We start from the raw sequence: 55149 nt of genomic DNA, 5'->3' as shown, positions 1-55149 counted from the left end.
CCACCACCTCGGTGCGCGGGCCGATCAGTTCGCGCACCTCGTCGTGGCCGACGGCGGTGATCCGCTCGCCGGTCACGGCGAGACTGCTGGCCCTGGTCCGGGCGGGATCGGCGGTGAAGATCGGGCCGCCGGTGAGGACCAGATCGGCGTGGGTCATGGTGTGGACTCCAACTGTGCGGTGGGACGGGTGACTACAGGATCGGGCCGGCTGCTTCGCCGTCGGTGCCGACGCCGGTGCGGAAGTACGGCGAGCGGCGCCCCCAGCGGGCCCAGGCGGCGACCGGCAGGCCGCTGCCGATCATCAGGATCGGCACCAGCAGCTGGAACCAGCCGTTGTCGGCGCTGAGTTCGAAGTGGTCGGCGGAGTCGTAGAAGCTCCAGGCCAGGTAGCAGCCGACGCCGAGCAGCACCGCGGCCCCGAGCAGCGGCCCGACCACCGCCCGCAGCGCCTCGCCGAGCGGGCCGCGCAGCAGGTGCCGGAACCGGACGGCGGCGGCGACCGCGGTGAGCGCGTAGTAGAGCGCGACCACGATGCCGATGGCGTTGACCGCGGCGTTGATCAGGTCGGTGACGGTGGGGATGACCAGCGAGGCCAGCGCCACGGCGGAGGCGATCGCGGTGATCAGCACGGTGCCGGTGACCGGGGTGGCGTACCGCGGGTGGATCCTGGTCCACACCGCACCGAGGGTGCCGTCCCGCCCCATCGCGAAGGTGCCGCGGGCGGTGGGGATCACGTTGGCCTGGAGCGAGGCGACCGCCGAGAAGGTCAGCGCGATCAACGGCAGGGCGGCCAGCGGCTGGTGGGCCAGCTTGTTGCCGAAGTAGGTCAGCCCCTGGGCCCCGTTGTCGGCCAGCTCGTCCAGCGGCAGGACCCGCTGGAAGGCGGTGCCGGCGAGCAGGAACAGCAGCAGCATGGTGACCAGGGCGATCATGCCGCCCCGGGAGGCGTCCTTGGGCTCGCGGACCTCCTCGCCGACGCTGAAGACCGACTCGAAGCCCCAGTAGCAGAAGACCGCGAGCACCATGCCCTGGGCCAGCGCGCCGAACGAGGGGATGTCGAACGGGTTGTACCAGGACCAGGAGAACGGCTGGCTGCCCGCGAACAGGCCGTAGCCGCAGAAGCCGAGCAGGACCAGGTACTCGAACACCAGCAGGTACTTCTGCAGCCGGGCGGCCAGGCCCAGGCCCCGGATCGCGACGGCGGTGACCACGACCAGCACCACCAGGCCGATCACCGTGGTCTGCCGGGTCGAGTCCGGGTCCAGCACCAGCCCGAACAGGCTGTGCAGGCCGGCCTCGCCGGCCAGCTGGATCAGCGCGGAGCCGGTGACGGCCGTGGTGTAGGCCATGAACACGATGGTGCCCACGGTGTTCACCCAGCCGGTCAGGAAGCCCAGCCAGGGGCTGAGCGTGCTGCCGACCCAGGTGTAGGAGTTGCCCGCGTTGGGCTCCACCAGGTTGAGCCGGCCGTAGGCCCCCGCGATGCCCAGCACCGGCAGGAAGGCCAGCAGCATGATGGCCGGCAGGTGCAGCCCGACCACCGCGGCGGTCAGGCCCAGCCCGATCCCGATGCTGGAGGTGGCGGCGGTACTGGAGGCCGCGATGGCCACCCCGTCCATGACGCCGAGCGACTTGCGCATCGTGGTGTGCCGCACGTCGCCGCCGTGCCCGGCGCCCTGCTGCGCGCCGGCTCTCGCCTCGTCCTTCGCCACTGCTGCCAACGGACCACCACCTTGACCGTGGGGGCCGCGTCGGGCCCCGGTGGCTGGCCATGAAACTCCTGGTGGCCTTTTCCGGTCAATGCCGTTGTCATAAGGTGGCGCGACCGGAGAAGCCCAGGCAGACGCACCGACCCCAGGAGCGCAGCGCGATGAACGACCGAGTCGTCCCGGAACCCCAGCGCCGCCGGCGCCGCCCCACCAAGCAGGGCACCGTGCTCTCCGCCGAGGTGATCGTCTCCACCGCCCTGCGGCTGCTGCACCAGCACGGCTCCGAGGCGCTCACCGTCCGCCGGCTCGGCGCCGCGCTCGGCGCGGACCCGAGCGCGATCTACCGGTACTTCCACAGCACCGACGACCTGCTGCTGGCCATCGCGGACGAGCTGATCGGCCACGCCCAGCAGGACTGGCGGGCCACCGGCGACTGGCAGGCCGACCTGCGCGGGATCGGCCTGCGGCTGCACGCCGCGTACCAGGCGCACCCGCAGGCCGCCCTGCTGGCCGCCTACCGCACCACCGGGCGGGCGCACGAGACCCGGGCGGTGGAGACCATCCTCGGCATCCTGCGCGGCGCGGGCTTCCCGGATCCGGAGGCGGTGGCGATCTACCACGCCTTCGTCGACCAGGGCCTGGCCTTCGCCGCCCAGGACGCGGCGGCCGCCGCGCTCCCGGACGCCGCCCGGGCCGCCGACCTGGACGTCTGGCGCCGGCACTACGCCCGGCTGACCCCCGAGACCCATCCCCACATCGCGGCCACCGCCCGGCTGCTGGTCACCGACATGCGCCACAGCGGCTACCCGCTCGCCCTGGACCTGCTGCTCGCGGCCGCCGCCACCCGGCTCCAGCAGCGCCTCGGGGCGCCGCACTGACCTGGCCGCAGCAGCATCCGGCCGCGGCATCCGGCTGCGGCACCCGGGCCCGCCGGCCGTCAGGCGCCGACGGTGCCGTCGATGGCCTCGCGCAGGAGGTCCGCGTGTCCGTTGTGCCGGGCGTACTCGTGCATCAGGTGCAGCATCACCAGCCGCAGCGACACGTCCTCGCCCCACCTGGCGTTGTGGCCGAGCACGTCGAGCGACTCGGCCTCCCGCTCGATCCGGCGGGAGTGCTCGACCTCCGCCTGCCAGGCGGCGAAGGCCTCGGCGCGGGTCGCCGTGCTGGCGTCGTAGGCGACCTGGAAGTCCTCCCGGTCCGAGTGGACCAGCGGGATCGACTCACCGTTGATCACCCGGCGGAACCAGGTGCGCTCCACCTCCGCCATGTGCCGCACCAGGCCGAGCAGCGAGAGCGTCGAGGGCGGGCTGGACTGCCGGCGCAGCTCCTCGTCGTCGAGGCCGTCGCACTTCATCGCCAGCGTCGCCCGGTGGAAGTCCAGGAAGGCGCGCAGCATCTCCCGCTCACCGCCGGTCACGGGCGGGCCGATCCGTTCGGTCGTCACTGCTGGTCCCCTCCACGGTTCATGACAACATCCGAGCCGGTTCTACCAGAGGCCGGCAGCACGCACGGACGGCGGCCCCGGGCCCGCCGGCGCTCGCCGGTCGGTGGCCCGGGGCCGCCGCTCGCCTGCTCGGGCACCGCCCGGGTCGATCAGACGTTGACGCCGTAGTCCAGCGCGATGCCGCGCAGGCCGGAGGCGTAACCCTGGCCGATGGCACGGAACTTCCACTCGTTGCCGTAGCGGTAGAGCTCGCCGAAGACCATCGCCGTCTCGGTGGAGGCGTCCTCGGTCAGGTCGTAGCGGGCGACCTCGCTGCCGTCGGCCTGGTTGACCACCCGGATGAAGGCGTTGCGCACCTGGCCGAAGCTCTGCCGGCGGGCCTCGGCGTCGTAGATCGACACCGGGAAGACCACCTTGACCACGCCGGCCGGCACGGCCGCCAGGTCGACCTTGATCTGCTCGTCGTCGCCGTCCCCGCCACCGGTGAGGTTGTCACCGCTGTGCTCGACCGAACCGTCGGGGCTGCGCAGGTTGTTGTAGAAGACGAAGTGCTGGTCGCCGAGCACCCGGCCGCTCTCGTTGCACAGCAGCGCACTGGCGTCGAGGTCGAAGTCGGCACCCGTGGTGCCCCGGACGTCCCAGCCGAGACCGACGATGACCGCGGTCAGCCCCGGGGCCTCCTTGGTCAGCGAGACATTGCCGCCCTTGGCGAGCGTGACTCCCATGGTGTCCTCCTGCTTCCCCGTGCCGGACAGCGCCGGCCCGGCTCCCTCGATCTCGCGCAGTGCTGAATCTACAGCACTGTAGATCGCGCGTGAATCGACCTGACCGGCCGGGCCACTGGTGTGCCGTCAGGCCGGCCGACCCGCGGTCCGCGGGCCGGCGGTCAGCCGTACGAGAGGTCGGTGCACGGGTCGTCGGCCGCCGACCTGATGGCGTTGAAGCTCCCGGCCCCGGCCGACGGCGCACCCGGCCGCCGCGGGGCGGTGGTCGCCGAGTCGCGGCCCAGCACCAGCACCACGCCCGGCGCCCCGGCGGCCTCCAGCCCCGCCCCCGGGAAGAGACCGGCCACCGCCCCGGCCGCCCCCTCCTCCCCCGGGCCGTACCTGACCACGGTGGCCGCCCGGGCGGCCTGCGGCGGACCGTCGGCCACGGGTGCGGAAGCGGTGAAACCCTCCGCCGCCAGCGCCTCGACCGCCCTCGTCAGCGGCGTCGCGGCGCCGCCCGCGCCCACCCCGGGCCCGCCGCCGGTGGCGTCGCGGACCTCGACCACGATGCCCCGGGGTGCCGCCGAGCCGCTCGGCGACGGGCCGAGGCCGCCGCCCGGCCCGTCCAGCGGGCGGTCGGCCCGCAGCGCCGCCCAGAGCTGCCCGGCGTCCGGCTGCGTCAGCGTGACCCTCGAACCCTGGTAGCGCCAGGGCACGGTGAGGAACCGGGCGTCGTCGAGCGCGATCTCGCGCAGTGACAGCGCGAACGAGAGCAGCTTGCCGGCCGAGCCCAGCCCCGGGTCGACCACCAGCGCGCCGGTGGCGGCGTCCGCCAGCGGCAGCAGGGTGGCCGGGTTCATCCCCGCGCCCTTGACCTGCCGCAGCAGCGAGCCGAGGAAGGCCTGCTGCCGCTTGGTGCGACCGATGTCCGAGCCGTCCCCGATGCCGTGCCGGAGCCGGACGTAGTCCAGCGCCGACTGGCCCTGGACCCGCTGCTTGCCCTTCGGGAAGAGCAGCCGCCCGGGCCGCCCGAGGTTCGGGTTGAGGTCGCCCTCGTGGACGGCGTTGGGCAGGCAGACCTCGACGCCGCCGACCGCGTTGGTCATCGAGGCGAAGCCGGCGAAGTTGACCACGATGGTGTGGTCGATCCGCAGGCCGGTCAGCTTCTCCACGGTGTTCTGGGTGCACGCCGGATCGCCGTGCTCGCCGCCGCCCACCTCGAACGCGCTGTTGAACATCGCCCCCGTCCGCGGCTTGGTCCAGCTGCCGTCCGGCAGCCGGCAGGGCGGGATGTCCACCAGCGTGTCGCGCGGGACGGAGACCCCGACCGCGTGCCGGTGGTCGGCGTACACGTGCAGCAGGATCGTGGTGTCCGACCGGGCCCCGCCCTCCTCGCCGCCGCCGAGCTCCCGGTTGGCACCGTGCCGGGAGTCGGAGCCGATCAGCAGCACGTTGACCGGGACCCTCCCCTGCGCGTCCGGGCCGGTCGCGGTCGGGCGGTCGCTGCTCAGCGCGCCGCTGTCGAAGATCCGGAGGTTCCCGTTCAGCCGCTGGTAGACCAGCACCCCGGCCAGCAGCACCAGCGAGAGCAGGCCGGCCACGCTCCAGAGCACCAGCTTCCGACGGCTGCCCCGCCCCACCATCCGCCTACCCCCTTCACCGAACCCAACCGAGCCGAGCTGTGCGAAGCAACCGGATCCAGGGCACGGCCCAAGACCATTGCGGAGCATACCGTCCATCTCGGACATCTCGCCCCGCCATCACCCCGTCCCGGCGCCGTGGCGACGGTGCCGCGACGGTGCCCGGCGCCGCACCTCACAGGCCCTCAGTAGGATGACGAAGCGCCCCGGCAGCCCGGAGCCACAGGACCGGAGGGAGCCACCGCCGTGCGCGACGCCAGCACAGACCAGGGACCGGCCGCGGCCGTCGCCTTCCCCCGGGTGCGCCGGCGCGGCCAGGGCGAGCTGGAGGCCCAGGTGCTCGCCGTGCTGCGGACCGCGGCCGGACCGGTCACCGCCGGCTGGGTGCAGCAGCAGTTGGACGGCGGCCTCGCCTACACCACCGTGATGACCATCCTCTCCCGCCTGCACGCCAAGAACGCGGTGTCCCGCAGCCGGACCGGACGCTCCTACCACTGGCTGGCCGCCTCCGACGCGGCCGGCCTGGCCGCCCTGCGGATGCGCCGGGTGCTCGACACCCAGGCCGACCGGGACGCGGTGCTGGCCAGCTTCGTCAGCGCCCTGCTGCCCGAGGACGAGGAGCTCCTGCGAGCCCTGCTCGACAGCGCGACGGACGGATCCGAGGCCTGAGCCGTGGGCGTGTTCGTCTTCCTCCCGCTCGTCCTGCCGCTCACCGCCCTGCCCGTCGCCCGCCTGGCCGAGCAGCACCTCCACCCCCGCACCGCCGCCCGCCTGCTCACCGCGATCGCCGCCGTGATGGCGGCCAGCTGCGCGATCAGCCTGTGCCTGCTGTTCGTGGTCGGCACCGCGCACCTGGCCGGCAACCCGCTGCCGGACACCTGGTCCGACCCCGAGGTCCGCGAGGCCGTGCCGTTCCACCGCACCGTCGGCAGCGCCGCGATCGTCGCCCTGCTGGTGGTGGTCGCCGCCTGCGCGCGGACCCTGCGGCGCCACCTGCGGGTCCGGGTGCACAGCCGCGAGGCCCTGCGCGGGCTGCCCGGCGGGCCCGGGGTCGCCGTCCTGCCGGACGAGCGCCCGTACGCCTACGCGCTGCCGGGCGCGCCCGGCCGGGTCGTGGTCTCCACCGGCATGCTGGCGGGCCTCACCCCGCAGGAGCAGCGCGTCCTGCTGGCGCACGAACGGGCCCACCTGACCCACCACCACCACCGCTACCTGCTGGCCACCCAGCTCGCGGCCTGCGTCAACCCCTGCCTGCGGCCGCTGCGGCAGGCCGTCGCGTACAGCACCGAGCGGTGGGCCGACGAGGAGGCCGCGCAGCGGGTCGGCGACCGCCGGCTCACCGCTCGCGCGGTCGCCCGGGCGGCGCTGATCTCCGGCCCGCCGGCCGCCGGCCCGCGCACCGCAGGACTGCCCGCCTTCGCCGCTCCCGGGCCGGTGCCCCGCCGGGTGGCCGCCCTGCTCGCGCCCGGCCCGCACCACAGCGGGTGGCCGCCGGTGCACAGCCGGACCGGCCTGGCCACCATGGTCGCGGCGGCCGGGACGGCCGCCTCCGCGATGTCCTCGCTGAACGCGGCGGTCGCCCTGCTGCTCCTGCTCAAGGCCGCCACCCCGCTCTGACCGGCCCCCGGGCCCGCTCAGGCGCGCGGCGCGGCCGGCACCTCGACGACGCGCTCCGCCCGCGCCGGGGCCGGTCCGGCCAGTCCGCGCCGCCGGCGGGAGAGCAACACGTACAGCAGGCCCGCCACGGCGCCGGAGAGCAGGAAGCTGATGTCGACCCCGCCGGTCAGCGGCAGCAGGAGGCCGCGGTGGACGGGCGTGTCGACGTCGCACAGCCCGACCACACCGCCGGCCGCCCAGGCCACCGTGGCGGTGATGTTCCAGCCCGCGCGGTACCAGTACACGCCGCCGCGGGTGCCCCGGTTGTAGACCTGCAGCGACGGCCGGTCGTAGTCCCCTCGGCAGCGCAGGTGGCCGATCAGGGTGATCACCGCCCAGGGCGCGCCGATCGCGGTCAGCACCAGCACGAACGAGGCCACGGCGGACTGCGCGTTCCACACGAAGTGCCCGAGGAGGACCAGCACCGCGCCGAGCCCGGCGACCACGTAGGTGGCCTGCCGGCGGGTGGCCCGCGGCAGGATCGCGTCCAGGTCCAGGCCCATGCTGTAGAGCATCAGCCCGGTGTTGCCGGCGCTGCCCAGCAGGCCGTTGAGCAGCAGCGGCGCCAGGAACCGGACCGGGGCGGCGGCCATCGGCGCCTGGCGGTCAGTGCCGGTTGCCGAGCGCGAACAGCAGGATCACGAAGCCGGCGAACAGGTGGGTGCCCGCGATGTAGATCGAGGCCCGGATCAGCATGGCCTTGCGCTTGGCCCGCTCGTCGCGGACGGCTTCGGACATCGGCGTGGCTCCTGCTCGGCGGCCGGTCGGCCGGGGCCCTGCGGGCAGCGCCCGGGTCGGCCCGCCTCGACCTGACACCCTACGGCCCGGCCGCCCGTCCGGGGCGGCGCGCCCGGCACCGTGGCGGAGATCACCCTCCGCTTCGGCCCACCTACGGTGGCGTAGGTCACTTGAATAGGTGAACTATTCACTTCATGGCCGATCTTCCGGAGACCCCTGCCCCGCACTCGTACGTCGCCCTCGGCGACTCCTTCACCGAAGGCCTGAACGACCCGGGCCCCGACGGCCAGTTCGCGGGCTGGGCCGACCGGCTGGCGGGGATGCTCGCCGACCGGCAGCCCGAGGGCGACTTCCGGTACGCCAACCTGGCCGTCCGCGGCCGGCTGCTCGACCAGATCGCCGCCGAGCAGGTGCCGCAGGTCCACCGGATCCGGCCCGACCTGGTGACCTTCTGCGCCGGCGGCAACGACATCCTGCGCCCGGGCAGCGACCCGGACGAGGTGGCCGAGCGGTTCGAGCGCGCGGTGGTGGAGCTGAGGCGCAGCGCGGGTGCGGTCCTGGTCTGCACCGGCTTCGACACCCGCGACGTCCCGGTGCTGCGCCACCTGCGCGGCAAGATCGCCACCTACAACGTGCACCTGCGGGCGATCGCCGACCGCAACGACTGCGTGGTGGCCGACCTGTGGTCGCTGCGTTCGGTGCACGACCGCCGGGCCTGGAGCGACGACCGGCTGCACCTGTCCCCCGAGGGCCACCAGCGGGTGGCGCTGCTGGCCGCCCGCGCGCTCGGCCTGGCCGGCGCCGGCGACCCCGAGGCGCCCTGGCCGGCCGCGGCGGTGCCGACCCCGGCCGAGCAGCGCCGGGAGAACCTCCAGTGGGCCCGCAGCTTCCTGCTCCCCTGGGTCGGCCGGCGGCTGCGCGGCGAGTCCTCCGGCGACAACGTCGAGGCCAAGCGCCCGGACCTGCTGCCGCTGTGACCGACAACGCCCGAGGGCCCTACCACCACGGTGGTAGGGCCCTCGGGCGTGACCCACGGCGGATCGGCTACTCGACGACGAGCTCGACCTCGATGTTGCCGCGGGTGGCCTTGGAGTAGGGGCAGACCTGGTGGGCCTGCTTGACCAGCAGCTCGCCGGTCTCGCCCGCCAGCGCCTCCGGCAGCTCGACGCGCAGCGTCACAGCCAGGCCGAAGCCGGTGTCGTCCTTGCCGATGGAGACCTCGGCCGTCACGGACACCTCGCTGGTGTCGACCCGCTCCTGCCGGCCGACCAGGCCCAGCGCGCTGGCGAAGCAGGCCGCGTAGCCCGCCGCGAACAGCTGCTCGGGGTTGGTGCCCTGGCCGTTGCCACCGAGCGCGGGCGGCATCGCCAGCGCGAGGTCCAGCTGACCGTCGGAGCTGACCGTGCGACCCTCGCGGCCGTTCGCAGTGGCCACAGCCGTGTACAGCGCGTCCATCCAACCGTTCCCTTCTCGCCTCGGCGACCCTCCCGAACGTCGGGGCCGCCTCATGGACACAAGTGAAGCACACAACTGAATTGCGCACAACTGAATGACGCAAGCGTCGATCGGTACCCTGGATGCATGACCACGCTCTCCGAGCTGCCGGACGAGCAGCTGCTGCGCCTCGACCACCAGATCTGCTTCTCGCTGCACGCCGCCGCACGCGCCTTCGGCGGCGTCTACCGGGTCGCCCTGAAGGACCTGGACCTGACCTACCCCCAGTACCTGGCGATGCTCGTGCTCTGGGAGCACGGCGACCAGCCGGTGAAGCGGATCGGCGAGCGGCTGCGACTCGACTCGGGCACGCTCTCCCCGCTGCTCAAGCGCCTGGAGACGGCCGGCCTGGTCCGGCGCGAGCGCAGCGTCGAGGACGAGCGCTCGGTGACCGTGCGCCTCACCGAGGCCGGGGCCGCCCTGCGCGAGCGCGCCCTGGAGGTGCCCCGCCGGATCAGCCGGGCGACCGGGCTCGCGGTCTCCGACCTCACCGAGCTGCGCGCCATGCTGGAGCGCGTCACCAGCGCGCTCGACGCGGCCGCCACGGACGAGGCCACCCTGACCGGGTCCTGACCCGCGCCTCAGGACTCGTACCGCTCGACCTCCTCGATGCTGCGCACGCTCGCCAGGTTGGGATCCTCGCCCGCGTCCTTGCGGGCCCGCCGCTGCCGCAGCAGGTCCCAGCACTGGTCGAGCTGCTGCTCGATGTCGTGCAACCGCTGCTGCTCGGTCTCGGGGTCGATCCGGCCGCCGGCAAGGGCCTCCCGCAGGTTGCGCTCGGCGGCGACCATCTCGCCGATCCGCTCCAGGATCCGCTGGTCCGCCCCGCCGCCCGGATCCGGTTGCTGTGTCATGCGGCGCCTCCTCGGTCTCGGCCTCCAGCCTAGGAACGGCCACAGCCCGACGCGACCGCAGCACGGGCCGCCCCACCACCCGAACGGCGCAGCGCCGGCTTGACAGCGCATCAGCGGGCCAGCAGGATCCCAAACTTGGAAATGACTTTCACTTCTAAGAAGGAGCTGGCGCCATGTCCCTCGACGTCTCCCCCACCCTGCTCGCCCAGGCCGAACGGGACGAGGTCGACGAGAGCGCGTTCGTCGACACCGTCCGCACCTCGCTCCCCTACGCCTACCGGCTGATCTCCGACCTCGCCGCCGAACTGCGCGGCGGCTCGGCCGAGTTCGCCGACAACACGAAGGCCCCCTCGGAACCGGAGCGCGGCCAGCTGCTGCGCGCGCTGGCCAGCGACGCGATCCGGGGCAGCCTGGAGCGACACTTCGGGGTCCGGCTCGCCTTCCAGAACTGCCACCGGGTGGCGGTCTTCCACCCGGGCGCCGAACAGGACGAGACCTACCGGAAGTTCACCTCCGTACGGGCCCAGCTGCTCAACCAGTCACCGGAGTTCCGGGACTGCTGAGCCCGCACCCCCGCACCCCGGGCTCAGCCCGGGGGCGACCAGCCCGGATCGCGACCCGCCAGACCGAGCAGCCGGGTCTGCGGGTCGGCGTCCGGCCCGGTCGGCACCGCCGGGGCGAACATCCCGGTGGCGGAGAGGTCCCCGTACGCCTCGATCTCGCCGAGCGCGAAGGCCGCGGCGGCCGGGGACATCCGGCCCGCGCCGCCGAGGGCGCGCGCCAGGTCCCAGCTGTGCACCACGGCGTCGACGGCCATCTCCCGGCAGTAGCCGAGCGCGTCCCGGTCCGCGTACGACAGGTGGACGGTGCGGTCCAGCGCACCCGGCGCGTGGAAGGCGGCGCCCGCCGCGGCGACCGCCTCGGTCCACACCCCGAGCGGGTCGTCGCCCAGGGCGTCGCCGTCGAAGAAGGACCCGACCTGCGCCACCGTCGCACCGGCCAGCATCTCGGGCACCCAGAGCTGTTCCACCGTCAGGTGGTTGACCAGGTCGCGCACCGTCCAGCCGGCGCACGGGGTGGGCAGGTCCCACTGCCGGCGCAGGACCATGCCGACCAGCCGGCCGAACTCCCCCACGGCCTCGTCGTATCGGTTCAGCACGTCACGGTGGGCGTGACGCTCGTGTTGGCATGCCATACCCACACAGTGCCCCGGATGCCCCGCCCCGGCACCCCGTACCGGCGGCGGTGGATGATGTGAGGCGCCCGGAGCCCGTCCGGCCGCCGCGTCCCGAGGAGCCGCCATGTCCCGTCCCCCGATCACCGTCCTCGGCGAGTGCGTGGCCGACGCCTTCACCGACAGTCGCCGGGGCACCCACGGAGAGCTCGCGCTGCGGGTGCACCCGGGCGGCGGCCCGGCCAACACGGCGGTGGCGCTGGCCCGGCTGGGCACCCCCACCCGGTTCCTCGGCCGGCTGTCGGGCGATGTGTTCGGCAGGCTGTTCCGCGCCCACCTCGCGGAGTCGGGCGTGGGCCTCGACGGCTGCGTGGCGGCGGCCGAGCCCAGCACGCTGGCCGTCGCCGACCTGGACGAGCAGGGCCGGGCCGGCTACTCGTTCCACGCCGAGGGCGCCGCCGACTGGCAGTGGACCGCCGCCGAGCTGGAGGCCGAACCGGCGGGCGGGCCGGCCTGCGTCCACAGCGGCTCGCTCGCCCTGGTCCGGGCGCCGGGCGGGTCGGCGGTCGAGGAGTTCCTGGCCCGCAGCGCCGAGCGCGCGACCGTCTCGATCGACCCCAACGTCCGGCCGCTGCTGGTGCCACCGGCCGCCTACCAGGAGCGGCTGGCCCGCTGGTGCGAGCTGGCCGATCTGCTCCGGCTCAGCGACGACGACCTGGGGCACCTGCTGCCCGGGGCCACCCCGGAGCAGGCCTGCGACCGCTGGCACTCCGCCGGCGTCCGGCTGGTGGTGATCACCCTGGGCGCGGCCGGCGCGCTCGTCTCGCTGGACGGCGAGCGGGTGACCCTGCCCGCCGAGCCCGTCACGGTGGTCGACACCGTGGGCGCGGGCGACGCCTTCACCGCCGGCCTGCTCCACCACCTCGGCGGGCAGGGCCTGCTCGGCGGGCGGCTGGACGGCCTGGACCTCGACCGGGCCACCGAGGCCGCCCGGTTCGCCACCCGGGTGGCCGCCCTGACCTGCTCGGTGCCCGGCGCCAACCCGCCGCGGGCGAACCTGCTGACCGGCTGAGACATCCGCCCGCAGGCCGCGGCCCCGGCCGCGCGCCGAGCCCGGCACGGGCGCCGGCCCCGCCACCGGAGGCAAGGCCGGCGCCCGTGGCTCAGTCGACCGGCGCCTTCTCCCGGAGCACCTCGACGAAGGCCTTCATCCAGCCCGGGTGGTCCGGCCAGGCCCGGCCGGAGACCAGCACCCCGTCGACCACCGCCTCGCCGTCCACGAAGCCCGCGCCGCCGGCCACCACGTCCGGCTCCAGCGCCGGGTAGGCCGCGGTCCGCCGGCCCGCCAGGGTGCCGCCGACCAGCGGGATCAGCGGGCCGTGGCAGAGCTGCGCGACCGGCTTGTCCAGCTCGAAGAAGTGCCGGACCACCCGCTGCACCTCGGGGTCGTTGCGCAGGTACTCCGGCGCCCGGCCGCCGGGCAGCACCAGCGCGACGTACTCGGCCGGGTCGACCTCCGCGACGGCGAGGTCGGCCTCCCAGGTGTAGCCGGGCTTCTCGGTGTAGGTGTCGAAGCCGTCCACGAAGTCGTGCACCACGAACTGCAGCCGCTTGCGGCTCGGCGCCGCGATGTGGACCTCGTACCCCTCCTCGCGCAGCCGCTGGTAGGGGTAGAAGACCTCCAGCGACTCCGCCGCGTCGCCGGTCACGATCAGGATCTTGGCTGCCATGCCTGGGATTCCGTCCCTTCCTCTGCCGTACAGGGGGTCGACCGCGACACACACTGCCCGCTGACGGCCGGTCGGGCAACGAGGCGCACGGCGCACCCGACCGGCGCACCCGCCGGCCGGTCCGCGCCCCCTCCCGCGCACCTCCGCCCGGCCGGTCACCGCTGCGGCGCCGCCAGGCGGTCGAGGTCGGCCGCGGACAGCTCCAGGCCGCCGGCGGCGATGTTCTCCCGCAGGTGGCCCGGGTCGGAGGTGCCCGGAATCGCCAGCACGTGCGGCCCGCGGTGCAGCGTCCAGGCCAACCGGACCTGCGTGGGGGTCGCGCCGTGGGCGCGCGCGACCTGGATCACCCGCTCGTCGTGGCCGCCGTCGGCGGCGGCCTCGCGCCGGTCGCCGGCGATCGCGAAGAACGGCACGAAGGCGATGCCCTGCTCGCGGCAGGCGTCCAGCAGGCCGTTGGCGTCGGCGGTGCGGTGCTCCAGCCCGTAGCGGTTCTGCACGCAGACCACCGGCGCGATGGCCCGGGCCTCGGCGAGGTGCTCCGGCCCGACGTTGGAAAGGCCCAGCTGGCGGATCAGCCCGGCCTCGCGCAGCTCCGCCAGCGCACCGAAGTGCTCGGCGATCGAATCCATCTGGTTCCGGCGCAGGTTGACCACGTCGAGGTGGTCCCGGCCGAGCTGGCGCAGGTTCTCCTCGACCTGCCCGCGCAGCTGGTCGGGCCTCGCCATGGTCAGCCACTCGCCCGACGGATCCCGCCCCGGCCCGACCTTGGTCACGATGACCAGCTCGTCGGGGTAGGGCGCCAGCGCGCTGTTGATCAGCTCGTTCGCGGAGCGCAGCGGGGAGAAGTAGAACGCGGCGGTGTCGATGTGGTTCACCCCGTGCTCGACCGCGCTGCGCAGCAGCCCCACCGCGCGGGCACGGTCGATCGGGGCCCCGTCGGAGTTCCCCCGCATCCCGTTCCCGGTCAGCCGCATCGCGCCGAAGCCGAGCCGGCGGACCTCGCGGTCCCCCAGCGTCCAGGTGCCCGCCGCCGCCGCGCCGACCGTCGCCGATTCCATCGTCGAACCACTCCCCCTGCTGTCCGTGACTTCCGGTCCCGGAGTATGCCGCCGCGCCGCGCGGCCCGGGAAGGCCTGCGCGATCGGTGAAGGATCACACTCCGGACGGGAACGAACCGCCCGCACACCGCCGTTGGACGGAAGGCGGACGGCGGCGGGGCGACTGCCGCGGATCAGCGGATCAGCGGATCAGCCCTTCCCGGCCGGTCCCGCGCCCTGCGCGGTCCAGGCCAGCAGCCGCTCCACCGGCCAGGTGGTGACGATCCGTTCGGCGTCCAGCCCCGCCGCGGCGGCCCGGGCGCAGCCGTACGCCTGCCAGTCCAGCTGGCCGGGTGCGTGCGCGTCGGTGTCGATCGAGAAGAGGCAGCCCGCGTCGGCGGCCAGCCGGATCAGCCGGCTCGGCGGATCCCGGCGCTCGGGGCGGCAGTTGATCTCGACGGCGGTGCCGGACTCGGCGCAGGCGGCGAACACCGCCTCGGCGTCGAAGACGGATTCCGGGCGCGGCTTGTCCGCGATCAGCCGGCCGGTGCAGTGGCCGAGGACGTTCACCCGCGGATTGCGGACGGCGGCGAGCAGCCGGCGGGTCATCGGCGCGCGGTCCATCCGGAGCTTGGAGTGGACCGAGGCGACCACCACGTCCAACTCCGCGAGCAGCCCCTCCTCCTGGTCGAGGCCGCCGTCCTCGAGGATGTCGCACTCGATGCCGGTCAGCAGCCGGAACGGGGCGAGCCCGGCGCCGACCTCCGCGACCACCGCCAGCTGCCGGCGCAGCCGTTCGGGGCTGAGGCCGCGGGCGACCTTCAGCCGGGGCGAGTGGTCGGTGAGCACCGCCCACTCGTGGCCCAGCTCGCGGGCGGTGCGGGCCATCAGCTCGATCGGGCTGCCGCCGTCCGACCAGTCGGAGTGCAGATGGCAGTCGCCGCGCTGGGCGGCGAGCAGTCCCTCGCCGCCCTCGGCCGACGGGCCGGCCCGCTGTTCGAGTTCGACCAGGTAGTCGGGGGTGCGGCCGGCCGCGGCCTCGGCGATCACCTGGGCGGTGACCGGGCCGATGCCGGGCAGCCGGGCGGCCCGCGCGGCGTCCAGCGGCCCCGGCGGCAGGCCGGCGGCGGCCTCGGCCGCGGTGCGGAAGGCCTTCACCCGGTACGGCGAGGCCAGCTCCCGTTCCAGCAGGAAGGCGATCCGTTCGAGTGCGGTGACCGGGTCCATACCGCCAGTCTGGCCCGCCGTCACCGGCCGCCGCTCGGCGAGCGATCCACCCCCGGGCCCTTGTTGACATCGTGTATAACTGCGATCCTGCCCCTGGCCGTACGCGGGACCGTCGGCCAGCCCCTGCCCCCCGCCCACACGGGAGCCCCGATGCGCGAGACCGCCACCTCCCCCCGGCCCCAGGACCGCGAGCAGAACGCCGAACGGCTGCTGCGCGCCTCGGCCCGGCACTCCTACGACCCGCTGACCGAGATCGACTGGGACACCCCGGTCGACCCGGCCCACTTCGCCCTCCCGCCGCACCGGGTCTCGCTCCACGGCACCCCGATGTGGCACTCCCTCGCCCCGCACCGGCAGGCCCGGCTGAGCGTCGACCAGTTCGCCAGCACCACCGCGGCGGGCATCTGGTTCGAACTGGTCCTGATGGAGGGCCTGGTCCGGCACGTGTACGAGAGCGACCTGACCACCCGGCACGCCCAGTACGCGCTGACCGAGGTCGCCGACGAGTGCCGGCACTCCACCATGTTCGCCCGGTACATCACCGCCACCGGGTACCCCTCCGCGCGGCCCAGCCGCCGCGCCCAGCGGCTCGGCCAGCTGCACTTCCTGGCGAACGACACCGCGATGACCTTCGCCGGGGCGATATTCGTCGAGGAGTTCACCGACGCCATGCAGCGGGAGATGATCCGCGACGACAGCCTGCAGCCGCTGGCCCGATCGGTGGCCCGGATCCACGTGATCGAGGAGGCCCGGCACATCGGCTACGCCAAGCCGGAGCTGGAGCGGCGCTGGGCCGCGATGAGCGCGCCGCGCCGGGCCCTGTTCCGGCGGGCGCTCGCGGTGCTCGCCCAGCAGGCGGTGGCGGAGCTGGTCCACCCCCGGGTGTACGCCCGGGCGGGGCTCGACCCGGTGGCGGCGCAGCGCGCGGCGCACCTCAACCCGTACTGGCGGGACACCCGGGTGGAGTGGGCCCGCAAGGCCGTCGCGTTCTTCACCGAGCTCGGCATCATCGACCGGAGCGTCGAGCGGATGTGGCGCCGCGCCGCCCTGCTCGCCCCCCGCTGAGCCGCCCGGCCTGGCCGCACGCCGGGCCACGGGCGGCCGGCTCGGCTTCGGCGACGGGCGCTACAGCACGGCCGCGCCGGCCAGCCGGCCGAGGCCGAAGGTGACGGCGGAGGCGACCGCGACGATCAGCAGCTGCCGCAGCGCGGTCCACCCGGCGTGGCGCCCCGACCCGTAGCCCAGCGCCCCGCCCACCGCCAGCGAGGCGAGGGCGGTCAGCAGGGTCGAGGCGGCCACCGCCGCGGCGCCCTCGGTGAAGAACCAGGGCAGCAGCGGCACCAGCGCGCCGAGCGCGAAGAGCAGCAGCGAGCTGACCGCCGCCACCACCGGCGAGCCGGCGTCCTGGGCGCTGACCCCGTACAGGATCCGCAGGCTGGTGGCCCGCGAGCCGCGCCCCGCCGACACCACGCTCCGGCTCGCCCGCACCGCCGTCTCCCGGTCCAGGCCGCGGGCCCGCAGGCTGCCGGTCAGGTGCGCCAGCACCACCGGCGGGGAGCGCCGCCAGGCCCGGTGCAGCGCGTCCTCCATGCCACGCGCCACCTCCACCTGGCTGCGCACCGAGACCCACTCGCCGGCCGCCATCGACAGCGCGCCCGCGACCAGGCCGGCCAGCCCGGAGAGCCGCACGGTGCCGGGGCCCACCGAGGCCCCGGCCACCCCGAGGATCATGCACAGATTGGTCACCAGCCCGTCGTTGACCCCGAGCACGGCCGCCCTGATCCCGCCCCCGGCCACCCGCCCCGCCGTCCGCCCGAGGTCGGCCAGCTCCTCCTCGGCCGCCCGGTCCGCCTGCTCGTCGTGCTCCGCCGGGTCCCAGTGCGGCGCGAGCACCGCCCAGTCCGGCCCGGTCGCGGGTGACGTCATGTCAGCACCTCCCTGCCGGTCAGGCTAGGGCCTGTCCACCGGTTCGTCCCGGTTCAGCGCGCCGCCCCAGGAGCTCCGTGCGCCGACCGGTCCGCCGGTCGAGGACCACCAGCTCGGTGCCGTCCGGCGACTGCGCCAGCAACGGCACCAGCTCCGCCGCCGGGTCCGCGGGCAGGGCCTGCCCGGGCGACGCCCAGCCGTCGCCCGGCCGGAAGGTGAGGATGGCGCCCCGCCCCTCGGCCGGCCCGAGGTCCCCGACCCGCCCGGCCGCCCCGTCCGGCCCCACCCGCAGCCCGAGGCGCCGCCCACCGCACCCCGGTCAGGCACTTCCGGCACCCCGCCGGCACCATCTCGCCGAGATCCGGCCGGCCCGGGCCCAGGCCCGCCGACCGCACCGCCCGACCGCCGGTTCGGCAGCGCGGGGGTGCGCCCGCCGGGCCGGTGGCGGACGATCGGGAGGTGGACACTCAGGGCGCAGCCGGCGGCATCCGGCTCGGCACCGCGCGCGGGCGCTGGGTGGTCCTGGCCACCGCGCTCGGTTCGGGCATGGCGATGCTCGACGGCACGGTGGTCAATGTGGCGCTGCCGCGGATCGGCGCCGATCTGAACGCCTCGCTGGCGGCCCTGCAGTGGACGGTCAACGCCTACCTGCTGACGCTGGCCGCGCTGATCCTGCTCGGCGGCTCGCTCGGCGACCGCTACGGGCGGCGGAAGGTCTTCCTGATCGGCGTCTGCTGGTTCGCCGCCGCCTCGGCGATCTGCGCGGCGGCGCCCACGATCGAGGTGCTGAACCTGGCCCGCGCCCTGCAAGGGGTCGGCGGCGCGCTGCTCACCCCGGGCTCGCTCGCCATGCTCCAGGCGGTGTTCCACCCGGACGACCGGGCCGCCGCCGTGGGCGCCTGGTCGGGCCTGGGCGGGGTGGCCGCCGCGGTCGGGCCGTTCCTGGGCGGCTGGCTGGTGGACGGCCCGGGCTGGCGGTGGATCTTCCTGCTGAACGTGCCGCTGGCCGCGGTGGTGGTCGCCGTCACCGCCCGGCACGTCCCGGAGACCCGGGATCCGGAGGATCCGGGCCGGTTCGACGCCCGCGGCGCGGTGCTGGCGGCGCTCTCGCTGGGCGGCGTGACGTACGCGCTCACCGAGGGGCTGAAGGGACTTTCGGCGCTGGCCGGCGTGGCCGGGGTGCTGCTCGGGGTGGTCTTCGTGCTCGCGGAGCGGCGGACCGCCGATCCGATGCTGCCGCTGGAGCTGTTCGCCTCCCGCCAGTTCACCTCGGTCAACCTGGTGACGCTGTGCGTGTACGCGGCGTTCAGCGGCATCTTCCTGCTGCTCACGGTGCAGTTGCAGACGGTCGCCGGCTTCAGCCCGTTGAGCGCCGGGGTGGCGCTGGTGCCGACCACGCTGCTGATGCTGACGCTCTCCAGCCGGGCGGGCCGGATGAGCAGGACGATCGGGCCCCGGCTGCCGCTCTTCCTCGGGCCGATGATCTGCGCGGTGGGCGTGCTGCTGATGCTGCGGATCGGGCCGGGCGCCTCGTACTGGGCGGATGTGCTGCCGGCCGTGACGGTGCTCGGCGTGGGGATGACGCTGCTGGTCGCGCCGCTGACGGCGACCGTCCTGGCGGCGGTGGACGTGCAGCGGGCGGGCATCGCCAGCGGGGTGAACAACGCGGCCGCCCGCGCCGCCGGGCTGATCGCGGTGGCGGCGCTGCCCGCGCTGTCGGGGCTGAGCGGCGAGGCCTACCGGGTGCCGGCGGAGGTGGACTCCGCCTTCCACACCTCGATGCTGATCTGCGCCGGGCTGCTGGTCACCGGCGGCCTGCTGGCGCTGGCCCTGGTGCGCACCGACGCGCTCGCGCCCGACCGGCCGGTGGCCGAACCGGACTGCGACTGGTACTGCGGCACCACCGCGCCGCCGAGCAGCCCCGGCCGCCCGGCCGCCGCCCCCGGCACGCCGGACGGCCCCGCCCGAAGCTGAGCGAGGCCGTCCGGATCAGCAGGGTGTCACCGTCAGAGGATGTCGCCCGGCGCGTACTTGGCGGCCTCGGGGTAGCTGTCGGCGACCGCCTGCACCCGCCGCACCACCTCCGCCACCTGGGCACCGGCCGCCCCGGTGAAGGAGAGCCGGTCGGCCAGCAGCGCGTCCAGCCCGGCCCGGTCCAGCGGGATCCGGTCGTCCGCGGCCAGCTTGTCGAGCAGCGCGTTCTCCCGGGCGCCCTCGCGCATGGCGAGCGCGGAGGCCACCGCGTGCTCCTTGATGACCTCGTGCGCGGTCTCCCGGCCGACGCCGGCCCGGACCGCGCCCATCAGCACCTTGGTGGTGGCCAGGAACGGCAGGTAGCGGTCCAGCTCGGCCTCGATCACGGCCGGGAAGGCGCCGAACTCGTCCAGCACCGTCAGGAAGGTCTCCAGCAGGCCGTCGAAGGCGAAGAAGGCGTCCGGCAGGGCCACCCGGCGCACCACCGAGCAGGAGACGTCGCCCTCGTTCCACTGGTCGCCGCCGAGCTCGGCGGTCATCGAGGCGTAGCCGCGCAGGATGACGGCCAGGCCGTTGACGCGCTCGCAGGAGCGGGTGTTCATCTTGTGCGGCATGGCCGAGGAGCCGACCTGACCGGCCTTGAAGCCCTCGGTGACCAGCTCGTGGCCGGCCATCAGGCGGACCGTCTTGGCCAGGCTGGACGGCGCGGCGGAGAGCTGGACGAGGGCGGTGAGCACCTCGAAGTCCAGCGAGCGGGGGTAGACCTGGCCGACGCTGGTGAGCACCTGGGCGAAGCCGAGGTGGCCGGCGACCCGGCGCTCCAGCTCGGCGAGCTTGTCGGCGTCGCCGCCGAGCAGGTCCAGCATGTCCTGGGCGGTGCCGACCGGGCCCTTGATCCCGCGCAGCGGGTAGCGGGCGATCAGCTCCTCCAGCCGGTGGAAGGCGACCAGCAGCTCGTCCGCGACGGTGGCGAAGCGCTTGCCGAGGGTGGTGGCCTGGGCGGCCACGTTGTGCGAACGGCCGGCCATCACCAGCTCGGCGTGCTCGGCGGAGAGCCGGCCGAGGCGGACCAGCACGGCGACCGTGCGGTCGCGCACGTGCTCCAGCGACTGCCGGATCTGCAGCTGCTCGACGTTCTCGGTGAGGTCCCGGGAGGTCATCCCCTTGTGGATCTGCTCGTGCCCGGCGAGCTCGCTGAACTCCTCGATCCGGGCCTTCACGTCGTGCCGGGTGACCCGCTCACGGGCGGCGATCGACTCCAGGTCGACCTGGTCGACGACCCGCTCGTAGTCCGCGACGGCGGTGGCCGGGACCTCGATGCCGAGATCCTGCTGGGCCTTCAGGACGGCGAGCCACAGATGGCGCTCGAGGACCACCTTGTGCTCGGGGGACCACAGCTGGGCCAGGGTCGCCGAGGCGTACCGGGAGGCCAGGACATTGGGGATCTGGGGCTTCGCGCTCACGCTTCGCAAGCCTAACAGTCGAGGTCACGACGGCCGACGGCGGCGTACGGGGACCGGGCACCCGGGGCGCGCGGAGTCAGAACAGCGCGTCCTGGGTGGTGTCCGGGCCGGTCGGCCGTACGCAGGCCTGCAGGTCCAGGCCCGAGCACCCGCCGACCTCCCCGGCGGCCAGGCCCCAGCCGGCCAGCAGCCTGGTGTCCAGCAGCAGCGGGCCGCCCTCCGCGGGGTCGATGAACAGGTGGCTGCCGATGGCCGGGCGCAGCGTCCCGGCCAGGGTGGCACCGGGGCCGAGCCCGGTGATCCGCCGGTAGGCGGGCGGCGGCCCGTCGGCCAGGCCGAGCAGCGCCGTGCGGTCGACCAGCGGCCCGTCCGGGATCAGCTCGATCCCGTGGTCGGCCAGCAGCCGGAGCACCTCGGCGCGCAGCCGGGCCAGCTCGTGCCGCCGGTCGGCGACCTCGGGCAGGCCCCACCAGGCGGCGGACTTGACCGACCCGGGGACCCGCTCGCGGGCCAGCCCGGCCTGGGCCACCGTGAGCTCGGCCCGGCGTACCGCGGGCAGCCGGCCGCGGCCGACGAAGGTGAAGACCGGGGCGGCCTGGTCGAGCAGCCGGGCGGTGCCGCGGTGCTCCCCGGTCAGGCCGACCTTGAGCAGGCCGGGGCCGAACCAGGCCAGGTAGAGCCGGTAGCTGCGGCCGTCGTCGAGGATCCGGTCGCGGGCCAGCGCCAGCCCCGGGTCGGCCCGCTGGCAGGTCTCGCACTGGCTGCTGCGGCCCTCGGGTGCGACCAGCTCCCGGTAGGGGCAGCCGCGCGGCCGGCCGCTGCCGCGCACCCCGGTGCACCGGCGCGGTCCCGCCACCGTCCAGCCGATCCGCATCCCGGGGGTGATCTCCCGGGCGTGCTCCCGCTGCCGGTCGGTCGCCGTCAGCCGCGGGGTGCCGTCGCGCCAGGACAGGCCGGTGACCGTCCAACCGCTCATCGCGAGGTACGGCTCAGCGCGCGGTGAGCAGCGGCAGGACCTGCCGGCAGAGCTGGTCGAGCGCCGTCCGCTGCTCCTCGTCGAGGCTGGCGAAGGCGTCGTGGGCCCGGGTCATGTCGTCGCGGATCCGGTCCAGGATGGTGCGGCCCTCCGGGGTGATCGCGACGATCTTGACGCGGCGGTCGCCGGCCGCGGTCTCGCGGTGGGCGAGGCCGAGCGCCTCCAGCCGGTCCACGATTCCGGTCACGTTGGAGGCGTCGCAGCCCAGCCGGCCGGCCAGCGCGCGCATCGGCACCGGCTCCTGGACCGCCTTGAGTGCCTTGGCCTGGGAGGAGTTCAGCCCGTGCCGCCCCGCGGCCAGCGCGAAGTCCTGGAAGTAGGCCGCGCCGACGGCTGCCACCGCCTCCATCAGGTCGACGGTGGTAGGTGCCGGGGTGGTCGCAGTGGTGCCCATGCCGGCCAGGTTACGCCGAGACGGTTCAGCTGCTCCAGCTTTGACCCCGGCAATTGCCCGCGGCACTGCACTCCCGCGCCCCGGCGGTCACAGCACCAGCAGGTCGAACAGGTGCCGCAGCTCGGCCTCGGGGTCGGCGGTCAGCCCGGTGTGCACCGGCCCGGGCTGGAGCACCGCGCTGCGGGGCGCGGTCAGCCAGCGGAACCGCCGCCCGGCGCTGTCGCCGGCGGCCGGCCCGGCCTGCGGGCCTCCCGCGCTGACCGCCTCCACCCCGCGCAGCGCCCGCCGGACCCCGGCCACGTCGGCGACCGGGTCGAGGGCCAGCAGCCGGCCCTGGTCGAGGTGGGTCCGGGCGCCCAGGTACTCGGTGCGCCGGCAGTACAGCAGCACCCCGACGTTCACGAATTCGCCGCGCTCGACCCGCGGCACGGCGCGCAGCACCGCGTACTCGTAGTCGTGCCGCACCGGCTGCTCCGGCTCTCCCTGCCCGGCCGCCGCCGGCCCCGTCAACGCCTCCATCAGGACGCCACCTCCGGCAGCCAGTCGCGCGGGCCCGCCAGCCGGGCGGTGAGCTGGGCGAGGTAGGCCGCGCGCACCGCCTGCGGGCTCTCGAAGCCGGGTTCGTCGGTCAGCCACTCGTCCGGGATGCCGGCCACCGCCCCGGCCAGCGCCTCCCCCGCCATCGGCGCCAGGTCCGCGTCGGCGGCCTTGAGGTCGGGCCCGGCCGCGCGCAGGGCGTGGTCCGAGGCGTCGTACGGCTTGCGGATCCAGCCCTCGGCGCCCGCCCAGTGGTGGTGGAAGATCAGACTGGCCCCGTGGTCGATCAGCCGCAGGCCGCCGGCGGCCACCAGCAGGTTGGGGTTGCGCCAGGAGCGGTCGACGTTGCCGATCAGCGCGTCGAACCAGAGCACCCGCCCGGCGAGTTCGGGGTCCACCTCGAAGCAGAGCGGGTCGAAGTTGAGGGCGCCGCTGACGAAGGCCATCCCCAGGTTGAGCCCGCCGCTGGCCCGGATCTGCTCCTGGATCTGCTGCTCCGGCTCGCTCCGGGCGAGCACCGGGTCGAGGTCCAGGCGCACCAGTTCCGGCACCGGCAGGCCGAGCCGCCGGCCCAGCTCCCCGGCCAGCACCTCGGCGACCAGTGCCTTGCGCCCCTGTGCGGCCCCGGCCCACTTGAGGACGTAGAGCCGCCGGTCGTCGGCCTCGACCAGGCCCGGCATCGAGCCGCCTTCACGCAGTGGCGCCGCATAGCGGACCGCCGTCACCTCGGGGAGCATCCGATCAGCCTACCGATCGTCACCTGGCTCCCGCGCGCGCCTGCGGTGGCAAGGGCAGAGGGTCCGTGCGAGGGTTGCGGACAACTGTCCTGGTTCGGCACAAAACGGCACACAAGGGATGGACGATGGAGCGACCTCGGATCCTGATCGTCGGCGGCGGCTTCGCCGGCCTGGAGTGCGCACGCCGCCTGGAACGCAAGCTCGCGCCCACCGAGGCCGAGATCTCGCTGGTCGCGCCGTTCAGCTACCAGCTCTACCTGCCGCTGCTCCCGCACGTCGCGGCCGGCGTGCTGACCCCGCAGTCGGTGGCGGTCTCGCTGCGCCGGTCGCTGCACCGCACCCATATCGTCCCGGGCGGGGCGATCGGGGTGGATCCGCGCTCCAAGGTCTGCGTGGTCCGCAAGATCACCGACGAGGTGACCGCCGAGAAGTACGACTACCTGGTGCTGGCCCCCGGCAGCGTCACCCGGACCTTCGACATCCCCGGCCTGACCGACTACGCCCGCGGCATGAAGACGCTGGCCGAGGCGACCTACGTGCGCGACCACGTGATCGCCCAGCTCGACCTGGCCTCCGCCACCCGCGACGAGCGCGAGCGCGAGTCCCGGCTGCAGTTCGTGGTGGTCGGCGGCGGCTACGCCGGCACCGAGACCGCCGCCTGCCTCCAGCGCCTGACCACCGCGGCCAGCCGCCGCTACCCGCGGCTGGACCCGCGCCTGATCAAGTGGCACCTGATCGACATCGCCCCGAAGCTGATGCCCGAGCTCGGCGACAAGCTCGGCGTCACGGCGCTGCAGATCCTGCGCGAGCGCGGCATCGAGGTGTCGCTGGGCGTGTCGGTGGCGGAAGTGGGCGCCGAGACGGTCAAGTTCACCGACGGCCGGGTGCTGCCCTGCCGGACCTTGATCTGGACCGCCGGCGTCGCCGCCAGCCCGCTGATCGGCACCCTGGACGCGGAGACCGTACGGGGCCGGATCGCGGTCACGGCCGAGATGCGGGTGCCGCAGTTCGACGGCGTCTTCGCGCTCGGCGACGCGGCGGCCGTCCCCGACCTGGCCAAGGGCGACGGCGCGGTCTGCCCGCCGACCGCCCAGCACTCCGCGCGGCAGGGCAAGGCCTGCGCCGACAACCTGGTGGCCGCGCTGCGCAACCAGCCGCTGGAGCCGTACTACCACAAGGACCTCGGCCTGGTCGTGGACCTCGGCGGCAAGGACGCGGTCTCCAAGCCGGTCGGTATCGAACTGCACGGCCTGTCCGCCCAGTTGGTGGCTCGCGGCTACCACCTGATGGCGATGCGGACCAACGCCGCCAAGTTCCGGGTCGGTGCCAACTGGCTGCTGAACGCGACCGCCGGCGACGACTTCGTCCGCACCGGCTTCCTCGCCCGCCAGCCCGCCCGGCTGCGCGACTTCGAGTACACCGACGCCTACCTGACCAAGGAGCAGGTGCGCGAGCACGCCCAGGCGCTGCTGGCCAAGGGCTGACCGGCGAGAACTCCGCACCGGCGCTGCCGTCCCGTCCGGGGCGGCAGCGCCGGTGCGTGTGCGGGCCCGGGCCCGGGCCCTGGGCGGTCAGCTCCGGGCGGCCAGGTAGACGCCCGTGGTGTCCTTGCCCGCGGTGTTGCGGCACGACCAGTTGCCGGTCGGCTGCGCGTTGACCAGGGTCAGGCAGCGGCCGAGGGCGAGCTGGGCGTAGTAGTTCGGGTGGAAGGACTCCTGGAGGGTGCCCTGGGTGGTGGAGCCCATGTCCAGCCAGCGGGCCCACTCGCTGGTGGTCGCCGAGGGCGCGCTGGAGGAGGAGGCCAGCTTGGTCGCCTTGGAGCAGACCTCACGGCCCTGGAGCAGGTCGCGCAGGTCGAGGAACTGCACACCCTTGGCGGCGGCCACCCCGGCCAGCCGGTTGGAGATCTGCGGCACCAGGCTGTCCCGGGCCCAGTCGGCGTCCTGGTTCCAGAACGGACAGCCACCGGTGTTGGCGCGGGTCCACCCGCTCTCCGGGTACCGGTTCTCGGCGCTGCGCGGGATCGGCGAGGGGTACGACTGCAGCACGATCCGGTAGCTGCCCGCCGCGTAGCCGGCCGCCGACATCACGGCGCGGATCTCGTCGATCGACTTGCCGACCCCGGCCATCGCCGTGTCCATCTTCCCGTCGACCTCGCCCTGCTGGTCGTCGTGGCAGTAGGAGTACCAGATCAGGTAGTCCTGCACGCAGCTGGAGATCACGTCGGCGAAGCCCAGGTCGTTGCCGCCGATCGAGAGGGTGATCAGCTTGACGTTGTACTGCCGGGCGACCCCGGCCAGTTGGTCGGCCTGCGGGGCCTCGCCCTTGTAGGACTGGCCGCCGTTGGCCGCCCGGAAGACGTTCTCGCTGACGGCGCCGGAGCAGGCCAGGTTGACCTGGTTCTGGCTGATGGTGCCGGCGCTGCGGATCTCGGCCACGTCCGAGCGGTCGCACCCGCTGGCGTACGTGCTGCCGTAGACCCTGGCGGGGTCGTAGCCGCTGCCGGTGTAGGCGCGGTCGGTGCCGCTGCGGCTGCCGCTGGTGGTGAGGCTGTTGCCCTGCCAGCGGCCGGCCTCGCCGGAGATGTAGCTGTCGCCCATCGACACGCTGGCGGTGGGGCCGGCGGCGGTCTCGGCCGCGCCGGCGGGCCCGGCCAGTGCGGTCAGCACGGGCAGGACGAGCGCTGCTGCGGCGAGCAGCGCGAGGGTGCGCGGGGTGCGTGGGGTTGTGCGTCGGCTCTTGGGCACGGCGAAACTCCTGCGAACGGCCTCGCGAAGGTGGGGTCGCGAGGCACGGGTGAGGGTGAGCCGCCGGCCGGTGGCGCGATGAATGTGACATGACCGCGCTTGTTACCGCTAGGTATCCGACACGGGTATTTCGCTGAGTTACCGGTCGGTTCAGATCAGTCGCGATCCCCCGGCGCGACCGCCCAGCACCGCCGCGAGATCGTCCGCGAGCGCGGTCACCTCGGCGGGCGCCAGGGTCGAGACGGTGAGCCGGATCCCGGCCGCGGACTGCAGCCGGTACCGGGCCCCCGGCGAGGCCACCCAGCCGCGCTGCGCCAGCGCCGCCGTCACCCCCGCCTCGTCCGCGACCGGCACCCAGACGTTGAGCCCGCTCTCGCCGTACGCCGCGATCCCGCGCTCGGCGAGCGCCGTGCGCAGCCCCTCGCGCCGGGCCCGGTACGCCCCGGCGACCGCGGCCGGCGGCGCGGCGCCGGTGCGCCACAGCTCGGCCACGGTGCGCTGGAGCAGCAGGCTCACCCAGCCGGTGTCCAGCCGCTGCCGGCCGAGCACCCGGTCCACCGTCTCCCGGTCGCCGATCACCACCGACACCCGCAGGTCCGGCGACAGCGCCTTGGCCGCCGAACGGACCAGGGCCCAGTGCTCGACCGTACGCCCGCCGCCCGGCGCCGCCGCCAGCGACCGGAAGGGCTGGTGGACCATGCCGTGGCCGTGATCGTCCTCGATCAGCAGCACGTCCGGGTGGGCGGCCAGCACGGCGCGCAGCTCGGCGGCCCGGGCTGCGGTGACCACGGCCCCGGTCGGGTTCTGCGCGCGGCTGGTCACGATCAGCGCGCGGGCGCCGGCCGCCAGCGCCTCGGCCCCCCGGCCGGGCAGCGGCCCCTGGTCGTCCAGGCCGACCGGCGCCGCCCGCAGGCCGAGCGCGGGCAGCAGGTCCAGCAGGCTGCCCCAGCCCGGGTCCTCGACGGCCACCAGGTCGCCGGGGCGCAGCCGGGCGGCCAGCACCCGCCCGATCGCGTCCAGCGAGCCGGCGCAGACCGCGAGCGCGCCCTCGGGCACGCCGTCGGCCCGGTAGGAGGCGCCGGCCAGCTCCAGCAGCCCCGGGTCGGCCATCGGGTGCCCGTACAGCACCGGGTGGCGGGCGGCGGCCGCCGCGGCGACGGCCAGCGCGGGGCCGAGGTCGGGCAGCAGGGCCGGATCCGGGTTGCCGCTGGACAGGTCGCGGGCGCCCGGCGGGACGGGGATCCCCGCCTGGTCGCGCGGGGCGTTGACGGGCCGGGGCCGGACCCGGCTGCCCTTGCGCCCGGCGGTCTCGATCACCCCCCGGTCGCGCAGCAGCCGGTAGGCCGCGGCGACGGTGTTGGGATTGACCCCCAACTCGACCGCCAGGTCCCGCAGCGCGGGCAGCGGGGCGCCGGGCGCCAGCACCCCGCCGCCCACCGCCCGCTCGATGTCGGCGGCGATCTCGGTGGCACGCCTACCCTTGATCCGATACTCTCCTAGCACAAACACAAGTATGCACTAGTACATAGAGGTTGTCATGTCGGACACCGCCTACGCCCGCACCCCCCGCACCACCCCCACCCGCTACAAGGACCGCGCCACCTGGGAGAAGCAGGCCATCCAGCAGGTGCTGGACAGCTCCTGGGTCTGCCACCTGGGCTTCGTGGCACCGGACGGCCGGCCGGTGGTGCTGCCCACCATCTACGCCCGGGTCGGCGACCGCCTCTACGTGCACGGCTCGACCGGCAGCCGTCCGCTGCGCGCCGCCGGGGCCGACCAGGGCCTCGCGGTCTGCCTCACCGTGACGCTGGTGGACGCCCTGGTGCTGACCAAGTCCGCGTTCAACCACTCCGTCAACTTCCGCTCGGTGGTGGCCCACGGCACCGCCCACCAGGTGACCGACCCCGAGGAGCTCGCCGTCGCGCTGGACGCGCTGGTCGACCACGCGGTGCCGGGCCGCTCCGCCGAGGTCCGCCCCGCCAACGCCAAGGAGCTCGCCGCCACCGCCGTGATCCGGCTCGACCTGGACGAGGTCTCGGCCAAGACCCGGGCCGACGGCGCGGACGACGACGAGCCGGACGTCGACCTGCCGTACTGGTCCGGCGTGGTCCCCGTGCACACCGTGTACGGCGCCCCCGAACCGCACCCGGCCAGCACCGTCCCGCTCCCCGCGCACCTGCGCGGCTTCGGCCCGCAGGGCGGGCGAGGATGCTGATCCGCTCCTGGGACAAGGGCGACGAGGCCGAGTGGCGCGCCTGGCTGGCCGCCGGCCGGGACTTCGGGCTGCTGGCCGCCAACGGCCCGGCCGGCCGGGGCCCGGTGCTGGTCCCGACCCACTTCCTGCTCGACGCCGAGCAGGGCGAGATCCTGCTCCACCTGGCCGCTCCCAACCCGCTGCTCGCGGCCGTCCGGGCCGACCCGCAGGTCACCCTGTCGGTCACCGACGACTACGTCTTCGCGCCCGGCCACTGGCGCGGCGAGCCCGGCACACCGACCAGCTACTACGCCTCGGTCCAGTTCTCCTGCACCGCCGAGATCGTCGAGGACCCGGCCGCCAAGGCCGCGATCCTCAACCGGCAGCTCGCGCACTTCCAGCCCGAGACCCCGCAGGTCCGGGTGGCGGCCGGCGAGCAGCCCTTCGGCCCGCTGCTCACCGGCCTGCGCGGGCTGCGGCTGACGATCGGTGAGGTACGGGCCAAGTTCAAGTACGACGACAAGAAGCCGGTCGCCGACCAGGCCGCACTCGCGGAACGGCTCGCCGAGCGCGGACGCGGCCTGGACCACGCCGCCCGGGCGCAACTGCTGCGCCGCAACGCGCTGCGGGCCGAGGGCCGGACCGGAGGCGGGCCGCGGCCGACCGGGTGACAGCGGCCGCGGTCTGTCGACCCGTCAGCGGCTCGGCGCGCGAACGCGGCGGCGGGCTGGTGGAATGGGAAGGATTCCTGTTCACCCGGCCGAGCAGACGGGCCGTCGGATCCCGGGAGCTCGCCCTGTCCACCTCATCGCCACCCCAGCACGCCGGCCAGGCCCACCTCGGGCACGTGGTCTTCATCTCGGCGGCGGCCGCGATGGGCGGCTTCCTGTTCGGTTACGACAGCGCCGTGATCAACGGCGCGGTGACCGGCATCCAGAAGCACTTCGGCGTCGGCAACGGCGAGACCGCCTTCGTGGTGGCCATCGCACTGCTCGGCTCGGCCGCCGGCGCGGTGGTGGCCGGCCGGCTGGCCGACCAGTTCGGCCGGGTCAGGACGATGCTGCTGGCCGCCGGACTGTTCGCGATCAGCGGCATCGGCTCGATGTTCCCGCCCAGCATCCAGGTGCTGGCGGTCTGGCGGGTGGTCGGCGGCATCGCGATCGGCATCGCCTCGGTGATCGCGCCGACCTACATCGCCGAGGTCTCCCCCACCGCCTACCGCGGCCGGCTGGCCTCCTTCCAGCAGATGGCGATCGTGCTCGGCATCACCGTCTCCCAGCTCGCCAACTACGCCCTGAACCAGGCCGCCGGCGGCGACTCCACCAACCACCTGGGCGGCATCCAGGCCTGGCAGTGGATGCTCGGCGTGGAGACCATCCCGGCCCTGGTGTACGGCGGGATGGCGCTGGCCATCCCGGAGTCCCCGCGCTTCCTGATCGCCAACCGGCAGGAGCAGCAGGCCCGCGAGGTGCTCCGGGAGGTGGAGGGCGAGGACGTCGACCTGGACGCCCGGGTGAACGAGATCCAGGCGGTGCTGCGCAGCGAGCACAAGCCGGGCCCGAAGGACCTGCTGGGCGGTCGCTTCGGGCTGCTGCCGATCGTCTGGGTCGGCATCGGCGCCTCGGTGTTCCAGCAGTTCGTCGGCATCAACGTGATCTTCTACTACTCGTCCTTCCTGTGGCAGTCGGTCGGCATCAACGAGAGCAACTCGCTGCTGATCAGCCTCTCCACCTCGATCGTCAACGTGGTCGGCACGGTTCTCGCGATGACCCTGGTCGACCGGATCGGCCGCAAGCCGCTGGCGCTGGCCGGCTCGATCGGCATGGCGCTCTCGCTCGGCACGGCCGCCTGGGCGTTCTCCTACCGGGTGGGCACCGGCGACACCGCGACCCTGGACGACACCTACGCGACGGTGGCGCTGGTGGCGGCCCACGTGTTCGTGTTCTGCTTCGCCTTCTCCTGGGGCGTGGTGGTCTGGGTGCTGCTCGGCGAGATGTTCCCGAACAAGATCCGGGCACTCGCCCTCTCGGTGGCCGCCTCGGCGCAGTGGCTCGCCAACTGGGCGATCACCGTCACCTTCCCGGACCTCGCCGACTGGAACCTGTCGGCCACCTACGTGATCTACGCCTGCTTCGCCCTGCTGTCCATCCCGTTCGTCGTCTTCTGCATCAGGGAGACCAAGGGCAAGGCTCTCGAGGAGATGGGCTGACGCCTGATCATCCCCTCGCGCGGATGCCGGACAGCGGCGCCGCCCCGCAAGTAGCATGCTCCCCGCGGGCGGTAGCCGCAGCCCGCCGGCCGCCGCGTCATGCGGCCCACCCCGACGGAGAGGCCATGGGCAGTTCCCGGCACAACGTCACCTTCGCCAGCAACGGGCACACCGCGCACGGGTATCTGGCGCTGCCGCCGCAGGGCGTCGGCCCCGGCCTGCTGGTGGTCCAGGAGTGGTGGGGGCTGACCAGCCACATCGCCGCGCTGGTCGACCGCTTCGCCGCCGAGGGCTTCGTCGCGCTGGCCCCCGACCTCTACGGCGGCGCGGTCGCGCACGACCGCGAGGAGGCCGCCCGGATGCGGGCCGAACTCCCGGCCGAGCAGGCGGCCCAGGACCTGCGCGGCGCGGTCGACCTCCTGCTGGAGCACCCCGGGGTGGCGGGCGACGCGGTCGGGGTCGCCGGGTTCTGCTTCGGCGGCGGGCTGGCGCTGGTGCTCGCCGCCCAGGAGGGCGACCGGGTGGCCGCCGTGGTGCCCTTCTACGGGCTGCCCGACGACCCGGGGTTCGACTACCGCGGCCTCACCGCGCACGTGCTCGGCCACTACGCCGAGGAGGACCGGTCCTACCCGCCGGCCGCCGTGGACGAGGCCGCGATCCGGATCGGTGAGGCAACCGACCGGCGGCCGGAGATCCACTTCTACCCCGCGCGGCACGCCTTCATGAACGACGAGAACCCCGGCGGCGCCTACGACCCCCTGCAGGCCCGGATCGCCTGGCAGCGCACGCTCAGCTTCCTCTGGGGCCACCTGGGCTGAGCCGCCGGCGGGCAACCGTCCCCGCGGCCGGTGCGTCCGACCGGGTGACGCACCATCCGCCTGCCCGGGGGGAGACCCGTGCCCCGACCGCTGCTGTACCTCGATGTCGACGGCGTGCTCAACCCGCTCCACCCGCACCGCGCGGCCGAGTTCGACAGCCACGCCCTGCTCGGATTCACCGTGCTGCTCTCCGGCCGGCACGGCGAGTGGCTGCGCGAACTGTCCGGCCGCTACGACCTGGTCTGGGCCACCACCTGGGAGGAGGAGGCCAACCGGCACATCGCCCCGCTGCTCGGCCTGCCCCCGCTGCCGGTGGTGCGCTTCACCGGGTACGTGCCCCGGCCCGACGACCCCCGGGTGCCGCTGCTGGACCTGTTCTCGGGGCGCAAGTGGGCACCGATCGTCCGGCACGCCGGGGGCCGGCCGTTCGCCTGGGTCGACGACGTCATCCCGTCCAGCCTGCTGCGCCGCACCGTGCTGCGGCGGGACCGGCTGCTGCTGCGGATCGACCCCGGCCAGGGGCTGCAGCGCCGGCACGTGGACCGGCTGCTGTCCCGGCCGCCGGCGGTCGGCCGGCTGCGCCGGTCGGGCTGAGCGCCGGTCCACCGGCCGTCGATTGGCATTGTCGGTCACCACCCGATCGGGGATAGATTCACCGCATGCGAATCCGGATCATCGACGCCTTCACCGACCGCGCGTACAGCGGTAACCCCGCCGCCGTCTGCCTGCTCGACGGGCCCGACTGGCCCGGGTCCGAGCAGATGCGCCGGATCGCCGCCGAGATGAACCTCTCGGAGACCGCTTTCGCCCTGCCGCTGCCCGGTGGCGAGGCCGACTGGGGCCTGCGCTGGTTCACCCCGGTCGAGGAGGTCAACCTGTGCGGCCACGGCACCCTGGCGACGGTGCACGCGCTGCACGCCGACGGCCTGCTCGGCGAGGGCTGGGTCCGGTTCGACACCCGGGGCGGGCTGCTGCGCGCGCTGTGCGAGGCGGACGGCACCATCACCCTGGACTTCCCCGCCAACCCGCACCTGCCGATCGACCCGCCGCCCGGCCTCGAACAGGCCCTCGGCCGGCCGGTGCTGGCGGCGTTCGAGACCGGCGCGCTGGCCGACTGCCTGATCCTGCTGCCCAGCGAGCACGCCGTACGGGCGCTGTGCCCGGATCTCGGCGCGCTGGCCCGGCTGCCGGTCCGCGGCGTCCTGATCACCGCACCGGCCGACGATCCGGCCGCCGGCTACGACTTCGTCTCGCGCTACTTCGCCCCCGCCGTCGGGATCGCCGAGGACCCGGTGACCGGCAGCGCGCACACCGCGCTCGCGCCGTACTGGGCGCAGCAGCTCGGCCGGACCAAGGTCACGGGGTACCAGGCCTCCCCCCGCGGCGGCCTGGTGCGCTGCGAGGTGACCGGCGACCGGGTGCTGCTGGCCGGGCGCGCCGTCACCGTGCTGGACGGCACGCTGCGGGCACTGCCCGCCGGCTGACCGGCCGGCCCGCCCCGGGCCTCCCGGAGCCCGGGGCGGCTCAGCCGGTGGGCAGCCAGCCGACGTGGCCCGCCAGCAGGGCGTAGCCGACGAAGGCGACCGTGTCGATCAGCGCGTGCGCCACCACGAACGGCATCACCCGGCCCCAGCGGCGGTACAGCAGGCAGAACACCGCGCCCATCACCATGTTGCCGACCAGCCCGCCGATCCCCTGGTACAGGTGGTACGAGCCGCGCAGCAGCGAGCTGGCCAGCACCATCGCGGGCCAGCTCCAGCCGAGCTGCCGCAGCCGGCGCAGCAGGTAGCCGAGGACGACCACCTCCTCCAGCACCGCGTTCTGCCAGGCCGAGGCGACCAGCACCGGGATCCGCCACCAGACGTCGGGCAGCCCGGAGGGCGCCACCGTCAGGTTGACGTCCGCCGCCTGCGCGGCCAGGTAGAGCCCGAGGCCGGTACCGCCGATCACGGCCGCCACCGCCGCGCCGCGCCGCAGGTCGGACAGCTTGCGGGTGAGGTCGAAGCCGAGCACCCGCAGTGAGGTGCCCTCGCGGACCAGCAGGTAGCCGACCAGCACCACCGGCATCAGGCCGCGGGCGATGTAGTAGAGCTGCCAGGCCAGGTCCAGCCAGGGGCGGCCCGGGGCGCGCGAACCGTTCAGCACCGCGACCTGCTGGCCGAGCGCGCCCGCCTCGGTGAGCGAGCCGACGAAGCTGATCGCCGCCGAGAGCCCGCTGGCCCCGAGCGAGAGGCCGAGGACGATCAGGAGTTCCACGGCCAGCAGCCGGCGGGAGCCGACGGCGGCCCCTCCCGCCGGGTCGGACTCGGTCGAAGCGGTCGTCACCTGGTCTCCAGCGCGCGGTGCCCTGCCCCGCGGCCGGTACTCCCCGAGGCCCGGTGGCCTGAGCGACCTCCGGGCCGATCATCCTTCCACAGCCGGATGAGAACCCGCAGCGCCCACCGCGCGCCACCCGCGCGGCCCCTGGCGGCGGCCGCTACCCCACCGGCCAGGTGTGCACCGGCTCACCCCCGCGCATGTGCTCCAGGTAGCGCCGGGTCATCGCGGCGATCGCCGCCTGCGGGTCCATCCCGAACTGCTCGCGCAGCCGGTGCACGGTGGCCGCCTGCCAGGCCGCGCCGTTGGTGCGGCGCAGGCAGCGCTGCTCGATGATGCCCAGGTAGCGGTCCCGGTCGGCCGGCTCGATGCCCCACTCGTCCAGCCCCTGGTAGGCCAGCGGCAGCAGCTCGTTCAGCACCAGGTCGGTGGCGGCGACCGGGGCGGGGCCCCGGCCGGAGCGGCCCCGGCCCGGCCAGTGCAGCACCGCGTCGATGCCGTACCGGGCGGCGGTGTGGAAGTTCTCGTCCGCCTGGGCGAACGGCAGCCTGGTCCAGATCGGCCGGGGCTGCTCGGCCAGCACCCGGACCAGACCGTAGTAGAAGGCCGCGTTGGCCAGGGTGTCGGCCACCGTCGGCCCGGCCGGCAGGCAGCGGTTCTCCACCCTCAGGTGGGCCACGCCGTCCGCGATGTCGTACACCGGCCGGTTCCAGCGGTAGATGGTGCCGTTGTGCAGCCGCATCTCGGCCAGCCTGGGCACGCCGCCGGAGGCCAGCACCTTGGCCGGGTCCTCGTCGTCGCAGATCGGCAGCAGGGCCGGGAAGTAGCGCAGGTTCTCGGCGAACAGGTCGAGCACCGAGGAGACCCAGCGCTCGCCGAACCAGGTTATGGGGCGCACACCTTGCGCTTTGAGCTCGGCCGAACGGGTGTCACAGGCCTGTTGGAACAGCACGGGGCGCGTCTCGCGCCAGAGCTCCCGCCCGAACAGGAAGGGCGAGTTGGCGCCGAGCGCGAGCTGGACGGAGGAGATCGCCTGGGCCGCGTTCCAGACCGAGGCGAACCGCTCCGGGGTGACCTGAAGGTGCAGCTGGAGCGAGGTCGCGGCGGCCTCGGCCACCATCGAGACCGACTCCACGGCCAGGTGCTCGACCCCCTCGATGTCCAGCGCGATGTCCTCCCCGCGGGCGGCCAGGATCTGGTCGCTGAGCAGGGTGTACCGGTCGTTGTGGGACATCGCCTCGACCCCGGTGTGGTCCAGGTCGAGGGTCGGCAGGATCCCCACCATGGCGATCCGGGCACCGACCTCGGCCGCCTTGCGGTCGGCGTAGCGCAGGCCGGTGTCGACCTCCTCGCGCAGGTCCTCCAGCACATGACCGCCCAGCCGCCGGGGTGCGATGTTCACCTCGACGTTGAACTGGCCGAGCTCGGTCTGGAAGTCGGCGGAGGCGATCGACTGCAGCACCCGGGTGTTCCCCAGCACCGGCATGCCCTGCTCGTCCACCAGGTTGAGCTCGATCTCCAGGCCCATCATCGCCCTCGGCCGGTCGAACCGCTGCTCGCGCAGCATCCGTTCCAGCACGTCCAGACAGGACTGCAGCTTGCGGCGGTAGAGCTGCCGGTCGGACAGCTCCGCGCGGGTCGCCACGACCTTCTCGCCCATGGGTGCTCTCCCCTACCCCTCGGTCGACGGTGCAAGCAATATGCCCATCCGGAAGATCGATAGCCCGTCGACTCGAACACGTCGCCGGGACAAGAATCCTGACCCTCTTTCAGTGACACCTCGACTTGTGCGGCACCACCGAACGTGATAAGAAGGTCACCCTGCGCACCTGTTCGAGTAGAATTCGCACTGCGCCCCGGCCCGGTCGCCCGCCACTCGACCCTTCAGCCGACATCGGCTGGTCGACGGCGGGCCCGCGCACGCACCGCGATCATGCCCAACCGGACATGGCCAGGCCCCGCCACATCGACGCCATGCCGGTATGCCGCACTCGCACGCCGATCTCGCACGGAGAGGCGACTCACCATGACCATGCAGACCCCTCAGCCCCCGCCCAGCGCACTGCGCGCGGTGCTGGCCGCCCTCGACTCCGAGGCCGGACTCCGCCAGCCGGCGGCCTCCGTCCTGCGCCACGGCCCCGGCCCGCTGCTGCCCGCCCACCCCCTGGCGGTGTACGTGCTGGAGCACCCCGGCGCGAGTCCCACCGAGGCGAGGCGCACCGGGTGGCGGTTCCTGATCAAGAACGGGGCCGGCGAGTTCGCGGCCTCGGCCGAGGTGGTCGAAAACCCTGGTGGGCACACCTTCTCGCACTTCACGGCGGGCCCCTACCTGGATTCCACGCTGCGGGCGCTGCGGCAGGCCTGGCAGCTGGCCCAGGCCTCGCACTCCCGGCACCAGCCGAGGCTGCTCTCGATGCCGGGCCACTACGCGACGGCGCTGTGGCTACACAGCCCCGCCCCCGGCGAGGATCTGATCATCCCGCTCGCCCCGGCCCCGGTGGGCGTCACCGCGCACCGGATCTACCCGGCGGCCGAGTTGCTGGCCACCCTCGACCACTCCCCCGTCGCCACCCCCGTGCTGCTCGGCGGTTCCTGACCTCGCACCCACCGGCTCCCGCGCCGGCACCACCCGGACGGGCCATTCGCGACTGACCGATTCGAGTCAGTCATGGATGGCCCGTCCGGCGTTCGGCAAGGCCACGGACCCGCCGGTCGGGTGGTCTCCGGCCCGGACCTGTGGCGCAACTCACGAAAAGGCTGCGCGAGGGCATCCGGATGCCGACACTGGGAACCAGCACGGAGGACCAGCTGTCCTACCCGGTGCGGAGCCGGTTCACACCTGAGCCGGCCGGCAGGATCCGCCGGCAGGGCGGCGCCCAGGGGGGTGGCCGTGCGGCGGGTGTGGATCGCGAGCGAAGCGAGGGTACAACGATGTGCCAGCACCGACCTGAGTGTCCTACCGCCGACTCCCCCGACCGCGAGGCGGCCGTCCCCGTGGCGCTCCACCCCGACCAGGGGTGGAGCCTGTTGTGCAACGGCGTCCTGCTCTTCGAGGACACCGGCGAGCTGCTGCCCGACGGCCGGGTGATCGCACCGCACCGGCCGCTGGCCCTCGCCGCGCTCTGACGGCGCGCGGCGGCACCGAGCCGGACCCAGCAGCACCGGGCGAGCACCGGGCAAGGCCGAGGGCCCCGGAGGAGTCGATCCTCCGGGGCCCTCGGTTCACCGGGCTCAGACGCCGTACTCGTCCAGCGGCGGGCAGGAGCAGACCAGGTTGCGGTCGCCGTAGGCGCCGTCGATCCGGCTCACCGGCGGCCAGTACTTGTCGGCGGGGTTGACGCCGGCCGGGAAGACGGCTTCCTGGCGGCTGTAGGCGTGCTCCCAGTCACCGGCCATGGTGGCGGCGGTGTGCGGGGCGTTGCGCAGCGGGTTGTCCTCGGCCGGCCAGGCACCGGAGCCGACCTTCTCGATCTCCGCGCGGATCTCGATCATCGCGGCGCAGAACCGGTCGATCTCGTGCAGGTCCTCGGACTCGGTGGGCTCGATCATCAGCGTGCCGGCCACCGGGAAGGACATGGTCGGGGCGTGGAAGCCGTAGTCGATCAGACGCTTGGCGATGTCGTCCACGCTCACCCCCGTCTCCTTGGTGAGCGGGCGCAGGTCGATGATGCACTCGTGCGCGACCAGGCCGCCGGGGCCGGTGTAGAGCACGGGGTAGTGCGGGGCGAGCCGCTTGGCGATGTAGTTGGCGTTCAGCACCGCGACCTGGGTGGCGCGCTTGAGGCCCTCGCCGCCCATCAGCCGGACGTACGCCCAGGAGATCGGCAGGATCGCGGCGGAGCCCCAGGGAGCGGCCGAGATCGGGCCGACACCGGTGGCCGGGCCGGCCTCGCTCTGCAGCGGGTGGTTGGGCAGGTACGGCGCGAGGTGCGCGCGCACCGCGACCGGGCCGACGCCCGGGCCGCCGCCACCGTGCGGGATGCAGAAGGTCTTGTGCAGGTTCAGGTGCGAGACGTCCGCGCCGAACTTGCCCGGCTTGGCGAGGCCGACCAGGGCGTTCAGGTTGGCACCGTCCACGTACACCTGGCCGCCGGCCTCGTGCACCATGGCGCAGATCTGGGTGATCTCGGTCTCGTACACGCCGTGGGTGGACGGGTAGGTGACCATCAGCACCGAGAGCTGGTCGCGGTGCTGCTCGATCTTGGCCTTGAGGTCCTCGACGTCCACGTCGCCGTCGACCAGGGTCTTCACCACGACCACCCGCATGCCGGCCATCACGGCGGAGGCCGCGTTGGTGCCGTGCGCGGAGGACGGGATCAGGCAGACGTCGCGCTCGGCGTCGCCGTTGGCCAGGTGGTAGGCGCGGACCGCGAGCAGGCCGGCCAGCTCACCCTGGGAGCCGGCGTTCGGCTGGATCGAGACGGCGTCGTAGCCGGTCACCTCGACCAGCTGCTGCTCCAGCTCGCGGATCAGGCTGAGGAAGCCGCCGACCTGCTCGACCGGCGCGAACGGGTGCAGCTGGCCGAACTCGGGCCAGGTCACCGGCTCCATCTCGGTGGTGGCGTTGAGCTTCATGGTGCAGGAGCCCAGCGGGATCATGCCGCGGTCCAGCGCGTAGTCACGGTCCGACAGGCGGCGCAGGTAGCGCAGCATCGCGGTCTCCGAGCGGTGGCTGTGGAAGACCGGGTGGGTCAGGTACTCGTCCGCGCGCAGCAGCCCGGCGGGCAGCGTGTCGGCGGCCTCGGCCACCTTGACGTCCTTCAGGCCGAAGGCGGCCCAGACGGCGGCCAGGTGCTCCCGGGTGGTGGTCTCGTCGCAGGAGATCGAGACGGTGTCGGCGCCGGCCCGGAACAGGTTGATCCCGGCCTCGGCCGCGGCGGCGACCACCTCGGCGGCGCGGCCGGGGACGCGCGCGGTGACGGTGTCGAAGAACGCGCCGTGGGCGAGCTCGACGCCGCCGGCCCGCAGGCCCTCGGCCAGGGCGGCGGCGTAGCGGTGGGTGCGGCGGGCGATGTCGGCCAGGCCGTCGGGGCCGTGGTAGACCGCGTACATCGAGGCCATCACGGCGAGCAGCACCTGGGCGGTGCAGATGTTGCTGGTGGCCTTCTCGCGGCGGATGTGCTGCTCGCGGGTCTGCAGCGCCAGGCGGTAGGCCCGGTTGCCGTCCACGTCGACCGACACGCCGACCAGGCGGCCGGGCAGGTTGCGGGCGAACTGGGCGCGCACGGCCAGGTAGCCGGCGTGCGGGCCGCCGAAGCCCATCGGCACGCCGAACCGCTGCGAGGTGCCGCAGGCGATGTCGGCGCCGAGCTCGCCCGGCGACTTCAGCAGGGTCAGCGCCAGCAGGTCGGCGGCGACCGCGACGACCGCGCCGAGGCCGTGCGCCTGCTGGATCAGCGGCGCCAGGTCGCGCACCACGCCGGAGGCGCCGGGGTACTGGAGCAGCACGCCGAAGACGCCGCGCTCCGCGATCTCGGCCGGGATGCCCTCGGACAGGTCGGCGACGACCACCTCGACGCCGGTCGGGACGGCGCGGGTCTCGATCACCGCCACGGTCTGCGGCAGGGTGTCGGCGTCGATCAGGAAGACCCCGCCCTTGACCTTGGTGACCCGGCGGGCCAGCGCCATCGCCTCGGCGGCGGCGGTGCCCTCATCGAGCAGCGAGGACCCGGAGGTGTCCAGGCCGGTCAGGTCGGAGACCAGGGTCTGGAAGTTGAGCAGCGCCTCCAGCCGGCCCTGCGAGATCTCCGGCTGGTACGGGGTGTAGGCGGTGTACCAGGCCGGGTTCTCCAGCACGTTGCGCAGGATCACCGGCGGGGTGAAGGTGCCGTAGTAGCCCAGGCCGATCATCGAGGTGAACACCTGGTTGCGGGCGGCGAGGGCGCGCAGCTCGGCGAGCACCTGGGCCTCGCTGCGGCCGGCCGGCAGGCCCAGCGCGGTCAGGCTCTTGATGGCGTCCGGGACGGCGGCGTCGGACAGCTCGTCCAGGGAGCCGTAGCCCACCTGGGCCAGCATCTTCTCCTGGGCGGCGACGTCGGGGCCGATGTGGCGGGTCTCGAAGGGGCTGGCCTGCTCGAGCTCGGCGAGGGTGGCGTCGCTGCGGCGACCGTTGGTCGGCTGGGCGTTCATGGGGGTCGAAGCCTCCTGGTCGATGACCGGCTGGGGTGCGGACGCCGACCGGTCGTCACCGCCGTGGGGACAGCGGGGAACCTTGAGCGCACGAACCCGACAGGCCTCCCCCTCTGTCATCGGGACCTGAGAGCTTCGCCCGCGCGGGAGGCCCGGAGGCCACCCGCCGGCTTGCACCGTCGGTGAAGGTGGTGCCGTCGGCTCCCGCGCCGGCGGTCCTGCCTTGCTTTCCAGAGTGACCTGTCCCACACGGTACGGGTGCCTGAGAGATTCCGGGGAGGAGTTGCTCCTTCGGCGCCCTGACGCCCGGCTTCGGCGGGCTCAGGGACTCTCCCGAGCGGGCTCGGCGGTCGCCGCCCAGGGTACCAGCGAGTTTCCCGCGGATCACGGGCCAGGGGCGGCGGATCCGGCGCCGCCGTGCCCCGGACGGCGGCGCCCGGGTCGCCCACGTCCGATTGATGGCTTTTCGTGTGAAGTGGCGGGCGGCCAGCTCCTTCGACCGCCCCCTCACGGCCATTCGCAGGAGCAGTTGGACGGAGGACAGCGTGCAGACCGATATCGATCCGCGCGACCTGATCGGACACAAGGCGGTCGACCGGAACGGTGACAAGATCGGCACGGTCGACGAGGTGTACCTCGACGACGCCACCGGCGAGCCTGAGTGGGCCGCGGTGCGGACCGGGATCTTCGGCCGGGACGCCTTCGTCCCACTGACCACCAGCGAGTTCGCCGGCGACGAGTTGCGGGTCCCGTACGACAAGTCGCTGATCAAGGAGTCTCCGGACTTCGGGGTGGGCCAGCACCTCTCCCCGGCGCAGGAGCTCCAGCTCTACCGCTACTACGGCCTGGACGCGGGCGGCCCGACACCGCCGGTCCCGGCCTCCAACGGTTCGGCGGCAGCGGCGACGACCGCGGCGGCCGCGACCGTGGCGGCGGGCGACCGCAGCAAGGACCTGGACTTCGGCAAGGTCTCCTCCGGCCCGGCCACGATGGCCCCGCCCGAGTCCTCGGCGTCCTCGTCGATGACCGCCCCGCCGTCCTTCGGCTCGGCCCCGCCGACCGCCGTGCCGATGGCGGTACCGATGACGGCACCCGCCGAGGCGCCCATGGTGCACGGCAGCCCGATGGCCACGGCGCTGCACACCGCGCCGCCGAGGCCCGCGCCCGAGACCCGGATGCCGGAGGAGAAGCGGCCCGAGCAGGAGCGGCCCGCGGAGCGGCAGCCCGAGCCCGAGCGGCCGGCCGGCCCGGCGCCGAGCGCGCCGAGCGGCCCGGTGGAGGTCACCTGCCGGGAGGAGCGCCTCGACATCACCACCCAGTGGCACGTGCTGGGCACCGCCCGGCTGCGCAAGTTCGTCACGAGCGAGCCGGTGGAGCGCAAGGTGCCGGTGGTCCGCGAGCGGGTCCGGGTGGAGCGGGTCCCGGTCACCGATTCCGAGCGGGCCGCGCTGACCGAGCAGGAGATCGCCGAGGGCGTCCAGGAGGTCACCCTGCGGGAGGAGCGGCCGGTGGTGCGCAAGTACCTGGCGCCGATCGAGCGGGTGCGCCTGGTGGTGGAGCGCTACACCGAGGAGGCCGTGGTCCGCGAGGAGCTGCGGCGCGAGCAGGTGGAGATCCACGACAGCACCACCCCCGCCGCCCCGGACACCCCGCCGGCCGGTCCGGCGCAGCGGTCGGCCCCGGCCGCCGGACCGATGCCGGACACCCACCGGCCGGAGCCGCTGCGGCCGTCCTGAGCCGGCGTCACCACCCCGGGCCCGCCGCCCGATCGAGGTCCCGTCCCCGCACTCGCGGGGACGGGACCTCGGCTTTGCTGAAGCTTCACCGATCGATATTTGACATACTGAACTATTCAGCGGCATGGTTACTTCATTCGATTCACTATCTCGTGCCTGAAGCACCGCGCTTCGGGCGGCCAGAACCGGAGGAAGAACCGTGAGTGAGGCATCACAGCCCGCCATCACGGCCGACAAGCCGACCAGCGCCCGGGTGCTCCCCGCCCTCGTGCTGGCCATGCTGGCGTTCAGCGTGGTGCAGACCGCAGTCGTCCCGATCCTGCCCTCGCTGGCCAAGGAACTGAACGTCTCCGGCTCCAACATCACCTGGCTGATGACGGCCAACCTGCTCTCGGCCGCCGTCCTCACCCCGCTGCTCGGCCGGTTCGGCGACCTGCGCGGCCGCAAGCCGATGCTGCTGGTCTCGCTGGCCGGTCTGGTGGCCGGCTCCGCGCTCGCGGTCGGCACCCACTCGTTCACCTGGCTGGTCGTGGCCCGCGTCCTGCAGGGCGCCGGCGGTGGTGTGCTGCCGCTGGCCATCAGCATCGTCCGCGACGAGCTCCCCCGGGAGAAGGTCACCGGCGGCGTCGCGATGATCAGCGCCTCGATGGGCGTCGGCAGCGGCCTCGGCCTGGTCGCCACCGGCCTGCTGCTGGAGCACTGGAGCTACAAGTCCATCTTCTGGATGGGCCTGATCTTCGGCCTGATCGCGGTCGCTCTGGTCGCCCTGCGGGTGCCCAAGGACCCGGTGGTCGACAAGGAGGGCGGCGCCGACCCGCTCGGCGCGCTCACCCTGGCCGGCTGGCTCTCCGCCCTGCTGGTCGCCGTGAGCCAGGGCAACAACTGGGGCTGGACCTCCAACAAGACCCTGGGCCTGTTCGCCGTCGCGGCCGTGGTCGCGCTGGTCTGGATCATCATCGAGACCAAGGTCAGCCACCCGCTGGTGGACATGAAGATGATGTCCCTCCCCGCCGTCGCCTTCACCAACATCTCCGGCCTGCTGATCGGCTTCGGGATGTACGGCTCCTTCCTGGTCATCAGCAACTTCGCCCAGACCCCCGAGAAGCTCGCCCACTACGGCTTCACCGCGACCGTGCTGCACGCCGGCGTCATGCTGCTCCCCTCCGCGGTCGGCTCGATGATCGCCGCCCCGGTCGGCGCGCTGCTGATCGCCCGTCGCGGTCCGCGGCTGCCGCTGGTGCTCGGCGGCGTGCTCGGCGCCGTCTCGATGGCCTACCTGGCCCTGCGGCACAGCGCCGAGGGCGACATCTACACCGCCTCCGCCGTCTTCGGCCTCGGCGTCGGCCTCGCCTACGCCGCCATGCCGGCGTACATCAACGGCGCCGTCCCGGTCGAGCAGAGCGGTATCGCCAACGGCATGAACGCGGTGCTGCGCACCGTCGGTGGCGCCGTCGGCACCGCCGTGATGGGCGCCATCCTGACCGGCGACACCATCAAGGGCCTGCCGATCCCGGTGCTGCTGCCCACCCTGGACGCCTACAAGCACGCCTTCTGGACGGCCGCCGTGATGTGCCTGGTCGCCGCCGCCGTGCCGTTCGCGATCCGCAGGATCAAGCCGGCCACCGCGCCCGTCGAGGCGGCCGCCACCAGCCCCGAGCTGGCCAAGACCGACGCCTGACGAGGCGTCCTTCCTCGCGGCCGGGACGGGACGCGAGGAGACCGGGCCCCGAGGCGGTCGACGAGGGCATCGCGACCGCCCGGGCCCGGCCCGGCAGACGGCTCCGCACCTGGGACGGGTGCGGGGCCGTTGTCGTACCCGGCTACCGCAGCGGCAGTGCCCCGGAGGGCTGCAGCCGCGGATCCTCGATCGCGAAGGTGCGGACCCGGCCGGGTGGGCTGTCCGGCGTCTCGAAGCGGACCGTCACCCGCCCCACCCCGCTGCCCTGCACCCAGCCCGGCCCGTACTCCTCGTGCGTCACGTCCTGCCCGGGCCACCAGCGGCGCACGGCCGGCGGCTCCGGCTCGGCCTCGGGCTCCGGCGCGGGCCGCTCCTGCCCCTCGAGCTCCGGCTGCTGCGCCGCGGCCTCCCGGACGGCCTGGGCGAACAGATCCTCCTGGGTGTAGTCCGCCAGCTGCGAGACGCCGACCCCGAGCAGCCGGACCCCGCCGGTGGTGTCCACCTGGAGGGCGAGCCGGCGGGCGGTGGAGGCGATCACCTCCTCGTCGTCGGTCGGCCCGCGCAGCGTCTCCGACCGGGTGAGCGTGGAGAAGTCGAACCGGCGGACCTTGAGCACCACCGTGCGGCCCGAGCGCCCGGCCGCCCGCAGCCGGCGCACGCAGCGGGCCGCCAGGACGTCGACCTCGTGCATGATGCGGTCCCGGTCGGCCAGGTCGACCTCGAAGGTGTCCTCGACCGACACGGACTTGGCGTCCCGGTCGGGCACCACCGCCCGCTCGTCGATGCCTATCGACATCTGGTACACCCCGGCCCCGTGCGCCCGCCCGAGCAGCTGCACCAGCTCCTCCAGCCCGGCCGCCGCCAGGTCGGCGACCGTGCTCAGCCCCACCCGCCGCAGCGCCTGCTCGGTCGCCGGCCCGATCCCCGGCAAGGCCCGCACCGGCATCGGGCTGAGCACCGCCTGCTCGGACCCGATCTCCACCAGCACCAGGCCGTCCGGCTTGGCCCGCTCGGAGGCGATCTTGGCCATCAGCTTGGACCCGGCGGCGCCGACCGAGGCCGTCAGTCCGGTCCGCTCGAGGATGTCGGCCCGCAGGTCCTCCGCCAGGGCCAGCACCAGCCGGGCCCCCTCGGCCGGCCCGGCGGCCGCCAGCGCCGGACCGTACGGGCCCGCCTCCAGGTCCACGAACGCCTCGTCCAGGCTGAGCGGCTCGACCAGCGGCGAGCGCTCCCTCAGCAGACCCATCACGATCTCGCTGGCCCAGCGGTAGGCCTCGAACCGGCCGGTCAGGAAGGCCGCGTTCGGGCAGAGCCGGCGGGCCTGGGCCATCGGCATCGCCGAGTGCACGCCGAACTTCCGCGCCTCGTACGAAGCGGTGGACACCACCCCGCGCCCGCCCAGGCCGCCGACCACCACCGCCTTGCCGCGCAGGCTCGGCTTGGCCGCCTGCTCCACCGCGGCGAAGAAGGCGTCCATGTCGAGATGGATGATGCTCGGCACCGTACGCACCGCTCGATCATCCCGCAGGGGTCTGACATTCCGTTCGAGCGGCGGGGCCGCCCGTGCCGGGCCGCCCGCGGTCGGTGGCCGGCCGCGGTCAGTGGCCGGCCGCGTCCGCCAGTGCCCGGCCGACCCCGGCCTCGTGCGGGCCGAGGAACTGCGGGTCGGGGCGCCACCAGGCGTCCAGCAGGGCCTTCCCCGCGCCCGGCACCTCTCTCAGACCGCCGTAGTACCAGGTGACGTCGGTCGGCTCGTCGACCCCCACCGCGTACGAGTCGATCCCCGCCGCCTCGCAGAGCGCCAGCGCCCGGCGGACATGGAAGGACTGACTGACCAGCACCGCCCGGTCGACCCCGAAGACCTGACGGGCCCGGGCGCAGGAGTCCCAGGTGTCGAAGCCCGCGTAGTCGCCGACCACCCGGATCTCCGGCACCCCGCGCTGGATCAGGTAGTGCCGCATCGCGTCCGGCTCGTCGTAGTCGGTGCTGCCGTTGTCGCCGGTCACCAGGATCGCCTGCACCTTGTGCTGCTGATAGAGCGCCAGCGCCGCGTCCAGGCGGTGCGCCAGGTAGGGCGAGGGCTCACCGTCGAACAGGCCCGCGCCGAAGACCACCGCGACCGGGGCGTCGGGCGCGCTGCGCACCGTACCGACCCGGTCGCTCTCGGCCAGCCAGAGCCAGCCGCTCGGAGCGAGCGCCAGGCAGGTCAGCAGCACCGCACCCTGGTACCAGCGGCGCTGCCCGCGCCGGCTGCCGAACCCCGGCATCCGACGCCCCCGAAGAATCCGGCGTGCCATCACCACTCCCCCGCCCTCGACCGACCCACCTGCCCCGACCCACCTGCCCCGACGCAGCGAAAGGCCCGGACGGTTCCCCGTCCGGGCCCTGGTCGCTGCGGGCTAGCCCGCGCGGTTGCGGCGCTGCGCCAGCTCGTCGGCCGGGTCGTGGCCCACCAGGGTCTCGCCGGTGTCGGTGCGCTCCCCGTGCAGCCGGCCCAGGACCGTCTCCAGCTCCTTGCCGACGGCGCCGACCGCGATGCCGAACATGCCCTGCCCACCGCCCAGCAGGTCGACCACCTGCTGCGGGGAGGTGCACTCGTAGACCGTCGCGCCGTCGCACATCAGGGTCAGCCCGGCGAAGTCGGCCGGCTCCGCGGACTGCAGGTGGCTCACCGCCACCCGGATGTTCTGCAGCGAGACCCCGGCGTCCAGCAGCCGCTTGACGATCTTGAGCAGCAGGATGTCGCGGAAGCTGTACAGCCGCTGGGCGCCGGCCGGGTACGCCGAGCGGACGCTCGGCTCCAGCAGCCCGGTACGGGCCCAGTAGTCCAGCTGCCGGTAGGTGATCCCGGCGGCCGCGCAGGCCGTCGGGCCGCGGTAGCCGAGCAGCGCCGAGGTGGGGGCGAGCCGCTCGATCGCGGGCTGGCCGGCCTGGACCGCGGGAAACCGCCCGACCCTGGGCAGCTCCGGCTCCCAGGTCTCGACCGCCGCCTCGGCACCCCACGGGGGCGCCGGCAGACTGCGACCGCTGCGCGGGAGGTGCACGGCGCACAGGCCCCCGGCAGCCAGGTCATCGCCGGTGCCGCTCATGCCAACCTCCGTCCACTGCTGCTGCGGGCCCTGGGGCCCCGGGTGGCCCAACCAACCGGAGCCATCCCTGACGGTAAGCAGTCGCCAGTGACGCGTCAACGATCGCCACGCCGAGGCTCACCGCCGATGTCACTCCACCGAGTGGTTTTCTCCGGCCTCGGAGTGGGAACGTGCAGACACTTCGCCCATCACGACTTGCGGACACCACCGGCCGAGGATAAAGAACCCGTCAACTGCCGGGCCGGGCGCCGGGGCTACTGCTGGCCGCCGAAGTCCTCCGGCGAGACCTGATCCAGGAACTCGCGGAACTTCTCGACCTCGTCCTCCTGCTCGTCGGGGATCGAGATGCCGGCCTCGGCCAGCACCTCCTCGCTCCCGTAGATCGGCGTACCGGTGCGCAGCGCCAGCGCTATCGCGTCGGACGGCCGGGCGCTCACCTCCACCCCGCCGGCGAAGACCAGTTCGGCGTAGAAGACGCCCTCGCGGAGGTCGTTGATCCGCACCTCGGTGAGCTGGTGGCCCAGCGCGTCCAGCACGTCCTTGAACAGGTCGTGCGTCAGCGGCCGCACCGGCGTCATGCCCTGCTGGGCGAAGGCGATCGCGGTCGCCTCGCCCGGACCGATCCAGATCGGCAGATACCGATCGCCCCCGACCTCCCGCAGCAGCACGATCGGCTGGTTGGACGGCATCTCCACCCGGACACCCACGACGTCGAGCTCATTCACACTGGCAACCCTATGGCCCACACGGCCGATATGAAAGCGCAGCCGGTCCGGCCCACCCGATTCCGGCCTCCACCTGGCCGGTCACCGCCCGCGGCGGGCCGTGACCCTACGCCTTCGGACGCAGCCCGGCCTGCACCATCGCCGCGTGCAGGCGCACCGAGAGGGTGGCCAGCTCGCGCGCGGTGGCCTCGGCATGGGCGCGGGTCTGCGGGTTGCGGTGCCGGCGCAGCGGGGCGACCACCTGGTCGACCAGCGCCACCTCGCGGTCCGCCGCCGCCTTCATCGCCCGTAGGTGCCGCGGCTCCAGCCCGTACCGGCCGAGCTCGGCGACCAGCCGGGCGATCTGCAGCGTGTCGCCGTCGAAACCGCCGTCCGGGCCCGCCGAGACCAGCCCGTAGGCCTCCCACTCGGCCAGCTCCCCCTCGACCGCCTCGGCGGCCGCCAGCAGCTCGGCCCGCCCGAGCCGGACCCCGGGCGACGGCGACCCGGCCGCGACCAGCTCGCGGTCGGCCTCCTCCATCGGCCCCGGCCGGTGCTCGGGCGCCGGCAGCGCGGGGGGCTGCTCGCCCCGTTCGATCGCGTCCAGGTGCTCGCGGATCACCCGCAGCGGCAGGTAGTGGTCGCGCTGCATGCGCAGCACGTACGCGAGCCGCTCGACGTCGGCGGGGCTGAACTTCCGGTAGCCCGACGGGGTCCGCTGCGGCTCCACCAGCCCCTCCGCCTCCAGGAAGCGGATCTTGGAGATGGTGACCTCGGGGAAGTCGTCCCGCAGGAAGGCCAGCACGGCGCCGATGCTCAGCAGTTCGTCGCCCCGCCGCCGTGCCTCGCCCGCGCGCCGCGAGGCGGGCACGGGCGAGGACCCGAGGAAGGTGGGAGTGTTAGCGGTCACTCGGGCTCCAGCCGAAGTCGTGGTCAGTACCCCCGGTAGTGGCTGGCGAAGAACACCAGCCGGTACTTGCCGATCTGGACCTCGTCGCCGTTGTTCAGCGCGACCTCGTCGATCCGCTCCCGGTTGACGTAGGTGCCGTTGAGGCTGCCCACGTCGGCCACCGTGAAGCCGCCGTCCTGACGGCGACGGAACTCCACGTGCCGGCGCGAGACCGTCACGTCGTCCAGGAAGATGTCGCCCTGCGGGTGGCGGCCGGCCTCGGTGACGTCCGAGTCCAGCAGGAAGCGGCTACCCGCGTTCGGACCGCGCTGGACGATCAGCAGGGCCGAGCCCGGCGGCAGCGCGTCGATGGCGGCCAGCACCTCGGGCGACAGCGCCGGGGTGGCGCCGGTGCCGGTGGCGTTGGGGTCGTAGGACTCCAGGCCGGAGATGGTGATGGTCGAGGTGGTCTCGGCCGCACCCTCCTGGTGCACCCCGGCGCGCAGCGGCGTACCGCAGTTGGAGCAGAACCTGGCCGTGACCGGATTCTGGTTGCCGCACCGGGGACACGGAGTGGAGCCGGCCATGTTCACTGCCTCCTGGCGCGGCACACCCGGCTGGACGTGCCCGGCGTAGGGGTCCGGGGCAAACCCTCCACCAGAGGTTGAGGGTCCTGTCGGGAAACCTATGCGCGGCGCGCCCGAGGAATCAACCGACGCGCCGTACGCCGCGCCGAAGCCTTCGGTGGGGATGCCGGCGCCCTGGGTCGCGTTGTCGTCGCGGTACAGCGGCCGCTGCTGCTGGGCGTACTGGTCCGCGTCCGGCGCGGGCCGCATGCCCGGCACGCCGGATTCCTCGTCGGCGCGGCGGTGCCGCGCCGTGGGCGCCTCGACGGCCACGTCGCGACGGTTGCTGCGGCCGAAGAGCTTTGCGAAGAAACTCACGGGCGAATCCCCTTGTGTGTGACAGACCCGCCCGCGGGGCAGGGTGAGAGGCTCGGGCACGAGCTGGGCCCGGGATCGGGCCGGTGCCGAGCAGGTGTTGTGTCCCAGTGTGACCGACCGTCGACAGTCGTCCACCACCGGGTCCTGACGGGAGTTGACGGCGCGTCCGGAATCCGACCCGTCACTTCGCCGCCGGCTTGCCGTACTGCAACTGCTTGGGAGCGGCCAACGCGTCGACGACGACCTTCTGCTGCTGGGTGATGGTGGCGCGCGCCTGGTGGTTCTCCAGCGTCCGCACCACGCCGCCCGGGATGTTCAGGGCAGGGGTCAGGTCCTGCGGGTTGCCGACCACGGTGAACCGGAACGGCTGCGACACGTCCTTGCCGTCGATCTGCACGCCGCCGGACGACCCGTCGGTGAAGTAGGTACCCGCCACCACTCGAACATCGTTGATCTGAATCGCCTCCGCCCCCGCCGCTCGCAGTTCTTGCAGGGTGTCCAGCAGCATATCTGCCTTCACCTGCCCTTGGGGATCATCGATGGTCAGGACGATCCCCGGCCCGGTCGCCGGGACCGTACCTGCCAGAACGCCGAGCTCCGCCGTCTTCTTCCTGGTCTGCTCCTGCGCCTCCTTGGCCTGGTTGGAGCTGTTCTCCAACTGGGCCATGGACTGCTCGAGCTGCGTCTTCTCCTGCTGGAGACGCTGCTGGCGGCTGTCCAGTTCGTCGAGGATCCGGACAAGATCCTCCTGCCGCGCGCCGCGCAGCTGGTCGTGGTCGTTGGTCGACCGGACCTGGATCGCCAGGGCCAGCCCGAGCGAGAACAGCAGCACGGCCACCACCAGCTGGCCGCGGGAGATCCGCAGCGGCCACATCGCGGCCCGCAGCCGCCGCCGGCCGTCCGCCGGCTCCTCGGGCGCCGCCGGCGCCTCCGGCCCGGGCTGCTGCTGCGGCGCCTCGGCCGGTGTCCGGAGCGCCGGCTCCACGGGCTCCGCCGCCTCCCCCGCCGCGTCCGCCTCCGGACCGGGGGCAGGCTCCACCGCCGGCTCGTCGGGTACCGGCTGGGGCTCGGGCTCGGGCTCCCGGTCGGGAGCCGCTGCCGGCACCGGCTGTGCCTTCGGCAGGGCCTGCGCGGCCGGCTCCGGCGCGGCATCCGGCCGCTCCCGGGGCCGCTCCGCCGGCTCGGCGCGGTCGGGCTGGTCGGGCAGGTCGGGCTGGTCGGGCAGGTCGGGCTTGTCGTCGTCCTTGTCCACGCCTTGCGCTCCCTACGCCCTGAACACGTGCCGGCGAATGGCCGCCGCGTTGGAGAAGATCCGGATGCCGAGCACCACCACCACACCGGTGGACAGCTGCGATCCGACCCCGAGCTGGTCGCCGAGGAAGACGATCAGCGCCGCGACCACCACGTTCGAGAGGAACGAGACCACGAACACCTTGTCGTTGAAGATGCCGTCCAGCATCGCCCGCACACCGCCGAACACGGCGTCCAGCGCCGCCACCACCGCGATCGGCAGGTAGGGCACCACGGCGTCGGGGACCTCGGGCTGGACGAACAGGCCGACGACCACGCCGATCACGAGACCCAGTACGGCAATCACGGTGTTGGAACTCCTGTCCCTGCGGTGGACGATGCGGTGGCGCTCTTGGAGCCGGACGGCTTGGCCGCCCGGGTCGACTTCGCGGCCGACGGGGAGTGCGAGGGCGACGGCGAGGACGACGGCGGTGGCGAGGACGAGGGCGCCGAGGGCGACGGCGAGGCGGCGGCGGACGGCGACGCGGTCTCGGGCGTGTCGGGCCTGGCGAACCGGAGCGTGATCCCCGCCGCCGCCGGCAGCTGGAGGTTCTTCTGCACGGACAGGCTCGACTTGATCCCGTAGCTGTCCTGGATGATCCGCAGGTAGCGCCCGGCCTCGTTGTCCTGGAAGGCCTGGCCGAGCTGCTTGCCGTCCCCGAGCGCCAGCACGGTGTACGGCGGCACCAGCGGGCGGTTGTCGACCAGGATCGCGTCACCGGCCGCCCGGATCGCCGACAGCGCGGTGAGCCGCTGCCCGTTGACCGAGACCGCCTCCGCGCCGGCCAGCCACAGGCCGTTCACCACCAGCTGCAGGTCATGGTCCTTCAGCCGGCCGGAGTTGCGGAAGCTCTCGGCCTCGCGAGGGTTGTTGATGTTGCCGCCGGCACCGGTGCTGCTGGCGTCCTCGATCACCAGCTTCACCCCGGGGCCGCTGATCCCGCCCGCCCCGGTCCCGGCCGCCAGCGCGGCCAGTCCGCCGTCGCCACCGGCCCGTAGGGCGTCCTGCTGGGTGGCGGCGACCTTGTCCCGCAGATCGCCGACCTGGCGCTGGAGGCGGTCCGCCGAACCCGTCGCGTCCTTGATCCGGTGCACCAGCGCGTCCCGCTCCTTGGCCAGCGTCGGCTCGGCCTCGTGCGAGGTCACCGCCCCCACCGTGACCACGGTGGCCGCCAGCGCGAGACCCAGCGCCAGGGTGAGCCGACCGCGCAGCGAGGACGGCAGCCGGCTGCTCCCCTCCACCCCCTGGGCCCTGGCCGCCTCGGCGTAGCCGTCGTCCAGACTGTGGTCCATCACGGTGGTCAGCAGGGACATCGAGGCGTCCGGGCGCGAGAAGCGTCCGTCCCGGTCACTCGGCGTCGGCGTTGCTGGCATGCGGGACATCGTCCCATGTCCCCGACCGGGCGTACGACCTACCCCCGGGGTCCCCGGGCCCATTGCAGGTCGGATCGTGACATTACGGGCAGCACGGCGGGGCGGGACGGACCTACCGCCCCACCCCGCCGTCCGTCGGCGCTACCGGCCCGCGGAGTCCACCACCGCACCCCAGTCGTCCAGCAGCTGCTGGGCCGCCTGGTCGTCCGGGCCCTCCGCCCACAGGTGGGTGACCGCCTCGGCCGGGTCCGGCAGGACCAGCGTCCAGCGGCCGTCGGGCTCGACCACCCGCACCCCGTCCGTGGTGTCCAGCCGCCGGGTGCCGGCCGCCTCCACCACCGAGCGCATGACCATGCCCTTCGCCGCCCACGGCGTCGCGATGTCCCGGCGCTGGATATGGGCCTGCGGGATCCGGGCGTCGATCTGGCTGAGCGTCAGCTGGGTCCGCGCCACCAGGCCGACCAGCCGGACGAACGCCGCGGCGCCGTCCAGCACCCCGCTGAACTCCGGCACCACGAAGCCACCACGGCCGTCACCGCCGAACACCGTGCCCTCGGCGGCGGCCGCCTTGGCCAGGTCGTCCGGCGAGGTGGACGTCCAGATCACCTGGGTCCCGTGGTAGGCCGCGACCTGCTCGGCGATCCGGGTCGTGGTCACCGGCAGCGCCACCTGCCCGCTGCGCCGCTCCGCGGCCACCAGGTCGAGCAGGACCAGCAGCGCCCGGTCGTCCTCGATCACCCGGCCGAGCTCGTCCACGAAGGAGACCCGCTCGCCGACCGGGTCGAAGCGCACCCCGAAGGCCGCCCGGGAGGAGGCCACCAGCTCACCGAGCCTGGCCAGCCCGGCCCGCCGCTCCTCCGCGTCCTCGGTCGGCCTGGACTCGTCCAGACCGCCGGCCACCGTCAGCGCCTCGACGCCGAGCCGGCCGAGGATGCTGGGCAGCACCAGACCGGCGCTGCCGTGCGCCGCGTCCACCACGACCTTGAGCCCCGCCTCCCGGACCCCGGTGATGTCGACGGCCCGCAGCAGATTGCTCGCGTACGAGTCGAAGACGCTGGCCGGGTGCAGCAGGTCGCCGATCTCACCGGGGAACGCCCGCCGGAACTCCTGCCGGGAGTAGACCCGGTCGAGCTTTCGCTGCCCCGCCTGCGACAGATCGGCGCCCCGCTCGTCGAAGAACAGGATGTCCAGCGAGTCCGACACCCCCGGCGTGGTCCGCAGGAACACCCCGCCGGCACTGCCCCGCGCCGTGTGCTGCCGGGCCACCGGCATCGGTACGTTCTCCAGGTCGCGGACGTCGATCGCACTGGTCTGCAGCGCCGAGATCATCGCCCGCTTGAGCGCCCGCGCACCACGCGAGTGGTCACGCGCGATGGTGACGGTCGCCCCCTTCTTCAGCGTGGTCGCGTACGCCCCGGCCAGCCGGACCGCCAGCTCCGGGGTGATCTCGACGTTGAGCACGCCGGACACGCCGCGCACCCCGAAGAGGTGCTCCTGGCCGCGCGACTCCCAGATCACCGAGGTGTTGACGAAGGCCCCGGCCTCGATGGTCTTGAACGGGTAGACCCGGATGTTGGCGGCGATGTTCGACTCTTCGCCGATCAGGCACTCGTCACCGATCACTGCCCCGTCGTCGATCCGCGCGGCCCGCATCACATCGGTGTTCTTCCCGACCACGCAGCCGCGCAGGTTGCACTGCGGACCGATGTAGACGTTGTCGTGGATCACCGCCTTGTGCAGGAACGCGCCACGCTTGACGACCACGTTGCTGCCGAGCACCGTGTGCTCGCGCAGCTCCACCCCGGCCTCCACCTTGGCGTAGTCGCCGATGTAGAGGGGCCCCCGCAGGATGGCCTCCGGGTCGACCTCGGCACCCTCGGCGATCCACACGCCCGGTGAGATCTCGAAGCCGTCCAGCTCGACCTGGACCTTCCCCTCCAGGACGTCCGCCTGGGCCTTCACATAGCTCTCGTGGGTGCCCACGTCCTCCCAGTAGCCCTCGGCGACGTACCCGAAGACCGGCTTGCCCTCCTTGAGCAACTGGGGGAAGACATCGCTCGACCAGTCCACCGACTCGCCGGCCGCGACGTAGTCGAAGACCTCCGGCTCCATCACGTAGATACCGGTGTTCACGGTGTCCGAGAACACCTGGCCCCAGGTCGGCTTCTCCAGGAAGCGCTCGACCCGGCCTTCGTCGTCAGTGATCGTGATACCGAATTCCAAGGGGTTGGGCACGCGCGTCAGACATACGGTGACGATCGCGCCCTTCTCACGGTGAAAGGCGATCAACTCGGAAAGATCGAAATCGGTGAGCGCATCCCCGGAGATCACCAGGAAGGAGTCGTCCTTGAGCGCGTCCTCGGCGTTCTTGACGCTTCCCGCCGTACCCAGCGGGGTTTCCTCATTGGCATAGGTGAGGTGCATACCCAGGTCTTCGCCGTCACCGAAGTAGTTCTTGACCAGGGAGGCCAGGAACTGGACGGTCACGACGGTGTCCGAGAGGCCGTGCTTCCTGAGCAGCCTCAGCACGTGCTCCATGATCGGCCGATTGGCGACCGGCAGCAGCGGCTTCGGCATGCTCGAAGTCATCGGGCGGAGGCGGGTGCCCTCTCCGCCTGCCATCACAACGGCTTTCATTGCGGGTGCGTCCTCCTTCTCGGTGGTGAACCCTGTGGATCCATCAAACCGTTCAAGAGCTTGTCTACCCGGATCAAACCGTCCGACGCACCGTGTCGACCGTGTGAAACCTCTCGGCCGACCCCGTCCGGCTCAGGCCGCCGCGGCCCGCGCCGCCTTCACGATCTGCCGGGCCTGCACCGCGTAGAGGATGCCGGCCCACCAGTACAGGACCGTGCCCCACCAGATGAAGGCCCAGCTGACCACCTCCGCGGTCGCGGAGATCCAGCTCGAACCGGCGCCGAGCAACAGCAGCGGGAAGGCGTACATCAGGTTGAAGGTCGCCGCCTTGCCCAGGAAGCTCACCTGCAGCGGTCCGTACCCGTACCGGGACAGGATCGGCAGCAGCGAACCGATGAAGACCTCCCGGGCCAGCAGGAGTGCGGTCACCCACCACGGCAGGATCTCCCGCCAGGTCAGCCCGATCAGCGTGGAGAGCACGTACAACCTGTCCGCGGCCGGATCCAGGATCTGCCCCAGCCGGCTGATCTGCCCCCAGCGCCGGGCCAGCTTCCCGTCGAGGTAGTCGCTCACCCCGCTCACCATCAGCAGCGCGATCGCCCAGCCGTCGTTGTTCGGCCCGCCGAACACCGGCCACAGGATCAGCCACAGGAAGACCGGGACTCCCACCAGCCGGCCCATGCTGAGCAGGTTGGGAATGGTGAGGATGCGGTCCGTCTGGACACGCGTCTCCTGGACCTCCACCGGGGGGCCTCCTGGTGCTCACGACAACTTGTGCGGCATTGACCATACAACAAAAAAGCCCCCCACCCGTGAGGGTGGAGGGCTTCTCTGAAAGATTGTTCGGCGGCGTCCTACTCTCCCACAGGGTCCCCCCTGCAGTACCATCGGCGCTATGAGGCTTAGCTTCCGGGTTCG

At 73.7% G+C, this 55149-nt stretch carries 55 protein-coding genes, 1 rRNA gene, 1 pseudogene and 1 riboswitch (1 of these 58 only partly in view); of the genes and pseudogenes, 21 read left to right on the top strand and 36 right to left on the bottom strand.

Annotated features, from left to right (window positions below):
- Together AB0K43_RS25245 and AB0K43_RS25240 are read right to left on the bottom strand one after the other, a co-directional pair.
- Window positions 1-157 carry the beginning of an amidohydrolase gene (locus AB0K43_RS25245; RefSeq protein ID WP_363643476.1) on the bottom strand. Its footprint begins 1481 nt before the window's first position, so the window shows 157 of its 1638 coding nt (coding positions 1-157); its start codon is at window positions 155-157; its stop codon lies off the left edge, out of view.
- 34 nt (window positions 158-191) lie between these two features.
- Window positions 192-1640 carry an APC family permease gene (locus AB0K43_RS25240; protein WP_363643500.1) on the bottom strand — a complete coding sequence of 483 codons (1449 nt, stop codon included), beginning with the start codon at window positions 1638-1640 and terminating at the stop codon, window positions 192-194.
- Between the two features lie 230 nt (window positions 1641-1870).
- Between AB0K43_RS25240 and AB0K43_RS25235 the strand changes: the two genes are divergently transcribed.
- A complete protein-coding gene (locus AB0K43_RS25235) occupies window positions 1871-2587 on the top strand; it encodes a TetR/AcrR family transcriptional regulator (protein ID WP_363643474.1) in 717 nt (238 codons plus the stop codon).
- Window positions 2588-2646: 59 nt separating this feature from the next.
- Here AB0K43_RS25235 and AB0K43_RS25230 read toward each other — a convergent pair whose 3' ends face one another.
- From AB0K43_RS25230 to AB0K43_RS25220, 3 genes are all read right to left on the bottom strand, one after another.
- Window positions 2647-3105 (bottom strand): DinB family protein, encoded by a 459-nt coding sequence (locus tag AB0K43_RS25230; RefSeq protein WP_363643498.1) that lies wholly within the window; start codon window positions 3103-3105, stop codon window positions 2647-2649.
- A 197-nt stretch (window positions 3106-3302) separates the two neighbouring features.
- Window positions 3303-3878, bottom strand: a complete 576-nt coding sequence (locus AB0K43_RS25225; RefSeq protein WP_363643472.1) for a TerD family protein — start codon at window positions 3876-3878, stop codon at window positions 3303-3305.
- Between the two features lie 161 nt (window positions 3879-4039).
- Window positions 4040-5503 carry an LCP family protein gene (locus tag AB0K43_RS25220; protein ID WP_363643470.1) on the bottom strand — a complete coding sequence of 488 codons (1464 nt, stop codon included), beginning with the start codon at window positions 5501-5503 and terminating at the stop codon, window positions 4040-4042.
- Window positions 5504-5746: 243 nt separating this feature from the next.
- On the opposite strand from AB0K43_RS25220, the gene AB0K43_RS25215 reads away from it, so the two are divergent.
- Window positions 5747-6169 (top strand): BlaI/MecI/CopY family transcriptional regulator, encoded by a 423-nt coding sequence (locus AB0K43_RS25215; protein ID WP_363643468.1) that lies wholly within the window; start codon window positions 5747-5749, stop codon window positions 6167-6169.
- A 3-nt stretch (window positions 6170-6172) separates the two neighbouring features.
- Window positions 6173-7117: a M56 family metallopeptidase gene (locus tag AB0K43_RS25210; protein ID WP_363643466.1), complete on the top strand. Its 945-nt coding sequence runs from the start codon at window positions 6173-6175 to the stop codon at window positions 7115-7117.
- A 17-nt stretch (window positions 7118-7134) separates the two neighbouring features.
- On the opposite strand, the gene AB0K43_RS25205 is transcribed toward AB0K43_RS25210, so the two are convergent.
- Both AB0K43_RS25205 and AB0K43_RS25200 read right to left on the bottom strand, forming a co-directional pair.
- A complete protein-coding gene (locus tag AB0K43_RS25205) occupies window positions 7135-7749 on the bottom strand; it encodes a cytosine permease (protein WP_363643464.1) in 615 nt (204 codons plus the stop codon).
- Window positions 7750-7762: 13 nt separating this feature from the next.
- Window positions 7763-7894 carry a DUF6126 family protein gene (locus tag AB0K43_RS25200; RefSeq protein WP_363643462.1) on the bottom strand — a complete coding sequence of 44 codons (132 nt, stop codon included), beginning with the start codon at window positions 7892-7894 and terminating at the stop codon, window positions 7763-7765.
- Window positions 7895-8088: 194 nt separating this feature from the next.
- On the opposite strand from AB0K43_RS25200, the gene AB0K43_RS25195 reads away from it, so the two are divergent.
- A complete protein-coding gene (locus AB0K43_RS25195) occupies window positions 8089-8871 on the top strand; it encodes an SGNH/GDSL hydrolase family protein (RefSeq protein ID WP_363643460.1) in 783 nt (260 codons plus the stop codon).
- Window positions 8872-8938: 67 nt separating this feature from the next.
- Here AB0K43_RS25195 and AB0K43_RS25190 read toward each other — a convergent pair whose 3' ends face one another.
- Window positions 8939-9349 carry an organic hydroperoxide resistance protein gene (locus tag AB0K43_RS25190; protein WP_363643458.1) on the bottom strand — a complete coding sequence of 137 codons (411 nt, stop codon included), beginning with the start codon at window positions 9347-9349 and terminating at the stop codon, window positions 8939-8941.
- A 126-nt stretch (window positions 9350-9475) separates the two neighbouring features.
- Here AB0K43_RS25190 and AB0K43_RS25185 point away from each other — a divergent pair, with 126 nt between their 5' ends.
- On the top strand, window positions 9476-9961 hold the full coding sequence (locus AB0K43_RS25185; protein ID WP_363643456.1) for a MarR family transcriptional regulator: 486 nt from the start codon (window positions 9476-9478) through the stop codon (window positions 9959-9961).
- An 8-nt stretch (window positions 9962-9969) separates the two neighbouring features.
- On the opposite strand, the gene AB0K43_RS25180 is transcribed toward AB0K43_RS25185, so the two are convergent.
- Window positions 9970-10242, bottom strand: coding sequence for a DUF2630 family protein (locus AB0K43_RS25180; protein WP_363643454.1), 273 nt, complete (start codon window positions 10240-10242; stop codon window positions 9970-9972).
- Between the two features lie 173 nt (window positions 10243-10415).
- Here AB0K43_RS25180 and AB0K43_RS25175 point away from each other — a divergent pair, with 173 nt between their 5' ends.
- The gene (locus tag AB0K43_RS25175; protein ID WP_363643452.1) at window positions 10416-10805 is read left to right on the top strand and encodes an SCO5389 family protein; all 390 of its coding nucleotides are present in this window, start codon (window positions 10416-10418) and stop codon (window positions 10803-10805) included.
- Window positions 10806-10828: 23 nt separating this feature from the next.
- Here AB0K43_RS25175 and AB0K43_RS25170 read toward each other — a convergent pair whose 3' ends face one another.
- Entirely contained in the window at window positions 10829-11437 is a 609-nt protein-coding gene (locus AB0K43_RS25170; protein WP_363643450.1) for a TIGR03086 family metal-binding protein, read from the bottom strand.
- A 106-nt stretch (window positions 11438-11543) separates the two neighbouring features.
- On the opposite strand from AB0K43_RS25170, the gene AB0K43_RS25165 reads away from it, so the two are divergent.
- Window positions 11544-12488, top strand: coding sequence for a carbohydrate kinase (locus tag AB0K43_RS25165; RefSeq protein WP_363643448.1), 945 nt, complete (start codon window positions 11544-11546; stop codon window positions 12486-12488).
- A gap of 91 nt (window positions 12489-12579) precedes the next feature.
- Here the strand turns inward: AB0K43_RS25165 and AB0K43_RS25160 are convergent, their stop codons facing one another.
- From AB0K43_RS25160 to AB0K43_RS25150, 3 genes are all read right to left on the bottom strand, one after another.
- On the bottom strand, window positions 12580-13146 hold the full coding sequence (locus AB0K43_RS25160; protein WP_363643446.1) for a DJ-1/PfpI family protein: 567 nt from the start codon (window positions 13144-13146) through the stop codon (window positions 12580-12582).
- A gap of 155 nt (window positions 13147-13301) precedes the next feature.
- Entirely contained in the window at window positions 13302-14204 is a 903-nt protein-coding gene (locus AB0K43_RS25155; RefSeq protein ID WP_363643444.1) for an oxidoreductase, read from the bottom strand.
- Between the two features lie 189 nt (window positions 14205-14393).
- Entirely contained in the window at window positions 14394-15410 is a 1017-nt protein-coding gene (locus AB0K43_RS25150; protein ID WP_363643442.1) for a PHP domain-containing protein, read from the bottom strand.
- 150 nt (window positions 15411-15560) lie between these two features.
- Between AB0K43_RS25150 and AB0K43_RS25145 the strand changes: the two genes are divergently transcribed.
- Window positions 15561-16475, top strand: a complete 915-nt coding sequence (locus AB0K43_RS25145; RefSeq protein ID WP_363643440.1) for a diiron oxygenase — start codon at window positions 15561-15563, stop codon at window positions 16473-16475.
- Between the two features lie 60 nt (window positions 16476-16535).
- On the opposite strand, the gene AB0K43_RS25140 is transcribed toward AB0K43_RS25145, so the two are convergent.
- On the bottom strand, window positions 16536-17336 hold the full coding sequence (locus AB0K43_RS25140) for a VIT1/CCC1 transporter family protein (protein WP_363643438.1): 801 nt from the start codon (window positions 17334-17336) through the stop codon (window positions 16536-16538).
- A gap of 459 nt (window positions 17337-17795) precedes the next feature.
- Here AB0K43_RS25140 and AB0K43_RS25135 point away from each other — a divergent pair, with 459 nt between their 5' ends.
- Window positions 17796-19310, top strand: coding sequence for an MFS transporter (locus AB0K43_RS25135; protein ID WP_363643436.1), 1515 nt, complete (start codon window positions 17796-17798; stop codon window positions 19308-19310).
- 32 nt (window positions 19311-19342) lie between these two features.
- Here the strand turns inward: AB0K43_RS25135 and purB are convergent, their stop codons facing one another.
- The 5 genes from purB to AB0K43_RS25110 all read right to left on the bottom strand — a co-directional run bounded on the left by purB (window position 19343) and on the right by AB0K43_RS25110 (window position 23477).
- Window positions 19343-20773, bottom strand: coding sequence for an adenylosuccinate lyase (purB, locus tag AB0K43_RS25130; protein WP_363643434.1), 1431 nt, complete (start codon window positions 20771-20773; stop codon window positions 19343-19345).
- 76 nt (window positions 20774-20849) lie between these two features.
- Complete coding sequence (locus AB0K43_RS25125) at window positions 20850-21749, bottom strand: hypothetical protein (RefSeq protein WP_363643432.1); 900 nt, start codon at window positions 21747-21749, stop codon at window positions 20850-20852.
- A 13-nt stretch (window positions 21750-21762) separates the two neighbouring features.
- Window positions 21763-22203: a MarR family transcriptional regulator gene (locus tag AB0K43_RS25120; protein ID WP_363643430.1), complete on the bottom strand. Its 441-nt coding sequence runs from the start codon at window positions 22201-22203 to the stop codon at window positions 21763-21765.
- Window positions 22204-22290: 87 nt separating this feature from the next.
- Entirely contained in the window at window positions 22291-22722 is a 432-nt protein-coding gene (locus AB0K43_RS25115; protein ID WP_363643428.1) for a DUF3037 domain-containing protein, read from the bottom strand.
- Window positions 22722-23477: a HipA family kinase gene (locus AB0K43_RS25110; protein WP_363643426.1), complete on the bottom strand. Its 756-nt coding sequence runs from the start codon at window positions 23475-23477 to the stop codon at window positions 22722-22724. Before AB0K43_RS25110 ends, AB0K43_RS25115 begins: the two co-directional genes overlap by 1 nt.
- Window positions 23478-23602: 125 nt before the next feature.
- Here AB0K43_RS25110 and AB0K43_RS25105 point away from each other — a divergent pair, with 125 nt between their 5' ends.
- Complete coding sequence (locus AB0K43_RS25105) at window positions 23603-24961, top strand: NAD(P)/FAD-dependent oxidoreductase (RefSeq protein WP_363643424.1); 1359 nt, start codon at window positions 23603-23605, stop codon at window positions 24959-24961.
- 87 nt (window positions 24962-25048) lie between these two features.
- Here the strand turns inward: AB0K43_RS25105 and AB0K43_RS25100 are convergent, their stop codons facing one another.
- Both AB0K43_RS25100 and AB0K43_RS25095 read right to left on the bottom strand, forming a co-directional pair.
- Entirely contained in the window at window positions 25049-26224 is a 1176-nt protein-coding gene (locus AB0K43_RS25100) for a GDSL-type esterase/lipase family protein (RefSeq protein WP_363643422.1), read from the bottom strand.
- A gap of 150 nt (window positions 26225-26374) precedes the next feature.
- Complete coding sequence (locus AB0K43_RS25095) at window positions 26375-27727, bottom strand: aminotransferase class I/II-fold pyridoxal phosphate-dependent enzyme (protein ID WP_363643420.1); 1353 nt, start codon at window positions 27725-27727, stop codon at window positions 26375-26377.
- 34 nt (window positions 27728-27761) lie between these two features.
- Here AB0K43_RS25095 and AB0K43_RS25090 point away from each other — a divergent pair, with 34 nt between their 5' ends.
- From AB0K43_RS25090 to AB0K43_RS25065, 6 genes are all read left to right on the top strand, one after another.
- On the top strand, window positions 27762-28439 hold the full coding sequence (locus tag AB0K43_RS25090) for a pyridoxamine 5'-phosphate oxidase family protein (RefSeq protein ID WP_363643418.1): 678 nt from the start codon (window positions 27762-27764) through the stop codon (window positions 28437-28439).
- On the top strand, window positions 28433-29089 hold the full coding sequence (locus AB0K43_RS25085) for an FMN-binding negative transcriptional regulator (RefSeq protein ID WP_363643416.1): 657 nt from the start codon (window positions 28433-28435) through the stop codon (window positions 29087-29089). Before AB0K43_RS25090 ends, AB0K43_RS25085 begins: the two co-directional genes overlap by 7 nt.
- 125 nt (window positions 29090-29214) lie before the next feature.
- The gene (locus AB0K43_RS25080) at window positions 29215-30627 is read left to right on the top strand and encodes a sugar porter family MFS transporter (RefSeq protein WP_363643496.1); all 1413 of its coding nucleotides are present in this window, start codon (window positions 29215-29217) and stop codon (window positions 30625-30627) included.
- Between the two features lie 125 nt (window positions 30628-30752).
- Entirely contained in the window at window positions 30753-31445 is a 693-nt protein-coding gene (locus tag AB0K43_RS25075; protein ID WP_363643414.1) for a dienelactone hydrolase family protein, read from the top strand.
- Between the two features lie 78 nt (window positions 31446-31523).
- Complete coding sequence (locus AB0K43_RS25070) at window positions 31524-32039, top strand: HAD domain-containing protein (RefSeq protein WP_363643412.1); 516 nt, start codon at window positions 31524-31526, stop codon at window positions 32037-32039.
- A gap of 65 nt (window positions 32040-32104) precedes the next feature.
- Window positions 32105-32929: a PhzF family phenazine biosynthesis protein gene (locus AB0K43_RS25065; RefSeq protein WP_363643410.1), complete on the top strand. Its 825-nt coding sequence runs from the start codon at window positions 32105-32107 to the stop codon at window positions 32927-32929.
- A gap of 40 nt (window positions 32930-32969) precedes the next feature.
- Here AB0K43_RS25065 and AB0K43_RS25060 read toward each other — a convergent pair whose 3' ends face one another.
- Together AB0K43_RS25060 and AB0K43_RS25055 are read right to left on the bottom strand one after the other, a co-directional pair.
- On the bottom strand, window positions 32970-33770 hold the full coding sequence (locus AB0K43_RS25060; RefSeq protein WP_363643408.1) for a CPBP family intramembrane glutamic endopeptidase: 801 nt from the start codon (window positions 33768-33770) through the stop codon (window positions 32970-32972).
- A 151-nt stretch (window positions 33771-33921) separates the two neighbouring features.
- Window positions 33922-35421, bottom strand: a complete 1500-nt coding sequence (locus AB0K43_RS25055; protein WP_363643406.1) for a glutamate-cysteine ligase family protein — start codon at window positions 35419-35421, stop codon at window positions 33922-33924.
- A 366-nt stretch (window positions 35422-35787) separates the two neighbouring features.
- Here AB0K43_RS25055 and AB0K43_RS25050 point away from each other — a divergent pair, with 366 nt between their 5' ends.
- Together AB0K43_RS25050 and AB0K43_RS25045 are read left to right on the top strand one after the other, a co-directional pair.
- On the top strand, window positions 35788-36357 hold the full coding sequence (locus AB0K43_RS25050) for a hypothetical protein (RefSeq protein WP_363643404.1): 570 nt from the start codon (window positions 35788-35790) through the stop codon (window positions 36355-36357).
- 335 nt (window positions 36358-36692) lie between these two features.
- Window positions 36693-36887 carry a DUF5999 family protein gene (locus AB0K43_RS25045; RefSeq protein ID WP_363643402.1) on the top strand — a complete coding sequence of 65 codons (195 nt, stop codon included), beginning with the start codon at window positions 36693-36695 and terminating at the stop codon, window positions 36885-36887.
- Window positions 36888-36992: 105 nt separating this feature from the next.
- Here AB0K43_RS25045 and gcvP read toward each other — a convergent pair whose 3' ends face one another.
- Window positions 36993-39890: an aminomethyl-transferring glycine dehydrogenase gene (gcvP, locus tag AB0K43_RS25040; protein ID WP_363643400.1), complete on the bottom strand. Its 2898-nt coding sequence runs from the start codon at window positions 39888-39890 to the stop codon at window positions 36993-36995.
- A gap of 240 nt (window positions 39891-40130) precedes the next feature.
- Window positions 40131-40236, bottom strand: a riboswitch (glycine riboswitch).
- A 199-nt stretch (window positions 40237-40435) separates the two neighbouring features.
- On the opposite strand from gcvP, the pseudogene AB0K43_RS25035 reads away from it, so the two are divergent.
- The 3 genes and pseudogenes from AB0K43_RS25035 to AB0K43_RS25025 form a co-directional block, all read left to right on the top strand.
- Window positions 40436-40762, top strand: a pseudogene (locus tag AB0K43_RS25035) (PRC-barrel domain-containing protein); the annotation flags it as partial.
- A gap of 117 nt (window positions 40763-40879) precedes the next feature.
- Window positions 40880-41626, top strand: a complete 747-nt coding sequence (locus AB0K43_RS25030) for a DUF2382 domain-containing protein (RefSeq protein WP_363643494.1) — start codon at window positions 40880-40882, stop codon at window positions 41624-41626.
- A gap of 199 nt (window positions 41627-41825) precedes the next feature.
- Window positions 41826-43304: an MFS transporter gene (locus AB0K43_RS25025; RefSeq protein WP_363643399.1), complete on the top strand. Its 1479-nt coding sequence runs from the start codon at window positions 41826-41828 to the stop codon at window positions 43302-43304.
- A gap of 142 nt (window positions 43305-43446) precedes the next feature.
- Here the strand turns inward: AB0K43_RS25025 and AB0K43_RS25020 are convergent, their stop codons facing one another.
- The 12 genes from AB0K43_RS25020 to rrf all read right to left on the bottom strand — a co-directional run.
- Window positions 43447-44814, bottom strand: coding sequence for a DNA polymerase IV (locus AB0K43_RS25020; RefSeq protein WP_363643397.1), 1368 nt, complete (start codon window positions 44812-44814; stop codon window positions 43447-43449).
- Window positions 44815-44902: 88 nt separating this feature from the next.
- On the bottom strand, window positions 44903-45571 hold the full coding sequence (locus AB0K43_RS25015; RefSeq protein WP_363643395.1) for an ElyC/SanA/YdcF family protein: 669 nt from the start codon (window positions 45569-45571) through the stop codon (window positions 44903-44905).
- A 132-nt stretch (window positions 45572-45703) separates the two neighbouring features.
- A complete protein-coding gene (locus AB0K43_RS25010) occupies window positions 45704-46393 on the bottom strand; it encodes a MerR family transcriptional regulator (RefSeq protein ID WP_363643393.1) in 690 nt (229 codons plus the stop codon).
- A 254-nt stretch (window positions 46394-46647) separates the two neighbouring features.
- Entirely contained in the window at window positions 46648-47118 is a 471-nt protein-coding gene (locus AB0K43_RS25005) for a bifunctional nuclease family protein (RefSeq protein ID WP_033825432.1), read from the bottom strand.
- A 106-nt stretch (window positions 47119-47224) separates the two neighbouring features.
- Window positions 47225-47968, bottom strand: coding sequence for a MerR family transcriptional regulator (locus AB0K43_RS25000; protein ID WP_363643492.1), 744 nt, complete (start codon window positions 47966-47968; stop codon window positions 47225-47227).
- Window positions 47969-48030: 62 nt separating this feature from the next.
- Window positions 48031-48930: an FHA domain-containing protein gene (locus AB0K43_RS24995; RefSeq protein ID WP_363643390.1), complete on the bottom strand. Its 900-nt coding sequence runs from the start codon at window positions 48928-48930 to the stop codon at window positions 48031-48033.
- 181 nt (window positions 48931-49111) lie between these two features.
- Window positions 49112-50053, bottom strand: coding sequence for a DUF881 domain-containing protein (locus tag AB0K43_RS24990; RefSeq protein WP_363643490.1), 942 nt, complete (start codon window positions 50051-50053; stop codon window positions 49112-49114).
- A gap of 141 nt (window positions 50054-50194) precedes the next feature.
- Complete coding sequence (locus AB0K43_RS24985) at window positions 50195-50527, bottom strand: small basic family protein (protein ID WP_033825430.1); 333 nt, start codon at window positions 50525-50527, stop codon at window positions 50195-50197.
- Window positions 50524-51594: a DUF881 domain-containing protein gene (locus AB0K43_RS24980; RefSeq protein ID WP_363643388.1), complete on the bottom strand. Its 1071-nt coding sequence runs from the start codon at window positions 51592-51594 to the stop codon at window positions 50524-50526. The genes AB0K43_RS24985 and AB0K43_RS24980 overlap by 4 nt, the downstream gene beginning before the upstream one ends.
- A gap of 141 nt (window positions 51595-51735) precedes the next feature.
- Window positions 51736-54231, bottom strand: coding sequence for a mannose-1-phosphate guanyltransferase (locus AB0K43_RS24975; RefSeq protein WP_363643386.1), 2496 nt, complete (start codon window positions 54229-54231; stop codon window positions 51736-51738).
- Window positions 54232-54363: 132 nt separating this feature from the next.
- Window positions 54364-54975: a CDP-alcohol phosphatidyltransferase family protein gene (locus AB0K43_RS24970; RefSeq protein ID WP_363643384.1), complete on the bottom strand. Its 612-nt coding sequence runs from the start codon at window positions 54973-54975 to the stop codon at window positions 54364-54366.
- 97 nt (window positions 54976-55072) lie between these two features.
- A 5S ribosomal RNA gene (gene rrf, locus AB0K43_RS24965) occupies window positions 55073-55149 on the bottom strand; the annotation flags it as partial.

This window comes from Kitasatospora sp. NPDC049258, from assembly GCF_040678895.1.
Taxonomy (GTDB): Bacteria; Actinomycetota; Actinomycetes; order Streptomycetales; family Streptomycetaceae; genus Kitasatospora.
This window is presented reverse-complemented; position numbering and strand designations above follow the sequence as displayed.

Coding starts and splice junctions, on each gene's coding strand:
- AB0K43_RS25240 (WP_363643500.1), bottom strand. CDS start 1,640: ATGCGCAAGTCGCTCGGCGTCATGGACGGGGTGGCCATCGCGGCCTCC.
- AB0K43_RS25185 (WP_363643456.1), top strand. CDS start 9,476: ATGACCACGCTCTCCGAGCTGCCGGACGAGCAGCTGCTGCGCCTCGAC.
- AB0K43_RS25120 (WP_363643430.1), bottom strand. CDS start 22,203: ATGGGCACCACTGCGACCACCCCGGCACCTACCACCGTCGACCTGATG.
- AB0K43_RS25165 (WP_363643448.1), top strand. CDS start 11,544: ATGTCCCGTCCCCCGATCACCGTCCTCGGCGAGTGCGTGGCCGACGCC.
- AB0K43_RS24980 (WP_363643388.1), bottom strand. CDS start 51,594: ATGCCAGCAACGCCGACGCCGAGTGACCGGGACGGACGCTTCTCGCGC.
- AB0K43_RS25160 (WP_363643446.1), bottom strand. CDS start 13,146: ATGGCAGCCAAGATCCTGATCGTGACCGGCGACGCGGCGGAGTCGCTG.
- AB0K43_RS25155 (WP_363643444.1), bottom strand. CDS start 14,204: ATGGAATCGGCGACGGTCGGCGCGGCGGCGGCGGGCACCTGGACGCTG.
- AB0K43_RS25180 (WP_363643454.1), bottom strand. CDS start 10,242: ATGACACAGCAACCGGATCCGGGCGGCGGGGCGGACCAGCGGATCCTG.
- AB0K43_RS25170 (WP_363643450.1), bottom strand. CDS start 11,437: ATGGCATGCCAACACGAGCGTCACGCCCACCGTGACGTGCTGAACCGA.
- AB0K43_RS25140 (WP_363643438.1), bottom strand. CDS start 17,336: ATGACGTCACCCGCGACCGGGCCGGACTGGGCGGTGCTCGCGCCGCAC.
- AB0K43_RS25055 (WP_363643406.1), bottom strand. CDS start 35,421: ATGGGCGAGAAGGTCGTGGCGACCCGCGCGGAGCTGTCCGACCGGCAG.
- AB0K43_RS25010 (WP_363643393.1), bottom strand. CDS start 46,393: ATGAGCGGCACCGGCGATGACCTGGCTGCCGGGGGCCTGTGCGCCGTG.
- AB0K43_RS25050 (WP_363643404.1), top strand. CDS start 35,788: ATGACCATGCAGACCCCTCAGCCCCCGCCCAGCGCACTGCGCGCGGTG.
- AB0K43_RS25225 (WP_363643472.1), bottom strand. CDS start 3,878: ATGGGAGTCACGCTCGCCAAGGGCGGCAATGTCTCGCTGACCAAGGAG.
- AB0K43_RS25235 (WP_363643474.1), top strand. CDS start 1,871: ATGAACGACCGAGTCGTCCCGGAACCCCAGCGCCGCCGGCGCCGCCCC.
- AB0K43_RS25085 (WP_363643416.1), top strand. CDS start 28,433: ATGCTGATCCGCTCCTGGGACAAGGGCGACGAGGCCGAGTGGCGCGCC.
- AB0K43_RS25125 (WP_363643432.1), bottom strand. CDS start 21,749: ATGAGCGGTTGGACGGTCACCGGCCTGTCCTGGCGCGACGGCACCCCG.
- AB0K43_RS25220 (WP_363643470.1), bottom strand. CDS start 5,503: ATGGTGGGGCGGGGCAGCCGTCGGAAGCTGGTGCTCTGGAGCGTGGCC.
- AB0K43_RS24975 (WP_363643386.1), bottom strand. CDS start 54,231: ATGAAAGCCGTTGTGATGGCAGGCGGAGAGGGCACCCGCCTCCGCCCG.
- AB0K43_RS25110 (WP_363643426.1), bottom strand. CDS start 23,477: ATGCTCCCCGAGGTGACGGCGGTCCGCTATGCGGCGCCACTGCGTGAA.
- AB0K43_RS25190 (WP_363643458.1), bottom strand. CDS start 9,349: ATGGACGCGCTGTACACGGCTGTGGCCACTGCGAACGGCCGCGAGGGT.
- gcvP (WP_363643400.1), bottom strand. CDS start 39,890: ATGAACGCCCAGCCGACCAACGGTCGCCGCAGCGACGCCACCCTCGCC.
- AB0K43_RS25205 (WP_363643464.1), bottom strand. CDS start 7,749: ATGGCCGCCGCCCCGGTCCGGTTCCTGGCGCCGCTGCTGCTCAACGGC.
- AB0K43_RS25115 (WP_363643428.1), bottom strand. CDS start 22,722: ATGGAGGCGTTGACGGGGCCGGCGGCGGCCGGGCAGGGAGAGCCGGAG.
- AB0K43_RS25065 (WP_363643410.1), top strand. CDS start 32,105: ATGCGAATCCGGATCATCGACGCCTTCACCGACCGCGCGTACAGCGGT.
- AB0K43_RS25230 (WP_363643498.1), bottom strand. CDS start 3,105: ATGCTGCGCGCCTTCCTGGACTTCCACCGGGCGACGCTGGCGATGAAG.
- AB0K43_RS25200 (WP_363643462.1), bottom strand. CDS start 7,894: ATGTCCGAAGCCGTCCGCGACGAGCGGGCCAAGCGCAAGGCCATGCTG.
- AB0K43_RS25015 (WP_363643395.1), bottom strand. CDS start 45,571: ATGCCGGGGTTCGGCAGCCGGCGCGGGCAGCGCCGCTGGTACCAGGGT.
- AB0K43_RS25030 (WP_363643494.1), top strand. CDS start 40,880: ATGGCCCCGCCCGAGTCCTCGGCGTCCTCGTCGATGACCGCCCCGCCG.
- AB0K43_RS25045 (WP_363643402.1), top strand. CDS start 36,693: ATGTGCCAGCACCGACCTGAGTGTCCTACCGCCGACTCCCCCGACCGC.
- AB0K43_RS25175 (WP_363643452.1), top strand. CDS start 10,416: ATGTCCCTCGACGTCTCCCCCACCCTGCTCGCCCAGGCCGAACGGGAC.
- AB0K43_RS25075 (WP_363643414.1), top strand. CDS start 30,753: ATGGGCAGTTCCCGGCACAACGTCACCTTCGCCAGCAACGGGCACACC.
- AB0K43_RS25090 (WP_363643418.1), top strand. CDS start 27,762: ATGTCGGACACCGCCTACGCCCGCACCCCCCGCACCACCCCCACCCGC.
- AB0K43_RS25145 (WP_363643440.1), top strand. CDS start 15,561: ATGCGCGAGACCGCCACCTCCCCCCGGCCCCAGGACCGCGAGCAGAAC.
- AB0K43_RS25105 (WP_363643424.1), top strand. CDS start 23,603: ATGGAGCGACCTCGGATCCTGATCGTCGGCGGCGGCTTCGCCGGCCTG.
- AB0K43_RS25150 (WP_363643442.1), bottom strand. CDS start 15,410: ATGGACCCGGTCACCGCACTCGAACGGATCGCCTTCCTGCTGGAACGG.
- AB0K43_RS25195 (WP_363643460.1), top strand. CDS start 8,089: ATGGCCGATCTTCCGGAGACCCCTGCCCCGCACTCGTACGTCGCCCTC.